This is a genomic window from Flavobacterium daejeonense DSM 17708 (assembly GCF_000425425.1).
GTDB lineage: Bacteria > Bacteroidota > Bacteroidia > Flavobacteriales > Flavobacteriaceae > Flavobacterium > Flavobacterium daejeonense.
Window position 1 is genome coordinate 1 of record NZ_AUDK01000020.1, and the last position, 57,019, is coordinate 57,019.

The 57,019-nt window shown below is 35.3% G+C and carries 67 protein-coding genes (1 of these 67 cut by a window edge); 13 read left to right on the plus strand and 54 right to left on the minus strand.

Annotation, left to right across the window (positions count from 1 at the left end; all coding sequences use genetic code 11):
* From H599_RS20605 to recR, 7 genes are all read right to left on the minus strand, one after another.
* Positions 1–142 (minus strand): GIY-YIG nuclease family protein (locus H599_RS20605; RefSeq protein ID WP_162174264.1); only part of this gene is annotated, 142 nt, incomplete at its 3' end.
* A 398-nt stretch (positions 143–540) separates the two neighbouring features.
* Entirely contained in the window at positions 541–1,932 is a 1,392-nt protein-coding gene (locus H599_RS0113470) for a UDP-glucose 6-dehydrogenase (RefSeq protein WP_026714614.1), read from the minus strand.
* 66 nt (positions 1,933–1,998) lie between these two features.
* Positions 1,999–2,301, minus strand: a complete 303-nt coding sequence (locus H599_RS19800) for a four helix bundle protein (RefSeq protein ID WP_245600524.1) — start codon at positions 2,299–2,301, stop codon at positions 1,999–2,001.
* A 147-nt stretch (positions 2,302–2,448) separates the two neighbouring features.
* Positions 2,449–3,432 (minus strand): SDR family oxidoreductase, encoded by a 984-nt coding sequence (locus H599_RS0113480; RefSeq protein ID WP_026714615.1) that lies wholly within the window; start codon positions 3,430–3,432, stop codon positions 2,449–2,451.
* A gap of 712 nt (positions 3,433–4,144) precedes the next feature.
* A complete protein-coding gene (locus tag H599_RS0113490) occupies positions 4,145–6,592 on the minus strand; it encodes a polysaccharide biosynthesis tyrosine autokinase (protein WP_026714617.1) in 2,448 nt (815 codons plus the stop codon).
* A gap of 16 nt (positions 6,593–6,608) precedes the next feature.
* Positions 6,609–7,397: a polysaccharide biosynthesis/export family protein gene (locus tag H599_RS0113495; RefSeq protein WP_026714618.1), complete on the minus strand. Its 789-nt coding sequence runs from the start codon at positions 7,395–7,397 to the stop codon at positions 6,609–6,611.
* Positions 7,398–7,462: 65 nt separating this feature from the next.
* On the minus strand, positions 7,463–8,083 hold the full coding sequence (gene recR, locus H599_RS0113500; protein WP_026714619.1) for a recombination mediator RecR: 621 nt from the start codon (positions 8,081–8,083) through the stop codon (positions 7,463–7,465).
* 131 nt (positions 8,084–8,214) lie between these two features.
* On the opposite strand from recR, the gene H599_RS0113505 reads away from it, so the two are divergent.
* Positions 8,215–9,735 (plus strand): sodium:solute symporter, encoded by a 1,521-nt coding sequence (locus H599_RS0113505; RefSeq protein ID WP_026714620.1) that lies wholly within the window; start codon positions 8,215–8,217, stop codon positions 9,733–9,735.
* Between the two features lie 15 nt (positions 9,736–9,750).
* Here H599_RS0113505 and H599_RS0113510 read toward each other — a convergent pair whose 3' ends face one another.
* The 37 genes from H599_RS0113510 to rpsL all read right to left on the minus strand — a co-directional run bounded on the left by H599_RS0113510 (position 9,751) and on the right by rpsL (position 32,623).
* The gene (locus H599_RS0113510) at positions 9,751–10,119 is read right to left on the minus strand and encodes a CoA-binding protein (protein ID WP_026714621.1); all 369 of its coding nucleotides are present in this window, start codon (positions 10,117–10,119) and stop codon (positions 9,751–9,753) included.
* Positions 10,120–10,148: 29 nt separating this feature from the next.
* Complete coding sequence (ctlX, locus tag H599_RS0113515) at positions 10,149–11,081, minus strand: citrulline utilization hydrolase CtlX (protein WP_026714622.1); 933 nt, start codon at positions 11,079–11,081, stop codon at positions 10,149–10,151.
* Positions 11,082–11,153: 72 nt separating this feature from the next.
* Complete coding sequence (locus H599_RS0113520) at positions 11,154–12,428, minus strand: citrate synthase (protein ID WP_026714623.1); 1,275 nt, start codon at positions 12,426–12,428, stop codon at positions 11,154–11,156.
* 155 nt (positions 12,429–12,583) lie between these two features.
* Complete coding sequence (gene eno / locus H599_RS0113525; protein WP_026714624.1) at positions 12,584–13,876, minus strand: phosphopyruvate hydratase; 1,293 nt, start codon at positions 13,874–13,876, stop codon at positions 12,584–12,586.
* 215 nt (positions 13,877–14,091) lie between these two features.
* Positions 14,092–15,192 carry a glutamine-hydrolyzing carbamoyl-phosphate synthase small subunit gene (gene carA / locus H599_RS0113530; protein WP_026714625.1) on the minus strand — a complete coding sequence of 367 codons (1,101 nt, stop codon included), beginning with the start codon at positions 15,190–15,192 and terminating at the stop codon, positions 14,092–14,094.
* A gap of 192 nt (positions 15,193–15,384) precedes the next feature.
* A complete protein-coding gene (gene rplQ, locus H599_RS0113535) occupies positions 15,385–15,879 on the minus strand; it encodes a 50S ribosomal protein L17 (RefSeq protein WP_026714626.1) in 495 nt (164 codons plus the stop codon).
* 62 nt (positions 15,880–15,941) lie between these two features.
* The gene (locus H599_RS0113540; protein WP_026714627.1) at positions 15,942–16,934 is read right to left on the minus strand and encodes a DNA-directed RNA polymerase subunit alpha; all 993 of its coding nucleotides are present in this window, start codon (positions 16,932–16,934) and stop codon (positions 15,942–15,944) included.
* Between the two features lie 21 nt (positions 16,935–16,955).
* Positions 16,956–17,561 (minus strand): 30S ribosomal protein S4, encoded by a 606-nt coding sequence (gene rpsD, locus H599_RS0113545; protein ID WP_026714628.1) that lies wholly within the window; start codon positions 17,559–17,561, stop codon positions 16,956–16,958.
* An 89-nt stretch (positions 17,562–17,650) separates the two neighbouring features.
* Complete coding sequence (rpsK, locus tag H599_RS0113550) at positions 17,651–18,034, minus strand: 30S ribosomal protein S11 (protein WP_026714629.1); 384 nt, start codon at positions 18,032–18,034, stop codon at positions 17,651–17,653.
* A gap of 8 nt (positions 18,035–18,042) precedes the next feature.
* Positions 18,043–18,417 carry a 30S ribosomal protein S13 gene (gene rpsM / locus H599_RS0113555; protein WP_026714630.1) on the minus strand — a complete coding sequence of 125 codons (375 nt, stop codon included), beginning with the start codon at positions 18,415–18,417 and terminating at the stop codon, positions 18,043–18,045.
* Between the two features lie 2 nt (positions 18,418–18,419).
* On the minus strand, positions 18,420–18,536 hold the full coding sequence (ykgO, locus tag H599_RS20610; protein WP_002987490.1) for a type B 50S ribosomal protein L36: 117 nt from the start codon (positions 18,534–18,536) through the stop codon (positions 18,420–18,422).
* 11 nt (positions 18,537–18,547) lie between these two features.
* Positions 18,548–18,763: a translation initiation factor IF-1 gene (gene infA / locus H599_RS0113560; RefSeq protein WP_026714631.1), complete on the minus strand. Its 216-nt coding sequence runs from the start codon at positions 18,761–18,763 to the stop codon at positions 18,548–18,550.
* A 4-nt stretch (positions 18,764–18,767) separates the two neighbouring features.
* Positions 18,768–20,114, minus strand: a complete 1,347-nt coding sequence (secY, locus tag H599_RS0113565) for a preprotein translocase subunit SecY (RefSeq protein WP_026714632.1) — start codon at positions 20,112–20,114, stop codon at positions 18,768–18,770.
* A gap of 13 nt (positions 20,115–20,127) precedes the next feature.
* Positions 20,128–20,580, minus strand: coding sequence for a 50S ribosomal protein L15 (rplO, locus tag H599_RS0113570; RefSeq protein ID WP_026714633.1), 453 nt, complete (start codon positions 20,578–20,580; stop codon positions 20,128–20,130).
* An 11-nt stretch (positions 20,581–20,591) separates the two neighbouring features.
* Positions 20,592–20,774: a 50S ribosomal protein L30 gene (rpmD, locus tag H599_RS0113575; protein ID WP_026707002.1), complete on the minus strand. Its 183-nt coding sequence runs from the start codon at positions 20,772–20,774 to the stop codon at positions 20,592–20,594.
* A gap of 12 nt (positions 20,775–20,786) precedes the next feature.
* Positions 20,787–21,311: a 30S ribosomal protein S5 gene (gene rpsE / locus H599_RS0113580; RefSeq protein WP_085949269.1), complete on the minus strand. Its 525-nt coding sequence runs from the start codon at positions 21,309–21,311 to the stop codon at positions 20,787–20,789.
* A gap of 3 nt (positions 21,312–21,314) precedes the next feature.
* The gene (gene rplR, locus H599_RS0113585; RefSeq protein ID WP_026714634.1) at positions 21,315–21,665 is read right to left on the minus strand and encodes a 50S ribosomal protein L18; all 351 of its coding nucleotides are present in this window, start codon (positions 21,663–21,665) and stop codon (positions 21,315–21,317) included.
* Positions 21,666–21,676: 11 nt separating this feature from the next.
* Positions 21,677–22,219 carry a 50S ribosomal protein L6 gene (gene rplF / locus H599_RS0113590; RefSeq protein WP_026714635.1) on the minus strand — a complete coding sequence of 181 codons (543 nt, stop codon included), beginning with the start codon at positions 22,217–22,219 and terminating at the stop codon, positions 21,677–21,679.
* 19 nt (positions 22,220–22,238) lie between these two features.
* Positions 22,239–22,637, minus strand: a complete 399-nt coding sequence (gene rpsH / locus H599_RS0113595; RefSeq protein WP_026714636.1) for a 30S ribosomal protein S8 — start codon at positions 22,635–22,637, stop codon at positions 22,239–22,241.
* 73 nt (positions 22,638–22,710) lie between these two features.
* Positions 22,711–22,980 carry a 30S ribosomal protein S14 gene (gene rpsN / locus H599_RS0113600; RefSeq protein ID WP_026714637.1) on the minus strand — a complete coding sequence of 90 codons (270 nt, stop codon included), beginning with the start codon at positions 22,978–22,980 and terminating at the stop codon, positions 22,711–22,713.
* Between the two features lie 3 nt (positions 22,981–22,983).
* Positions 22,984–23,535, minus strand: a complete 552-nt coding sequence (gene rplE / locus H599_RS0113605; protein WP_026714638.1) for a 50S ribosomal protein L5 — start codon at positions 23,533–23,535, stop codon at positions 22,984–22,986.
* A 2-nt stretch (positions 23,536–23,537) separates the two neighbouring features.
* Positions 23,538–23,852 carry a 50S ribosomal protein L24 gene (gene rplX, locus H599_RS0113610; RefSeq protein ID WP_026714639.1) on the minus strand — a complete coding sequence of 105 codons (315 nt, stop codon included), beginning with the start codon at positions 23,850–23,852 and terminating at the stop codon, positions 23,538–23,540.
* Positions 23,853–23,863: 11 nt separating this feature from the next.
* Positions 23,864–24,232, minus strand: coding sequence for a 50S ribosomal protein L14 (gene rplN / locus H599_RS0113615; protein ID WP_026714640.1), 369 nt, complete (start codon positions 24,230–24,232; stop codon positions 23,864–23,866).
* Positions 24,233–24,234: 2 nt separating this feature from the next.
* Complete coding sequence (gene rpsQ / locus H599_RS0113620) at positions 24,235–24,492, minus strand: 30S ribosomal protein S17 (RefSeq protein ID WP_026714641.1); 258 nt, start codon at positions 24,490–24,492, stop codon at positions 24,235–24,237.
* A 17-nt stretch (positions 24,493–24,509) separates the two neighbouring features.
* Positions 24,510–24,701 carry a 50S ribosomal protein L29 gene (rpmC, locus tag H599_RS0113625; protein WP_026714642.1) on the minus strand — a complete coding sequence of 64 codons (192 nt, stop codon included), beginning with the start codon at positions 24,699–24,701 and terminating at the stop codon, positions 24,510–24,512.
* A gap of 12 nt (positions 24,702–24,713) precedes the next feature.
* Positions 24,714–25,139 carry a 50S ribosomal protein L16 gene (gene rplP, locus H599_RS0113630; RefSeq protein WP_026714643.1) on the minus strand — a complete coding sequence of 142 codons (426 nt, stop codon included), beginning with the start codon at positions 25,137–25,139 and terminating at the stop codon, positions 24,714–24,716.
* Between the two features lie 18 nt (positions 25,140–25,157).
* On the minus strand, positions 25,158–25,907 hold the full coding sequence (gene rpsC / locus H599_RS0113635) for a 30S ribosomal protein S3 (RefSeq protein WP_026714644.1): 750 nt from the start codon (positions 25,905–25,907) through the stop codon (positions 25,158–25,160).
* 7 nt (positions 25,908–25,914) lie between these two features.
* The gene (gene rplV / locus H599_RS0113640) at positions 25,915–26,325 is read right to left on the minus strand and encodes a 50S ribosomal protein L22 (protein WP_026714645.1); all 411 of its coding nucleotides are present in this window, start codon (positions 26,323–26,325) and stop codon (positions 25,915–25,917) included.
* A gap of 8 nt (positions 26,326–26,333) precedes the next feature.
* A complete protein-coding gene (rpsS, locus tag H599_RS0113645) occupies positions 26,334–26,612 on the minus strand; it encodes a 30S ribosomal protein S19 (RefSeq protein ID WP_024981511.1) in 279 nt (92 codons plus the stop codon).
* Between the two features lie 7 nt (positions 26,613–26,619).
* On the minus strand, positions 26,620–27,444 hold the full coding sequence (gene rplB, locus H599_RS0113650) for a 50S ribosomal protein L2 (protein ID WP_026714646.1): 825 nt from the start codon (positions 27,442–27,444) through the stop codon (positions 26,620–26,622).
* Positions 27,445–27,464: 20 nt separating this feature from the next.
* Positions 27,465–27,755: a 50S ribosomal protein L23 gene (gene rplW / locus H599_RS0113655; RefSeq protein ID WP_026714647.1), complete on the minus strand. Its 291-nt coding sequence runs from the start codon at positions 27,753–27,755 to the stop codon at positions 27,465–27,467.
* A 6-nt stretch (positions 27,756–27,761) separates the two neighbouring features.
* The gene (gene rplD / locus H599_RS0113660) at positions 27,762–28,391 is read right to left on the minus strand and encodes a 50S ribosomal protein L4 (RefSeq protein WP_026714648.1); all 630 of its coding nucleotides are present in this window, start codon (positions 28,389–28,391) and stop codon (positions 27,762–27,764) included.
* Entirely contained in the window at positions 28,391–29,008 is a 618-nt protein-coding gene (rplC, locus tag H599_RS0113665) for a 50S ribosomal protein L3 (RefSeq protein ID WP_026714649.1), read from the minus strand. The genes rplD and rplC overlap by 1 nt, the downstream gene beginning before the upstream one ends.
* Positions 29,009–29,163: 155 nt before the next feature.
* Complete coding sequence (gene rpsJ / locus H599_RS0113670) at positions 29,164–29,469, minus strand: 30S ribosomal protein S10 (protein WP_007803605.1); 306 nt, start codon at positions 29,467–29,469, stop codon at positions 29,164–29,166.
* Positions 29,470–29,480: 11 nt separating this feature from the next.
* On the minus strand, positions 29,481–31,637 hold the full coding sequence (gene fusA, locus H599_RS0113675) for an elongation factor G (protein ID WP_026714650.1): 2,157 nt from the start codon (positions 31,635–31,637) through the stop codon (positions 29,481–29,483).
* A 10-nt stretch (positions 31,638–31,647) separates the two neighbouring features.
* Positions 31,648–32,124: a 30S ribosomal protein S7 gene (gene rpsG / locus H599_RS0113680; RefSeq protein WP_026714651.1), complete on the minus strand. Its 477-nt coding sequence runs from the start codon at positions 32,122–32,124 to the stop codon at positions 31,648–31,650.
* 115 nt (positions 32,125–32,239) lie between these two features.
* Complete coding sequence (rpsL, locus tag H599_RS0113685; protein ID WP_007136570.1) at positions 32,240–32,623, minus strand: 30S ribosomal protein S12; 384 nt, start codon at positions 32,621–32,623, stop codon at positions 32,240–32,242.
* 257 nt (positions 32,624–32,880) lie between these two features.
* On the opposite strand from rpsL, the gene H599_RS0113690 reads away from it, so the two are divergent.
* The 4 genes from H599_RS0113690 (at position 32,881) to rlmB (ending at position 39,448) form a co-directional block, all read left to right on the plus strand.
* Complete coding sequence (locus H599_RS0113690) at positions 32,881–36,033, plus strand: SusC/RagA family TonB-linked outer membrane protein (RefSeq protein ID WP_026714652.1); 3,153 nt, start codon at positions 32,881–32,883, stop codon at positions 36,031–36,033.
* Between the two features lie 4 nt (positions 36,034–36,037).
* Complete coding sequence (locus tag H599_RS0113695) at positions 36,038–37,750, plus strand: SusD/RagB family nutrient-binding outer membrane lipoprotein (protein WP_026714653.1); 1,713 nt, start codon at positions 36,038–36,040, stop codon at positions 37,748–37,750.
* Positions 37,751–37,761: 11 nt separating this feature from the next.
* Positions 37,762–38,649, plus strand: coding sequence for a hypothetical protein (locus H599_RS0113700; protein ID WP_026714654.1), 888 nt, complete (start codon positions 37,762–37,764; stop codon positions 38,647–38,649).
* A gap of 64 nt (positions 38,650–38,713) precedes the next feature.
* Positions 38,714–39,448, plus strand: a complete 735-nt coding sequence (rlmB, locus tag H599_RS0113705) for a 23S rRNA (guanosine(2251)-2'-O)-methyltransferase RlmB (protein WP_026714655.1) — start codon at positions 38,714–38,716, stop codon at positions 39,446–39,448.
* Positions 39,449–39,515: 67 nt separating this feature from the next.
* Here rlmB and H599_RS0113710 read toward each other — a convergent pair whose 3' ends face one another.
* A complete protein-coding gene (locus tag H599_RS0113710; protein WP_026714656.1) occupies positions 39,516–40,304 on the minus strand; it encodes a rhomboid family intramembrane serine protease in 789 nt (262 codons plus the stop codon).
* Positions 40,305–40,503: 199 nt separating this feature from the next.
* Here H599_RS0113710 and H599_RS0113715 point away from each other — a divergent pair, with 199 nt between their 5' ends.
* Positions 40,504–41,781: a replication-associated recombination protein A gene (locus H599_RS0113715; RefSeq protein WP_026714657.1), complete on the plus strand. Its 1,278-nt coding sequence runs from the start codon at positions 40,504–40,506 to the stop codon at positions 41,779–41,781.
* Between the two features lie 46 nt (positions 41,782–41,827).
* Here the strand turns inward: H599_RS0113715 and H599_RS0113720 are convergent, their stop codons facing one another.
* From H599_RS0113720 to H599_RS0113740, 5 genes are all read right to left on the minus strand, one after another.
* Positions 41,828–42,571 carry a hypothetical protein gene (locus H599_RS0113720; RefSeq protein ID WP_026714658.1) on the minus strand — a complete coding sequence of 248 codons (744 nt, stop codon included), beginning with the start codon at positions 42,569–42,571 and terminating at the stop codon, positions 41,828–41,830.
* 3 nt (positions 42,572–42,574) lie between these two features.
* Positions 42,575–43,264: a YjjG family noncanonical pyrimidine nucleotidase gene (locus H599_RS0113725; RefSeq protein ID WP_026714659.1), complete on the minus strand. Its 690-nt coding sequence runs from the start codon at positions 43,262–43,264 to the stop codon at positions 42,575–42,577.
* Positions 43,265–43,273: 9 nt separating this feature from the next.
* On the minus strand, positions 43,274–43,966 hold the full coding sequence (radC, locus tag H599_RS0113730; RefSeq protein WP_026714660.1) for a RadC family protein: 693 nt from the start codon (positions 43,964–43,966) through the stop codon (positions 43,274–43,276).
* A gap of 124 nt (positions 43,967–44,090) precedes the next feature.
* A complete protein-coding gene (locus tag H599_RS0113735) occupies positions 44,091–45,446 on the minus strand; it encodes a UDP-N-acetylmuramate--L-alanine ligase (protein ID WP_026714661.1) in 1,356 nt (451 codons plus the stop codon).
* A 24-nt stretch (positions 45,447–45,470) separates the two neighbouring features.
* Complete coding sequence (locus H599_RS0113740; protein WP_026714662.1) at positions 45,471–46,169, minus strand: tetratricopeptide repeat protein; 699 nt, start codon at positions 46,167–46,169, stop codon at positions 45,471–45,473.
* Between the two features lie 199 nt (positions 46,170–46,368).
* On the opposite strand from H599_RS0113740, the gene H599_RS0113745 reads away from it, so the two are divergent.
* Complete coding sequence (locus tag H599_RS0113745; protein WP_026714663.1) at positions 46,369–47,358, plus strand: glycosyltransferase family protein; 990 nt, start codon at positions 46,369–46,371, stop codon at positions 47,356–47,358.
* 57 nt (positions 47,359–47,415) lie between these two features.
* On the opposite strand, the gene obgE is transcribed toward H599_RS0113745, so the two are convergent.
* From obgE to hpt, 4 genes are all read right to left on the minus strand, one after another.
* A complete protein-coding gene (gene obgE, locus H599_RS0113750) occupies positions 47,416–48,417 on the minus strand; it encodes a GTPase ObgE (RefSeq protein WP_026714664.1) in 1,002 nt (333 codons plus the stop codon).
* Between the two features lie 65 nt (positions 48,418–48,482).
* Complete coding sequence (locus tag H599_RS0113755; RefSeq protein WP_081810571.1) at positions 48,483–49,757, minus strand: hemolysin family protein; 1,275 nt, start codon at positions 49,755–49,757, stop codon at positions 48,483–48,485.
* Between the two features lie 65 nt (positions 49,758–49,822).
* The gene (locus tag H599_RS21240; RefSeq protein WP_026714666.1) at positions 49,823–50,395 is read right to left on the minus strand and encodes an adenylate kinase; all 573 of its coding nucleotides are present in this window, start codon (positions 50,393–50,395) and stop codon (positions 49,823–49,825) included.
* Between the two features lie 90 nt (positions 50,396–50,485).
* Positions 50,486–51,016, minus strand: a complete 531-nt coding sequence (gene hpt, locus H599_RS21245) for a hypoxanthine phosphoribosyltransferase (RefSeq protein WP_026714667.1) — start codon at positions 51,014–51,016, stop codon at positions 50,486–50,488.
* A 178-nt stretch (positions 51,017–51,194) separates the two neighbouring features.
* Here hpt and H599_RS0113770 point away from each other — a divergent pair, with 178 nt between their 5' ends.
* The 6 genes from H599_RS0113770 to H599_RS0113795 all read left to right on the plus strand — a co-directional run.
* Positions 51,195–52,352 carry a 5-(carboxyamino)imidazole ribonucleotide synthase gene (locus H599_RS0113770; RefSeq protein ID WP_026714668.1) on the plus strand — a complete coding sequence of 386 codons (1,158 nt, stop codon included), beginning with the start codon at positions 51,195–51,197 and terminating at the stop codon, positions 52,350–52,352.
* Positions 52,353–52,420: 68 nt separating this feature from the next.
* Positions 52,421–53,716, plus strand: a complete 1,296-nt coding sequence (locus H599_RS0113775) for an ATP-binding protein (RefSeq protein WP_026714669.1) — start codon at positions 52,421–52,423, stop codon at positions 53,714–53,716.
* 3 nt (positions 53,717–53,719) lie between these two features.
* Positions 53,720–54,298 carry an HNH endonuclease domain-containing protein gene (locus H599_RS0113780; protein WP_026714670.1) on the plus strand — a complete coding sequence of 193 codons (579 nt, stop codon included), beginning with the start codon at positions 53,720–53,722 and terminating at the stop codon, positions 54,296–54,298.
* 10 nt (positions 54,299–54,308) lie between these two features.
* Positions 54,309–54,791, plus strand: a complete 483-nt coding sequence (gene purE, locus H599_RS0113785; protein WP_026714671.1) for a 5-(carboxyamino)imidazole ribonucleotide mutase — start codon at positions 54,309–54,311, stop codon at positions 54,789–54,791.
* A 114-nt stretch (positions 54,792–54,905) separates the two neighbouring features.
* Complete coding sequence (locus H599_RS0113790) at positions 54,906–56,933, plus strand: M3 family metallopeptidase (protein WP_026714672.1); 2,028 nt, start codon at positions 54,906–54,908, stop codon at positions 56,931–56,933.
* A gap of 33 nt (positions 56,934–56,966) precedes the next feature.
* A protein-coding gene (locus H599_RS0113795; protein WP_026714673.1) for a hypothetical protein crosses the window boundary here: on the plus strand, positions 56,967–57,019 show its 5' end (the start). 1,606 nt of this gene lie beyond the right edge of the window; only the first 53 of its 1,659 coding nucleotides appear in the window; it begins with the start codon at positions 56,967–56,969; the stop codon falls past the right edge of the window.

Consider the following 57,019-nt stretch of genomic DNA (forward strand, 5'->3'; position numbering starts at 1 on the left):
CTAAAGGCCTTCTTTTAAAGGTATAACATTCCGGATAAAATCCTGTATTATGCTTAAATATCCTATTCTCTAAATTAGTTGTTACTCCGGTATAATAAGTACCGTCTGAACACCTTAAAATATAAACATACGAAAGCTTCATATTATCTCCTTTAAAATTCTGTTCTTCCCGTCAGTTCGAGTGGATTTTCAGAAAATGTGAACAGCTTTTTCTGAAAATTTATATCGAGAACTATTCTGAAAACAAAGCTTCTCGATACGTTTTATTCCGTTTCACTACATAAAACACTCGAAGTGACGACACAAGAATTACACGAACACCCATACGTCAGTTCGGGTTGAGAAACAATTTGCAGCAGAAAATTGTTTCGAAGTATCGGGAACTATTCTGCAATAAAAACTTCTCGCTTATGCAAATTCTAATTTCAAAGAAAAAACGTCAAGCCAAAACACTCGAAGTGACGAAATAACACCATCAAATCTTAAACTGTACAAAAAGGGATTCGACAAACTGAGCCTTACAACTCACAACCAAAAACTCTAAGAACCAATCGCCTGATACACAAACCCTATTTTTTCTAAGCTTGTTTTATCTAAAATATTCCTTCCATCAAAAACGAAGGCCGGTTTTTGCATCGCCTCATATATTTTTTGCCAGTCGTAAGTCACAAATTCATCCCATTCGGTAAGCACCGCAACAGCATGTGCTCCTTCACAGGCCTGATACGGATTCCCGAAAGATTGTACCCGCTCCGCATTAACCGATGTCGCTCTTGTTTCCAAATAATCCAAATCGGCCAGCACTTTTTTATGAGATACCTTCGGATCATAAATCGCTAAAGTGGCATTCTCATTAATTAAATCATCCGCCACATAAATCGCTGCCGACTCCCGGGTATCATTAGTATCTTTTTTAAACGCCCAACCCAAAAAGGCTATTTTTTTATCGGAAACGGTATTGTAAAGCGTTTTCACGATATTCCCTGAAAAACGTCTCTTTTGATGGTCGTTCATAATAATCACCTGTTCCCAATAATCCGCTACTTCGTGTAAACCATAAGATTTAGCGATATAAACTAAATTCAAAATGTCTTTTTGGAAACAGGAACCTCCAAATCCCACCGAAGCTTTCAGGAATTTAGGACCAATTCGGCTGTCCATACCAATGGCTCTGGCCACCTCATTCACATCGGCACCCGTTTTTTCACAAAGCTCTGACATGGCGTTTATAGAAGAAATTCTTTGGGCTAAAAAAGCATTAGCGGTCAATTTTGACAATTCAGAAGACCAAACATTAGTCGTTAAAATTTTATTTTCCGGAACCCAATTGGCATACACTTCCACCAAAGCCTGAATGGCTTTTTGTCCTTCTTCAGTAGTATCCCCTCCAATTAAAATTCGATCCGGCTGTAACAAATCCTGAACGGCTGTGCCTTCAGCCAAAAACTCGGGATTCGAAAGAATTTGGAATTTCACTCCGTTTCCGGTATTATCCAAAATACTTTTTATCGCTTCTGCCGTACGTACCGGCAAAGTTGATTTCTCCACTACAATTTTATTGCTCTTGGAAACCCGTGCAATTTGTCGGGCACATAATTCAATATATTTTAAATCGGCCGCCATTCCTTTTCCTTTACCATAGGTTTTCGTTGGCGTATTCACCGAGATAAAAATCATATCCGCAGCGTCAATAGCTGCATCTACCTCAGTTGAAAAAAACAAATTGCGCCCTCTGGCTTCTTTCACAATTTCCGAAAGTCCCGGCTCATAAATCGGAATATTATTCACATCTTCATCATTCCAGGCTGCAATTCTTTCTGCATTCAAATCTACTACCGTAACCTGTATCTGTGGACATTTTTGTGCAATAATTGCCATGGTTGGACCTCCCACATAGCCCGCTCCAATGCAACAAATTTTTGTAACTTTCATTTATTTTGTTTTCTGTTATCAGTTATCGGTTGTCGGTTATCTACTAACTGACAACAGACAACATATTTATATTTTCCAATGTTCTTCTATGTACTTCAAAAAAGAAAAAATTTTCGCACCCAATAAATCATACTTTTCATAAAGTAATTTCATTTCTTCAGACAAATTTGGATACAAATTGATTATTTTTTCAATATGATTTAGTGTTTCCAGATTACTCGCATGTGAATAAACTAAAAACTTTATAAAATCATTTTTATACCTTCTACGCCCATATCCTTCTACTATATTTGTCACAACAGAATCGGAAGACCTTCTAATCTGACTTCCCAACTCATACAATTCATATTTTGGCAATTGCAGTGACAAAGTATGAGTTTTATAAAACAACTCCATTCCAAATGGTATAAATATCTAAATCTTTATAACTTTTCACCTGCTTCTAAGTTTAATAATAATATTGATTTTCAAACTGTAAACTCACAACTCACAACTGAGAACCGACAACTCGCAACTCTATCTCAAATTCTCCCAATACCAATCCACCGCTATCTTCAACCCTTCCTGCAAAGAGTATTTTGGATTATAGCCTAATAATTCTTTTGCTTTATCAATACTGGCTAAGGAATGCGGAATATCTCCGGCTCGATCAGGACCATGAATCACTTCCACAGCAGCAATTTTTGAATCATATTTACTTAAATATTCTTTTAAATAGCCCACCAAATCATTCAGCGTATTGCGATCGCCATAAGCCGTATTGTAAACCGTATTAACCGCTTTTTGATTATCCGTGGCTATCGCCAATTCGTTCATTTGAATCACATTATCGATATAGGTAAAATCACGGGAATGATTTCCGTCTCCGTTTATCGTGATCCTTTCATGTTGCATTAATTGCATGACAAATTTAGGAATTACCGCCGCATAAGCTCCTTTTGGATCCTGTTTTCTGCCAAAAACATTAAAATAACGTAAACCTATTGTTTCTATTCCGTAAGTTTTACTGAAAATCTCGGCATACAATTCGTTAACATATTTGGTAATCGCATAAGGAGACAAAGGTTTCCCAATAACCTCTTCCACTTTTGGCAAACCAACGGAATCCCCGTAAGTAGAAGAACTAGCAGCATACACAAAACGCTTCACTTTAGCTTCGGTAGCAGCCTGAAGCATATTCAAAAAGCCCGAAACATTGACCTCATTCGTCGTAACAGGATCTTTAATAGAGCGCGGCACCGAACCCAGAGCTGCCTGATGCAAGACATAATCAACGCCCTGAACTGCTTTTTGACAATCCTCCAAATTTCGAATATCTCCTTCGATCAAAGTAAAATCAGGATTATCTATAAAATTTTTCAAATTGTGACGATGTCCTGTCGCAAAATTATCCAGACAAATCACTTTGTTTCCTTTGTCTAAAAAATACTCACACAAATTAGAGCCAATAAAACCGGCTCCTCCTGTTATTAAAATAATATAATTGGTTATTTCTCTCATTATTTATTTAAAATACAACTAAACCCTTATTTAAAAGATTGTAAAACCATCTGTTCAAATCAAGAACCATCAGAACTACAAAAACTTATCCTTATGCAAAAGCCTTTTTAAATTCAACTCTTTCAAACCAAAAACACTCGAAGTGATGAAACAGACACAAAACTATAAACCGTCAGTTCGAGTTGAGAAACAATTTGCAACAGAAAATTGTTTCGAAGTATCGAGAACCGTTATGTGACAAAACCTTCTCGATACGTTTTATTCCGTTTCACTACATAAAACACTCGAAGTGACGCAGCAGACACCAAACCACTAACCGTCAGTTTGAGTAAATTTTTAGAAAATGCAAACAGCTTTTTCTGAAAATTGGTATCGAGAACTATTCTGGAAACAAACCTTCTCGATACGCTTCGCTACTCGAAGTGACGAAACAAAAATTACAAGAACACCCCATACGTCAGTTCGAGTAAATTTTCAAAAAATGCAAACAGCTTTTTCTGAAAATTGGTATCGAGAACTATTCTGGAAACAAAGCTTCTCGATACGCTTCGCTACTCGAAGTGACGACACAAGAATTACACGAATACCCATACGTCAGTTCGAGTAAACTTTCGGAAAATGCAAACAGCTTTTTCTAAATCCCGAAGTTTCGGGAGTATTGAGAACCATTCGTGCAACAAAAATTCCCTATACTATTGAGATTAATAAAAAACTATACTTTCCTAATCTTTCTCCATATTTTTTGAATAACCCCTTTTGGTTTTTCCTCTTCATGATAACCATTAGAATAATCTCCGTAACCGTAACCATAGCCGTAAGCCGAACCGTATTTGGCTTTGTTTTCAAAACCGTTCAGAATAATACTCACATTTTTCATTTCTCCGCGTTTTACCCTGTTATTCAATAACGGAATCATGCCTTTCTTAGTGATATTTTGTCTAACTATATACAACGTCACATCGGCATATTGTCCTAATTCCAAGGAATCAGAAACCAAACCAACCGGCGGCGTATCCAAAATAATATAATCGTATTCTTTTTTCAATTCGTTCATTAAATCCGCCATAACTTCACCAATAATTAACTCCGACGGATTTGGCGGTACAGGCCCTGAAAGAATCACATCCAGATAAGGAATCGGAGTAGAATTGGTAATTTCTTTTAGATTTTTTTGCTTTATCAAATAATTCACCACCCCAACATCATTGGACAAATTGAATTCTTCAGCTAATTTAGGTTTTCGCAAATCCAAACCGACAATCACGGTTTTCTTTTCGCTTAAAGCAAAAACAGTAGCTATATTTATCGAACAAAAGGTTTTCCCTTCCCCACTGATGGAAGAGGTAATCATCAGGGTTTTTCCGCCTTCAACATGTTGCTTTTTATACAAAAACTGTAAAGAAGAACGAATAGCCCGAAACGATTCAGACAAAGCCGATTTAGGTTTTTCAAAAACCGCCAATTCGCCTTTATCCTTATACACACCTACAACCCCAATCACAGGAATCTGCGTTTGCTTGCTCACATCTTCGGCATTCTGGATTGAATTATTGATAAAAAAGAGCATAAAAACAAACACCAAAGGAAGTGTAAGCCCCAGAAAAATAGCCAACACATAATTAACCGAAGTTTTAGGACCAATCAAACCACCGCCCACATCTTTAGCCGGATCAATAAAATGAATATCCGACAAATTAGCCGCTTTTACAATATCTGCTTCACTTCTTTTTTGCAAAAAAGTGCTGTAAATATTATCGCTTAAATCGTATTTTCGCTTAATTTTAATCAACTCCTGCTGGTCATCCGGCAAGCGTTTGATATTCCCCTCAGCCTGATGGATTTTGCTGTTTACCAAATTCAAATCAAACTGTAGCGCTGCTTTGGCAGTAATAATATTTTCCAGCAAAACACTTTTAACCGCCTCCATCTGGCTGTCAAATTCCCTGAAAATCTTATCACTCTTAACCGCATAAGCCATTTCTGAACGTTGGGTTGAAAGCGCAATGAGTTTAGAAATATTAGCCACAATATTCGGATCGTCAATTCCGGCCACAGATGGCGCCGGAAGTTTTGAATAATCGACACTATTTTTTAAATAAGCCTTAAGTGAATTGTAATAAGACAATTTTCTGGCAATAGCATCTTTTTCTACATCATACTGCAAAATTTTATCCGAAAATTTTGCACCGCCGTCTTCCAGATTGTAAACATCATTTGTCTTTTTAAATGATTTTAATTCATCTCCGGTCGTTTTCAATTGGGCTTCCATCGCGACCAAAGTGCTGTCAATAAAAGCAATCGTATTGGTAGCAAATTTATTCTTGTTATCCAATTGTCTTTTGATTAACATATTCACCGTCGCATTGAGATATTCCACCATTCGGGCTTTGTTGGTTCCCTGTAATCGTAAAGTAAGAATCGAAGCGCCTTTTTCATCCGGATTCACATCAATTCCGCGGTAACGTCCCACAACACCGTCAAAATTATTAAAGCGTACAAAATATTCTTTGCCCTTATAAAAACCAGGATTCTCTTTTATAAACAATCGCCAATGCAAAAAAGGTAAATTCACAGCTTCACCTACCTGATAAGTTTTTATAAAATCGCCACTTTCAACCGCTGTATTACCATAAGAATTATCTGCATAACGAACCAAAGAAGCCGAATTTCCCTGAAAAGGAATTTTAATTTGATATTTAGATTCACTTAAAAAAGTAATCCCAATCAGGTTTCCGGACAGCTGATCTTTGTTTTTATCAATTTCGACATAAAACGGAATGGCTCCGTAAGCATCGACCATATTGTATTTTTGCTGCTCCAGATAGTCAATGTAAAATTCTAATTTATCAACAACCAATTCGTTATGTGAACGGGATTGCAAAGTCGTAGAAATTGTCTGCATCTGGTCGGAAACACCTCCCCAGTTAAAAGTCAAACTGGTATTAGACGTAAACAACGGATTACTTTCTTCCTTAACCGAAATTAAAGTTTCCATTTGGTAAATTTTCTCTTTTCGAATATTTACCTGATACGCAATGATTAAAGCAATCATTAAACTCAGCAAAAACCATTTCCAATAGCTCAATATCTTTAGCAATAAGCCTTTGAAATCAAAACTAAGCTGGTTATCAAAAATGGAAAAGTCTTTTATATCTAACATTTTTTAGAAATGTATTTTATCTTTTTAACAATAACAAAACTGTTGTTCCTAAGGATATCAAAGTCAATATCGTACCCAAAGATTCGATTCCGGTTTTTCCGGTTCCCCATGTTTTTTGTCTGAGGGGTTTTACATAAATATAATCATTAGGCTGCAGGTAAAAATAAGGCGAATTCATCACGTTGCTATCCGTCAAATCGATATCATGTATTTCGCTTCCTGTTGGTGTTTTCCTAATGATACTCACCGCCTTTCGATTCCCCAAAAGTGTGATGTCTCCGGCATTAGCAACTGCTTCCAGAATATTTACATGTTCCTGAAAAAGGGTTTTGGTTCCTGTACTTCCTACTTCTCCATTAATTGTGTAACGAAAACCGGCCAGTTTTACGATGACAAAAATATTGGCTTCTTTTCTAAAATATTCCTCCAGCAATTGTTTCTCAATTCGCTGTCTCACTTCATCCAGCGTATAACCGATAACGTTTAATTCTCCCAAAACAGGCATCCGAATATTCCCGTGATCATCTACGGTAAAGCCGTTAAAATACAAAGCCGCTTCCGATTTTGCAGCATCTCCCTGATTAGTAGTACTGAAAATCTCCACCAATTTTGGGTCATTGGCTTTGATACTAATACTCAGCACATCATTAGTTTGCAAGCGATACGGTTTAGACACCACTTCCGAAATAGTTGTTTCAGCGGTAGTTTCATTTTTATTTTGCAAATAAACCAAGTCTCTTGTTGAAATACAGGAAGACAACAACAGACTCACACTTAGCCACAAACCCAATAGATATTTACCCATTTTATTCTTTTAGATAACAAATATAGCTTTTCGTTTACGATATTAAAAGACTTGTTGAACCCAAATTAATTATTTTTAATTGCCTTTTCAAAAGGCAAACGCTGTAAAATACTTCTTCCTAAAGTCACCTCGTCAGCATATTCCAGTTCGTCACCTACCGCAATTCCTCGGGCAATGGTAGAAATCACAATCCCTGAATCAGCAATTTGTTTATAAATATAAAAATTCGTGGTATCGCCTTCCATCGTCGAACTCAACGCAAAAATCACTTCGGTCAGCTTACCTGATTTGACTTTTTCTACCAAAGTTGCAATCTTAAGCTGACTGGGACCTACACCGTCAATCGGCGAAATTTTCCCACCCAAAACATGATAAACCCCTTTAAACTGCCCCGTATTTTCGATAGCCATTACGTCACGAATGTCCTCAACCACACAAACTATCTGATGGTTCCTATTAGTATTACTACAAATTTCACAAACAGCCGTATCCGAAATATTATGACAGCTTTCGCAAAATTTAATCTCCTCACGCATCGCTGTCAATGCCTGCGTTAAAAAACCGGTTTGCTCTTTTGGCTGTTTGAGCAAATGCAACACTAATCGCAAAGCGGTACGCTTGCCTATTCCGGGCAATTGCGAAATTTCATTAACTGCTTTTTCTAATAATTTTGAAGAAAATTCCATAGTTGCAAATGTAATGATTTGTAACTTGAAACAATGGATTATTCAAAAATCCGTCGCTTTTTTAAATCATAAAAGAAGCCGGTCGCTCCTTGGCTAAAAAATTGTATTTTAGTCAGAACAAATATAGCCCAATGACGCCTGCCAACATTCTTTTGCTCATTATTATTTACTTCGGAATATTGTTTACCATCGCCCATTTCAGCAGCAAAAACAATACAAATAATGATGCTTTTTTTAAAGCAAACAAAAATGCCAAATGGTATCTGGTTGCTTTTGGAATGATTGGCACCGCCTTATCCGGAGTCACTTTTATTTCCGTTCCGGGAGAAGTAGGTTCCCCCAACGGCGAACAGTTTAAATACTTTCAGTTTGTTTTGGGGAATGCCATCGGTTTTATTATCGTCGCCAAAGTACTTTTGCCTTTATATTACCGAATGAATCTTACTTCAATTTACGGATTCATCGAACATCGTTTAGGACCTTATTCCTATAAAACTGCGGCTTCTATTTTTCTGATTAGCCGAACCATTGGTTCCGCCTTCCGATTATATCTGGTCGTGATTGTGCTGCAACGCTTTGTGTTTGATTATTATCAAATCCCTTTTGCCGTTACCGTACTTATTGCATTAGCTTTAATTTTTACCTATACCTATCGGGGCGGCTTAAAAACCATTATCATTACCGATACTTTACAAACTTTTTTTTTGGTCAGCGCTGTTTTACTAACGATTTATTTCATTTGCCAAAAACTCAACCTGAGTATTTTTCAGGCTTTTAACGAAGTAAAAAACAGCAATTATTCTCAAATTTTCTTTCTGGATCACTTTGTTACTTCAAAATTTCATTTTGTCAAGCAAATATTGGGCGGCATTTTTGTAACAATCGCAATGGTGGGACTCGACCAGGATTTGATGCAAAAAAACCTGAGCTGTGTTAACATTCGCGAAGCACAAAAAAACATGTTTACTTTTACCGGAATCTTTGTCATTATCAACCTTTTTTTCTTGAGTGTTGGTGCGTTGCTCTATATTTTTGCTGTCAAAAACGGCATCGAAATCCCAAAAGATTTCATCACAGGAAAACCCAGAACCGATTTACTTTTTCCCGAAATCGCCTTTCACCATTTAGATTTAATTCCTTCCATTGTTTTCTTACTGGGACTCACCGCTGCCACTTTTGCCACAACCGATTCGGCTTTAACCGCCTTAACGACTTCTTTTTGCGTAGATTTCTTAGGCATGGACAAAACCGAAAAGGCAAACAAACCCAACATCATCCGAACCAGACACCGCATCCATCTTGGCTTTTCATCCCTGATGTTTCTCGTTATTATCATTTTTAATGCGATTAACGATAGCTCTGTAGTAGGAATGATTTTCAAAGTCGCTTCTTATACTTACGGACCACTTTTGGGATTATATGGTTTTGGACTTTTGTACAAATCAAAAACGGTAATAGACAAATACGTTCCGATAATTTGCTTTACCGCTCCAGCAATAACTTATTTCGTTAGTGAAAATTCGAAAAAGTTCTTATTCGGCTATACTTTTGACAACGAACTCATCCTTGTCAACGGACTAATCACATTGATCGGTTTATTATTAATTTCTAAAAAACAAAAAAGTCATTTTCTGAACAAAAATGACTTTTAATACTTTCTTTAAAAACTAATATTGATTAGTTGCCAATAAAACCAAGGTGCAGGCTTCTTCTACTTTAATTTGATGCGATTCCAAAAGTGGATAAAACTCCGGATTTTCGCTTCCCGGATTAAAAATAACACGCTTTGGCTTTACTTCTATAATATAATTATAATAATCACGTTGATTCCTCGGATTCAAATACATCGTAACGGTATCAATATCTTCTTCCAAAGGTTTTTTTTTATTTTGAATCTTAACGCCGGCTACATCTCCCTGATCTCTGCCAATAGCAATTACAGTATGTCCTTTTTCAACAAGCGAATGAATCGCCATATAAGAATACCTAAAAGAGTGGATTGAAGCACCTAATACTAAAGTTTTTTTATTTTCCATTGAATTTATTTTTATTCAATAAATGACATTTAAGCTCTGGGTAAAAAAATCTCCGCCAACATACAGCGGGCACTTCCGCCTCCACAGGCTTCAATTGTATCTAAATCTGAGCTCAATATTTCCCCATATTGCTCCAACTGCGTTATTTGTTTCACGGTTAATACTTTGCGGGCAGCTTCACTCATTACGGTATATTTTTTATCAGCACCTAAAAGCTGCAACATATTCCCGGCAAAATTATTCACCTGAGATTCGGTAATCAATACAATATCTTTGTTATCGGCTCTCAAACTATCCAAAACCATTTTGCGTTCTTTTTTATCGACAATCATATCCGCACAAATTACCGCAAAATCCTCTCCAATACTCATCATCACATTGGTATGATAAACCAGTTCCTTTTTGCCGTCAACCGTATGAAAAGCTTCAAAAACAACAGGCGCACAATCAAAATCTTCACAAAATTCGATAAACAATTCCTCATCAGCTCTTGGCGATAAAGCACAATACGCTTTCGAATTAGCCCTGTCTAAAACCAAACTACCGGTTCCTTCAAGAAACAAACCTTCTTCTTCAGCCGAGGAAAAATCGACTACATTTTCAATCACAAAACCTTTTTCCTCTAAAAAGTCTAAAACATCTTCTCTTCGTTCATTTCTGCGATTTTCAGCAAACATAGGATACAAAACCACATCCCCGTTTTCATGAAAAGAAATCCAATTGTTTGGAAAAATACTATCCGGCGTATCGGTTTCTAAAGTATCCTCAACCACAAAAACCTGCACTCCCACTGCACGAAGTTTGGCAACAAAACTATCAAATTCCTGCTGCGCTTTAGCATTTATCGCCGAAGGTAACATTCCCTTTAATTCTTTCTGAAAATGATTATTTTCCGTTGTTTGCTCATTCATTCGAAAAGCCACCGGACGCACCATTAAAACCGAATTACTTAATTGTTTCATATCATTGCTTTTTCCAAAGATAAAAAAAGCTCCACTTTTCAGTGAAGCTTCTTCGATTTATTATTTTTATTATTAAGGTCTTTTAAATTCTCTTAAAGGAGCACCTGTATAAACCTGTCTTGGTCTTCCGATAGGTTCTTTATTTTCACGCATCTCTTTCCATTGAGCAATCCATCCCGGTAATCTACCGATAGCAAACATTACAGTAAACATGTCTGTAGGAATACCTAAAGCTCTGTAAATAATTCCGGAATAGAAATCTACGTTTGGATATAAGTTTCTTGCCTTGAAATACTCGTCTTCTAAAGCTGCTGCTTCTAATTTTTTAGCAATGTCCAAAATCGGATCATCAACACCTAACGTTCCTAACACTTCATTAGCCGCTTTTTTGATAATTTTTGCACGAGGATCAAAGTTTTTGTAAACGCGGTGTCCGAACCCCATTAAACGGAACGGATCGTTTTTATCTTTTGCTTTCGCCAAATATTTATCTGTATCACCTCCGTTTTTGTGAATTTCTTCTAACATTTCTAATACAGCCTGATTCGCTCCACCATGTAAAGGTCCCCACAAAGCAGAAACTCCTGCAGAAATAGAAGCGAATAAACCGGCATGAGAAGAACCTACCATTCTTACTGTAGAAGTTGAACAGTTTTGTTCGTGATCAGCATGAAGAATAAATAATTTATCCAAAGCATCAATTACTGTTTGACTTACTTTATATGGCTCTGTTGGAATTTGGAACATTAATCTCATGAAGTTTTCCACATATCCTTTTGTATTATCATAATAATTTAAAGGATACCCCATGCTTTTTCTGTAAGTCCAGGTAGCGATTACCAAGAATTTCCCCATCGTTTTACAAACGGCCTGGTACAATTCTTTTTCATTCTCTACATTTACCGATTTAGGATTAAAAGCAGTTAAAGCACTTGTTAAAGCTGCCAAAACTCCCATTGGGTGAGCCGTTTTAGGGAATCCGTCGATAATTCCTTTCATCTCCTCATTTACTAAGCTATGCTTTCTGATATCTGTTTCAAATTGTTCTAACTGAGCAGCTGTAGGTAATTCACCAAAAATCAAAAGATAAGAAACTTCTAAAAAGTTAGCCTGGTCAGCTAAGTCTTCAATTGCGTAACCTCTGTAACGCAAAATTCCCTGTTCTCCATCTAAAAAAGTAATTCCACTAGTACAAGAACCTGAATTTTTAAATCCCGGATCAATTGTAATCGCTCCGGTTAAATCTCTTAATTTGTTAATGTTGATGGCTTCTTCGTTTTCACTTCCTTTAAAAATAGGAAACTCATACTTCTGGCCATCAATCTCTAATATAGCTGTTTTTGACATAATAATTTGAAATAAATCTTTACACTTAATAATTTACCAAATCTAAGGATAATAACGTGAATTAAAAAGAGAAAAAACTAGTGATATTGTTAAATTTGAAAAAAAAAGCCACTCATTTAAGATGAATGGCTTTTAAAAAACAGAAACTATATTTCTTATTTTATTTTAAATGCTTTTTTCCCTGGGAAATAAGCTGTATTTCCTAATTCTTCTTCAATTCTTAATAATTGATTGTATTTAGCCATACGATCAGAACGAGAAGCCGAACCGGTTTTAATTTGACCACAGTTTAAAGCTACTGCTAAATCAGCAATTGTGTTATCTTCAGTTTCTCCCGAACGGTGAGACATTACTGAAGTATATCCTGCATTTTTAGCCATGTTTACTGCTGCAATAGTTTCAGTTAAAGTACCAATTTGGTTTACTTTGATAAGGATTGAGTTTGCAATTCCTTTCTCGATTCCTGTTTCTAAACGAGTTACGTTAGTTACAAATAAATCGTCACCTACTAATTGAACTTTAGACCCAATTTTTTCAGTTAATAATTTCCAACCTTCCCAGTCATTCTCATCCATACCATCTTCGATAGAAATAATTGGATATTTAGAAACTAACTCAGCTAAATATTCCGCTTGCTCAGCAGAAGTTCTTACTTTTCCTGTTTCTCCTTCAAATTTAGAGTAATCGTATTTTCCATCGATATAAAACTCAGCAGAAGCACAGTCTAAAGCAATCATAATTTCGTCACCAAAAGAATAACCTGCTTTTTCAACTGCTAATTTAATTGTATCTAAAGCATCTTCCGTACCACCAGCTAAGTTAGGAGCAAAACCTCCTTCGTCACCTACAGCAGTAGAAAGACCTCTGTCATGTAATACTTTTTTAAGATTGTGGAAAATCTCAGTTCCCATTTGCATTGCATGTGTAAAAGAAGTTGCTTTTACAGGGAAAATCATGAATTCCTGGAATGCAATCGGAGCATCTGAGTGAGAACCTCCATTGATGATATTCATCATTGGCACAGGTAAAGTGTTAGCAGAAACACCACCTACATATCTATATAAAGGCATACCTAATTCATTAGCAGCAGCTTTAGCCACAGCTAAAGAAACTCCTAAAATCGCATTAGCTCCTAATTTAGATTTATTTGGCGTACCATCTAAATCAATCATCATTTGATCGATAAGATTTTGCTCAAATACAGAAGTACCTACAAGAGCTTCAGCAATAACAGTATTAACATTGTTCACGGCATTCAAAACTCCTTTTCCTAAATAAGCTTTCCCACCATCACGTAATTCTACAGCTTCGTGCTCTCCTGTTGAAGCACCAGACGGAACTGCTGCTCTTCCTAAAACACCGTTATCTGTAACTACATCTACCTCTACAGTAGGATTCCCTCTTGAATCAAGAATTTGTCTTGCGTGAATTTTGATAATAATACTCATATTACTTAGTTTTTAAATTTTCGACTACAAATATATTCCAAGTTTTTTAAACATTGTACTTATTTTTTCAATCTTATCAACGAAAACGTTATAAATTCATTTTTTAAACATAATTTAAAATAAAATTTACAAATTCAATAAACAACAAAAATCAAACACAAAAAAAACAGGCTAAACATTTCCTGTTTAGCCTGTTAAAAAAGTATTGTAAAATATTATTTTTTCAAATTTTCTATAAACTGATCAAATAAATAAGAAGAATCATGTGGACCAGGACTCGCTTCCGGATGGTACTGAACTGAGAAACAATTTTTATTTTTCATTCTCATTCCTGCTACCGTTCCGTCATTTAAATGAACATGGGTAATTTCCATTTCAGGATTTGCTTCCAACTCTTCTCTATTCACCGCAAAACCATGGTTTTGAGAAGTAATCTCCCCTTTTCCTGTAATTACATTTGAAACAGGATGGTTAATTCCTCGGTGACCGTTAAACATTTTGTAAGTTGAAATCCCGTTTGCTAAACCAATAACCTGATGGCCTAAACAAATTCCGAACAACGGTTTATCATTTGCCAAAATCTCTTTCGCAACATTAATAGCACTTTCTAAAGGCTCCGGATCACCAGGTCCGTTAGACAAGAAGAATCCATCTGGATTAAATGATGCTAAATCAGCATAAGACGAATCATATGGAAAAACTTTAATATAACAATCTCTCTTAGCCAGATTACGTAAAATATTCGTTTTAATTCCTAAATCAAGAGCTGAAACTTTATAAGTAGCATTTTCATCTCCATAGAAATAAGGTGCTTTAGTAGAAACTTTAGAAGCTAATTCCAAACCTTTCATATCCGGAACACTTGCTAAAGCTGCTTTTAACTCTTCAACCGGAGTTCCGTCTGTACAAATTACAGCATTCATCGCTCCGTTTTCTCTAATATAACTCACTAAAGCACGAGTATCAACATCGGAAATGCAAATTAAATTGTGTTTTGCAAAATAATCCTCCAAACTTCCTGAAGCTCCTTCACGAGAATAGTTAAAACTGAAATTTTTACAAACTAATCCGGCAATTTTAATTCCGTTTGACTCCACTTCCTCATCACTAACACCATAATTTCCAATATGGGTATTAGTTGCGACCATAATTTGTCCAAAATAAGATGGGTCAGTAAAAATTTCCTGATAACCGGTCATTCCAGTATTAAAACAAACTTCACCAAAAGTGGTTCCGCTAATTCCGATAGATTTTCCGTGGAATATAGTTCCATCGCTTAGTAATAAGATGGCGCTTTTTCTTGTTGTGTATTTCATCTGTTGTTAAATATGGTGCAAATTTAATTCATTAAAGCAGTGTAAGCAACAATTTTAAAAATTATTTTAACAGCTAATTAAACTTCAAACCAGCTCTTACATCTGCCTGATTTATGTAACAAAAAATCAAAAAAAAAGGATAAACTAAAAAAACAGTTTATCCTTGATTTTATTGAATGATTATCTTCATAATTATTCAGCAGCTTCAGCAGTTGTATCAGTTTCAGCAGCCGGAGCTTCAGGAGCAGCAGCTTCTTCCGCTTTTTTAGCTTTACCACCACGACGGCTTTTTGCTTTTTTAACTTCTTTTTTACCACCGTTGTAAATTTCGTTAAAATCTACTAATTCGATCATTGCCATATCAGCATTATCTCCTAAACGATTTCCAACTTTGATGATACGAGTATATCCTCCCGGACGGTCACCAACTTTAGCAGCTACGTCTCTGAATAAATCAGTAACAGCATATTTGCTACGTAAGTTAGCAAAAACAATACGACGGTTGTGAGTCGTATCATTTTTAGATTTTGTTATAAGCGGCTCAACAAATTGTTTAAGTGCTTTTGCTTTAGCAACAGTAGTGTTAATACGTTTGTGCTCGATAAGAGAACAAGCCATATTAGCCAACATAGATTTTCTATGTGCAGTCTGTCTGCTTAAGTGATTGATTTTTTTTCCGTGTCTCATGACGTGTTTTTTTTATCTTCATCTTGCTCAATCCGCTTTGGAGAGCAAATTATGAAGCAGTTTTATTCTTTATCTAATTTGTATTTCGTTAAATCCATTCCGAAAGTCAAATTCTTCACAGCAACAAGCTCATCAAGTTCTGTTAAAGATTTTTTACCGAAGTTACGGAACTTCATTAAGTCATTTTTATTGAACGATACTAAATCACCAAGTGTATCAACTTCAGCCGCTTTCAAACAATTTAAGGCTCTCACAGATAAATCCATATCAACAAGCTTAGTCTTAAGCAATTGTCTCATGTGTAATGATTCTTCATCATAGGATTCTGTTTGTGCAATTTCATCAGCTTCAAGTGTAATTCTTTCGTCAGAGAACAACATGAAATGGTGAATAAGAACTTTAGCAGCTTCAGTAAGGGCATCTTTTGGATTAATAGAACCATCAGTTTTAATTTCGAAAACTAATTTTTCATAATCTGTTTTTTGCTCCACACGGAAGTTTTCAATAGCATATTTTACATTTTTTACCGGAGTAAAAATAGAATCTGTAAAAATGGTTCCAATTGCAGCATTTTGTTTTTTGTTCTCCTCAGCAGGAACATATCCTCTACCTTTTTCGATTGTTAAATCAAGGTTTAATTTGATTCTTGAATCTACGTTACAGATAACCAATTCTGGATTTAAAACCTGGAAACCAGAAATAAATTTCTGAAAATCACCAGCTGTTAATTGATCTTTACCAGTTACTGAAATAGAAACTGATTCATTATCAATATCTTCAATTTGACGTTTGAAACGTACTTGTTTTAAATTAAGGATAATTTCGGTAACATCCTCGACAACTCCTGAAATAGTAGAAAACTCATGATCTACACCTTCTATGCGAACAGATGTAATTGCATAACCTTCCAATGCTGAAAGCAAAACTCTTCTAAGTGCATTACCAACAGTCAATCCATAACCAGGTTCTAAAGGTCTAAATTCGAATTTACCTTCAAAATCGGTTGAATCGATCATGATAACTTTATCGGGCTTTTGAAAATTAAATATTGCCATAAATTTCGACTAAGTCAATTATTATTTGTTGTACAACTCTACGATTAATTGTTCTTTAATGTTTTCTGGAATTTGGATTCTAGCAGGTACAGCTACGAAAGTACCTTCTTTAGTATCATTGTTCCAAGTAATCCATTCATAAACTTGACTTGAATTAGATAAAGAACGTTCGATTGCTTCTAAAGATTTAGATTTTTCACGAACAGCAACTTTATCACCAGGCTTAAGGTGGTAAGAAGGAATATTTACAACTTCTCCGTTTACAGTAATGTGTCTGTGAGAAACTAATTGTCTAGCACCTCTTCTAGATGGAGCAATGCCCATTCTAAAAACAACATTATCTAATCTTGCTTCACATAATTGTAATAAAACCTCACCAGTAACTCCTTTAGTAGCTGATGCTTTTTTAAATAAACCTCTGAATTGTTTTTCTAAAATTCCGTAAGAATATTTAGCTTTTTGCTTTTCCATTAATTGGATAGCGTATTCAGATTTTTTACCTCTTTTTTTAGCCATCCCATGTTGACCAGGAGGGTAATTTCTTTTTTCGAAAGCTCTATCGTCTCCGAAAATTGCTTCGCCAAATTTACGAGCAATTCTAGTTTTAGGACCAGTATATCTTGCCATTTCTAATGAATTAATTAAGGTAGAGATTATGAATTCAGGTCTTATCCTTCGATAATCGTATTTCTACCTAGTTATACTTAAATTTAATATTAAACTCTACGTCTCTTTGGAGGACGACATCCGTTGTGAGGCATTGGAGTAACGTCGATAATTTCAGTTACTTCGATTCCACCGTTATGAATAGAACGGATAGCAGACTCACGTCCGTTTCCTGGTCCTTTTACATAAACCTTAACTTTTTTCAATCCAGCCTCAAGAGCTACTTTACTACAATCTTCTGCGGCCATTTGAGCTGCATATGGAGTGTTCTTTTTAGAACCTCTAAAACCCATTTTACCAGCTGAAGACCAAGAAATAACTTCACCTTTTTTGTTAGTCAAAGAAATGATGATGTTATTGAAGGTAGCAGAAATATGAGCTTCTCCCGTTGATTCAACGATAACTTTACGTTTTTTTGTAGTTGCTTTAGCCATATTACTTATTATTTAGTTGCTTTTTTCTTGTTAGCAACAGTTTTTCTTTTACCTTTTCTAGTTCTAGAGTTGTTTTTAGTTCTTTGCCCTCTTAAAGGAAGACCAGATCTGTGACGGATTCCTCTGTAACAACCGATATCCATTAAACGTTTGATGTTTAAAGAAATCTCTGAACGCAATTCTCCTTCAATTTTGAAAGCTCCAACTGCCTCACGGATTGCTCCAATCTCGTCATCATTCCAATCTTGAACTTTTTTATCTTGGCTTACTTGAGCTTTTTCTAAAATCTCAATAGCTCTACTTTTTCCTAATCCGAAGATGTAGGTAAGTGCAATAACACCTCTCTTGTTTTTTGGGATATCTACCCCTGCTATTCTTGCCATAATTATCCTTGTCTTTGTTTAAATCTAGGATTCTTTTTGTTTATTACGTATAATCTTCCTTTTCTACGTACGATAATGCACTCGGCACTTCTCTTTTTTACTGATGCTCTTACTTTCATTGTGAATATCTTTAATATCTATAAGTAATTCTTGCTTTTGACAAATCGTAAGGACTCATTTCCAATTTCACTTTATCACCAGGTAATAATTTGATATAATGCATACGCATCTTTCCTGAAATATGAGCAATTACAACATGTCCATTCTCTAATTCTACACGGAACATCGCATTTGATAATGCTTCAATGATTGATCCGTCTTGTTCTATTGCTGATTGTTTTGCCATAAAATTAAGCTACTGCTTTTCTATTTTTTCCGCTTTTCATTAAACCATCATAATGTTTATTCAACAAGTATGAGTTGATTTGTTGAATTGTGTCAATTGCAACACCTACCATAATAATTAACGAGGTACCTCCAAAAAACATTGCCCAAGATTGTTGAACATCCATAAGACTTACAACTATGGCTGGGAACACAGCTATTAGAGCAAGAAATAAAGAACCTGGAAAAGTTATCAAAGACATCACTTTGTCAAGAAAATCAGAAGTTTCAGCACCTGGTCTTACTCCTGGAATAAAACCGCCGCTTCTCTTAAGATCATCTGACATTTTATTAGTAGGAACTGTAATCGCAGTATAAAAGTATGTAAACACAATGATTAAAAGTGCAAATACAAAATTATACCAGAAACCAAACATATTACTAAAAGCACCTACAATAGATTGTGAAGTATCAGATTTTGACAATCCTGCTAAAGCAGCAGGTATAAACATAATTGCTTGCGCAAAGATGATAGGCATAACCCCTGAAGCATTAAGTTTCAAAGGAATCCATTGTCTGTTTCCACCTAACATATCTTGTTCAAAATCTCCAGAAGCAGTACGACGGGCATACTGAACTGGAATTTTGCGAATAGCCATAGTTAACAATACACAAGCAATGATAACTAAAAGCCAAATAATAATTTCAACTACTAACAACATTGGTCCTCCGTTATTGTTAGTAACTCTGGTTGTAAATTCTTGAATAAAAGCCTGAGGAAATCTGGCAAGAATACCCACCATAATTAAAAGTGAAATACCATTTCCGATTCCTTTGTCAGTTATCTTTTCTCCCAACCACATGGCAAAAATAGTACCTGTAACTAAGATAATTACTGAAGAAAATAAGAATTCAAAAGAATTAAAACCTAATAAAAATGCACTACTTGGCAGCGTTCTGTAGAGATTATAAATATACGTAGGTCCTTGAACTAAAGTAATAACGATAGTTAACCAACGTGTAATTTGATTAATCTTTTTTCTACCACTTTCTCCATCACTTTGTAATTTTTGCAAATAAGGAATAGCAATTCCCATAAGCTGTACAACGATAGATGCAGAAATATAAGGCATAATTCCTAAAGCAAAAACTGACGCTTTAGAGAAAGCTCCTCCAGTAAACATATCTAAAATAGAACCAATACCTTTTTCAGTTTGGCCTGCTAAACTGTTTAATTGTGTAGCGTCAATTCCCGGAAGAGTAACGTGAGCTCCAAAACGATATACTAAAAGTAGCCCTAAAGTAATAAGGATTCTATTTTTTAGTTCCTCGATTTTCCAAACATTACTTAATGATTCAAAAAATTTCTTCATACTAATTGAAAAATTATAGTGTTACAGCTTCTCCACCAGCAGCCTCAATAGCAGCTTTTGCAGTAGCAGTAAATTTGTGAGCAGATACTTTTAATTTAGCTTTCAATTCTCCTCTTCCTAAAATCTTTACAATCTCATTTTTAGTAGCCAAACGGTTTTCAACATAAACTGCCATATCAACAGTATCGGTAACGATTCCGTTATCTACTAATAATTGCAGCGTATCAAGATTTACACCTTCGTATTCTTTACGATTGATGTTTTTAAAACCAAACTTAGGAACACGTCTTTGAAGTGGCATTTGACCTCCTTCAAAACCAATTTTTTTAGAATATCCAGAACGTGATTTAGCTCCTTTGTGTCCACGTGCAGCGGTACCACCTTTTCCAGAACCTTCTCCTCTACCTACTCTTTTATTTTGATTGTGTGTTGACCCTTCAGCTGGTTGTAAGTTACTTAAATTCATAACAGTATTTGTTATTTAGCTTCTTCAACAGAAACTAAGTGTTTAACTTTGTTTATCATCCCAAGGATTGCAGGGTTTGAGTCATGTTCTACAACCTGACCCATTTTACGTAGACCTAAAGCCTCTAATCCTCTTTTTTGATCAAGTGGACAGTTGATTTTACTTCTAACTTGTTTTACTAATAATTTAGCCATAATTTCCTTGAATTAACCTTTAAAAACTTTCTCTAAAGAAACACCTCTTTGTTTTGCAACTGTGTGCGCACTTCTCATTTGTAATAAAGCATCAAAAGTTGCTTTTACTACATTATGAGGATTTGATGATCCCTGAGATTTAGACAATACATCGTGAATACCTACTGACTCAAGAACTGAACGAACAGCTCCACCAGCAATAACTCCTGTACCGTGAGATGCAGGAATTAAGAATACACGTGCACCACCAAATTTACCTTTTTGTTCGTGAGGAACCGATTGACCATTCAAAGGAATTCTAACTAAGTTTTTCTTAGCATCTTCTACCGCTTTAGCGATTGCTTCAGAAACGTCTTTAGATTTTCCTAATCCGTGTCCAACAACTCCGTTTTCATCACCTACAACTACAATAGCAGAAAAACCAAAAGCTCTACCTCCTTTTGTAACTTTAGTAACACGATTAACACTTACCAGACGATCTTTTAATTCAAGACCACTTGGTTTTACTAATTCTACATTTTTGTATTTAGACATAATATATTAGAATTTAAGTCCAGCGGCTCTTGCGCCATCTGCTAATGATTTTATACGACCGTGGTATAAGTATCCTCCTCTATCGAATTTTACTGTTTCTACCCCAGCTTTTAACGCTTTCTCTGCAACAAGTTTTCCAACTGCAGCTGCAACTTCAACGTTTGTACCTTTACCTATTTCTTTTTCTCTTGAAGAGGCAGATAATAAAGTAACTCCGTTTACATCATCAATAATTTGAGCATAAATTTCTTTGTTACTTCTAAATACAGATAATCTTGGAGCAGTAGCAGTACCGCTAACTGTTTTTCTGATTCTGTATTTGATTCGCTGTCTTCTTTCCGATTTTGTTAATGACATAATCTTATTTTTTAAGCTGATTTACCTGCTTTTCTTCTTAATACTTCACCTACAAATTTAACACCTTTTCCTTTGTATGGTTCTGGTCTACGGAAACCTCTGATTTTCGCAGCAACAGCTCCTAAAAGTTGTTTGTCATAAGATGTTAATTTTACAATTGGGTTCTTACCTTTTTCAGATATAGTTTCTACAGTTACTTCCGGAGCAACTTCTAAAACAATATTGTGAGAAAATCCAAGAGCTAAATCTAATTTTTGTCCTTGGTTAGAAGCTCTGTAACCTACCCCTACCAATTCTAAAGATTTAGTGAATCCATCAGTTACACCAACAATCATATTATTGATTAAAGATCTGTACAAACCGTGTTTTGCTCTTTGATCTTTATGATCAGATGATCTTTCTACTAAAACCTGATCACCTTCAACTTTTACAGTTACATCCGAAAACTCCTGTGTTAGTTGACCATTTTTTCCTTTTACTGTAATAATACCGTCTTTAACTTCTACAGTTACTCCGGCAGGGATTACAATTGGACTTTTTCCTATTCTTGACATCTTAATAAGTCTTTTTAAATTAGTATACGTAGCAAATTACTTCACCACCTACATTTAATTGCTTAGCTTTCTTTCCAGTCATCAAACCTTTTGATGTAGAAACAATAGCAATACCTAATCCGTTAAGGATTCTAGGAATGTTTGCAGAACTTGAATATTTACGCAAACCTGGCTTACTAATTCTTTGGATATCTTTAATAACTGGCTCTTTGGTATCTTTATCGTACTTCAAAGCAATTTTGATAGAACCCTGAACAGTGTTCTCTTCAAATTTGTAACTTAAGATATAACCTTGATCAAATAAAATCTTAGTTATCTCTTTTTTTAGATTAGATGCCGGAATTTCAACAACTTTGTGGTTTGCAGCCACAGCGTTTCTAACTCGCGTTAAATAATCTGCAATAGGATCTGTATTCATATTTATTAATTTGCGGTTATGGTTTTCTCCAAGTCTCTCTCATCGAACCTTTAACCAATTAAAATTCAACTTGTTACCAGCTTGCTTTTTTAACTCCTGGTATCAATCCATTATTAGCCATTTCACGGAAAGTTACACGTGAAATACCGAATTGACGCATGTACCCTCTTGGTCTTCCTGTCAATTTACAACGATTGTGTAAACGAACTGGTGAAGCATTTTTTGGTAATTTCTGCAAACCTACGAAATCGCCAGCTTCTATCAAAGCTTTTCTTTTCTCAGCATACTTTTCTACCGTTTTTTGTCTCTTAACCTCGCGGGCTTTCATTGATTCTTTAGCCATGTCTTAATTCTTTTTAAAAGGTAAACCTAATTCAGCCAATAATGACTTTGCTTCTTTGTCTGTTTGAGCAGTAGTAACAAAAGTGATATCCATTCCTGAAATCTTGTTCACTTTGTCAATATCAATTTCCGGGAAAATGATTTGCTCTAAAACTCCAAGATTGTAGTTTCCTCTTCCATCAAAACCAGTAGCTTTGATACCGTTAAAATCTCTTACACGTGGTAAAGCTGAAGTAATCAATCTGTCTAAGAACTCATACATTCTTTCTCCACGCAAAGTAACTTTTGCTCCAATAGGCATTCCTTTTCTCAATTTGAAAGAAGCAACGTCTTTCTTAGAGATTGTAGAAACTGCTTTTTGTCCAGTGATCTTAGTTAATTCATCAACTGCATAGTCGATTAATTTTTTGTCAGATACAGCTGCACCAACTCCACGGCTCAAAACGATTTTTTCCAATTTAGGAACTTGCATTACGTTTTTATAACCGAATTCTTCTGTAAGAGCAGAGATTACTCTGTTCTTATATTCCTCTTTTAATCTAGGTATATACGCCATTACTATAGTACTTGATTAGATTTTTTTGAAAATCTTACTTTCTTATCTCCTTCAACTCTTACACCTACTCTTGTTGTTTCCTTAGTTTTAGGATCAATTAAAGAGATGTTAGAAATTTGGATAGGAGCTTCTTTCTTAACGATTCCTCCTTGAGGATTTTTTGCACTTGGTTTCGTGTGTTTAGAAACCAAGTTTACACCTTCTACAATCGCTTTGTTATTCTCACGGTTAACACTTAGAACTTTACCTTCAGCACCTTTATGGTCTCCAGCAATTACTCTTACGATGTCACCTGATTTTATTTTTAGCTTTATCATCTTATAACGAATTAAAGCACTTCTGGTGCTAATGATACAATTTTCATGAATTGTTTTTCACGAAGTTCTCTTGCTACCGGACCAAAAACACGAGTTCCTCTCATTTCTCCTGCTGCATTTAATAAAACACAAGCATTGTCATCGAAACGGATGTAAGAACCATCAGCTCTTCTCACTTCTTTTTTGGTACGTACAACAACTGCAGTTGAAACAGCTCCTTTTTTCACGTTTCCGTTTGGAGTTGAATCTTTAATAGATACTACAATCTTATCACCAACAGAGGCATATCTTCTTTTAGTACCTCCTAAAACACGGATAGTTAAAACTTCTTTAGCTCCAGTGTTATCTGCTACTTTTAGTCTTGATTCTTGTTGTACCATAATTATTTAGCTCTTTCTAGGATTTCAACTAATCTCCAACATTTTGATTTACTTAAAGGACGCGTTTCGCTAATTCTTACAGTATCTCCAATGTTACAGTCGTTTGTTTCGTCATGTGCAACAAATTTCTTTGTTTTCAATACGAATTTTCCGTATAATGGGTGTTTCACTCTCGTTACTTGAGAAACAACAATAGATTTATCCATTTTGTTTGAAGTAACAACCCCAATTCTTTCTTTTCTTAAATTTCTTTTTTCCATCTTTCGCAGATTACAAATTATTGCAACTCTCTTTTAGTAAGCTCTGTAGCTAATCTAGCAATCGATCTTCTCAATACTCTAATTTGTAATGGATTCTCAATTGGAGATATAGCATGAGCTAATTTTAGGTTAGCATAAGCTTTCTTAGCCTGGCTAAGATTCTCTTGCAACTGTGCTGCAGAAAGACCTTTTATTTCTGATTGTTTCATAATAATATAAAATTATGCTTCGAAATCTCTAGCAACAACGAATTTAGTTTTAACTGGTAGTTTTTGAGCTGCAAGACGTAACGCCTCTTTTGCTACTGATAATGGAACTCCACCAACTTCAAACATAATTCTTCCAGGTTTAACAACAGCAGCCCAGTATTCAACGGCTCCTTTTCCTTTACCCATACGTACCTCTAGAGGTTTCTTTGTGATTGGTTTATCTGGAAATATTTTAATCCATAATTGTCCCTCTCTCTTCATGTAACGAGTAGCTGCGATACGAGCCGCCTCGATTTGACGTGAAGTAAGAAACGCACCATCTTCGTGAACAGATTTAATACCAAACATTCCGTTTGAAAGTTCATGCCCTCTTTGAGCATTCCCTTTCATTCTACCTTTTTGTACCTTACGGTATTTTGTTCTTTTAGGCTGTAACATTTTTCTTTAATTTAAAAATTACTTTCTTTTACGAGCGTCTGATTTACCACCTTTTGAAAAGTTTGATTTTCCACGAGGAGCATCACCACCTTTACCACCAGATTGTTTTTTATCCATTCCAGCCAGAGGAGATAATTCTCTCTTTCCGTAAACCTCACCTTTCATGATCCACACCTTGATACCCATTCTACCATAAGTAGTATGTGCTTCAGCAAGCGCATAATCAATATCAGCTCTGAAAGTTGACAAAGGAATTCTTCCCTCTTTGAAACCTTCAGAACGTGCCATCTCAGCACCATTCAAACGACCAGAAATCAAAACTTTGATACCTTCAGCGTTCATACGCATAGAAGCAGCAATAGCCATTTTGATTGCACGTCTGTAAGAAATACGGCTTTCGATTTGACGAGCGATGCTTGTTGCAACTAAATAAGCATCTAACTCAGGTCTTTTAATTTCAAAGATGTTGATTTGAACTTCTTTATCAGTAATTTTCTTAAGCTCCTCTTTCAACTTGTCTACCTCTTGACCTCCTTTACCAATGATGATACCTGGACGAGCCGTAGTGATAGTAACGGTTACAAGTTTTAAAGTTCTCTCGATAATTACTTTAGATACACTAGCTTTTGATAAACGAGCATGAACATACTTTCTGATTTTGTGATCTTCGGCTAATTTATCACCGTAATCATTTCCACCATACCAGTTTGAGTCCCATCCTCTGATGATACCAAGTCTATTTCCAATTGGATTTGTCTTTTGTCCCATCTTGTTATTAATTTGCTTGTGTGTTATTAATAGCTCCTAACACGATTGTTACGTGATTAGAACGTTTTCTGATTCTGTGTGCACGACCTTGTGGAGCCGGACGAAGTCTTTTCAACATCATTCCACCATCTACTCTGATCTCTTTAACAAATAATCCAGCTTCTTCTAAACTAGCTTCACTATTTTTTTGCTCCCAGTTGTTGATTGCAGACAATAATAGTTTTTCTAATTTTCTTGACGCTTCTTTAGAGCTGAATTTCAAAATGTTAAGTGCTTTTTCTACCTTCTGACCTCTTACCAAGTCCGCTACTAAGCGCATTTTTCTAGGTGAAGTAGGGCAGTTATTCAATTTTGCGAAAGCAATAGACTTATTAGCCTCTTTTCTCGCATCTGCTGTTTCTCTTTTACGAACTCCCATTGCTTCTTTTATTTTTTACCTTTATTTTTTGCTCCAGCATGACCTCTAAAAGATCTAGTTGGTGAAAATTCTCCTAATTTATGTCCTACCATGTTTTCAGTTACGTAAACAGGTACAAATTGACGACCGTTATGAACTGCGATAGTTTGTCCAACAAAGTCAGGAGTAATCATAGAAGCTCTAGACCAAGTCTTTACTACTCCTTTATTTCCACCTGCGATGTTTTCTTCAACTTTCTTCTCTAATTTATAATGAACGAAAGGTCCTTTTTTTAATGAACGTGCCATATCTTAATTATTTCTTTCTACGTTCTACGATATACTTATTACTCGGATTTTTCGGAGAACGAGTTCTATAACCTTTAGCTGGTACTCCATTTCTTGAACGTGGATGTCCTCCAGAAGAACGACCTTCACCACCTCCCATTGGGTGATCAACAGGGTTCATCGCTACCGGTCTTGTTCTTGGTCTTCTACCTAACCATCTTGTTCTACCCGCTTTACCAGATACTACTAATTGATGATCAGAGTTAGATACTGCTCCAATTGTAGCTGAACAAGTCAACAAGATTAATCTTGTTTCTCCAGAAGGCATTTTAATTGTAGCATATTTTCCGTCTCTTGCCATTAATTGAGCAAATGTACCAGCTGAACGAGCAATAACAGCTCCCTGACCTGGACGTAACTCAATACAAGAGATTACAGTTCCTAAAGGAATTCTGCTCAACGGTAAAGTGTTACCAATTTCTGGTTGAGCTTCAGCACCAGAAACTAATTTCTGACCTACTTTCAATCCATTTTGAGCAATTACATATGTTTTCTCTCCATCAGCATAAGCTAATAAAGCAATAAAAGCAGTTCTGTTTGGATCGTACTCGATTGATTTCACTGTAGCTGGAATTCCATCTTTAGTTCTTTTGAAATCAATAATACGATATCTCTGCTTGTGACCACCACCCGTGTAACGCATGGTCATCTTTCCTTGACTATTTCTACCTCCAGAGTTTTTTATCGGCGCTATCAAAGAGCGTTCCGGCTTATCAGTTGTAATGGCGTCATAACCATTCACAACTCTAAATCGCTGACCTGCGGTAATAGGTTTTAATTTTCTTACTGACATTTTTATATCTTATTAATATCTTAGATATTGTTGTAAAAATCAATTGTTTCTCCTTCTTGTACTTGAACAATTGCTTTTTTATAAGCATTTGTCTTTCCACTGATTAAACCACTTTTAGTGTATTTTGTAGTTCTATCCGGTCTTACATTAATTGTGTTAACACTCACAACGTTTACTCCGTAAGCAGCCTCAACAGCTTTCTTAATTTCAACTTTGTTAGCTTTTTTGTCAACTACAAATCCAAAACGGTTTAAAACTTCACTTTCTTTGGTTATTTTTTCCGTTACTATAGGTTTAATTATGATACTCATATCCTATTATTTACTTAAATTTTCTTCAATTACTTCCAAAGAACTCTCTAAAAGCACTAAATTATTTGCATTCAAAATAGCATAAGTGCTTAATTCTGAGTTATTTACAACATTAGAAGCTTTTAAATTGCGTGACGACAAATATACATTTTTATTGGTATCACCCAACACAAATAATGATTTTTTATTTTCTAACTCTAAAGCCTTCAAAACGTTAATGAAATTTTTAGTGCTTGGAGTTTCAAAATTAAAGTCTTCAAGAACAATAATGTTCGATTCTTTTGCCTTGATAGAAAACGCAGACTTTCTAGCCAAACGCTTCAAGCTCTTATTCAATTTAAACGAATAACTTCTTGGTCTAGGCCCAAAAATAGTACCTCCACCTTTAAAAACAGGTGATTTAGCAGATCCCGCACGAGCAGTACCAGTACCTTTTTGTTTTTTAATCTTACGTGTACTTCCGGCAACTTCAGCTCTTTCTTTAGCTTTATGAGTTCCTTGTCTTTGATTAGCAAGATATTGCTTTACATCAAGATACACCGCGTGATTGTTAGGCTCAATTGCGAATACTGAATCAGAAAGTTGTACTTTTCTTCCAGTATCTTTTCCGTTGATATCTAATACTTTTACTTCCATTACTTCTGAATGATTACATAAGAGTCTTTATGTCCAGGAACACATCCTTTAACAACAAGTAGGTTTTTATCAGCCACTACTTTTAAAACTCTAAGGTTTTGAACTTTTACATTTTCTCCTCCTGTTCTTCCAGCCATACGCATTCCTTTGAACACTCTAGATGGATAAGAAGAAGCTCCTACAGAACCTGGCGCTCTCAAACGGTTATGTTGACCATGTGTAGCTTGTCCAACACCACCAAAACCGTGACGTTTAACAACACCTTGAAAACCTTTACCTTTAGACACACCTTGTACATCCACAAACTCTCCTTCTTCAAAAATAGAAACATCGATAAGATCTCCTAATTTTTGTTCAGTTGCAAATTCTTTGAATTCAACGACTTTTTTCTTAGCAACAGTTCCAGCTTTTTTAAAGTGACCTAAAGCCGCTTTTGTGGAATGTTTCTCGTTTTTGTCATCGAAACCAAGTTGCAACGCTTCATACCCGTCAACCTCGTTGGTTCTGACTTGGGTAACAACACATGGACCTGCCTCAATAACAGTACAAGGAATATTCTTCCCATTCTCATCAAAAAGACTAGTCATGCCGATTTTTCTACCAATTAACCCAGACATAAATATTAATTATTAATTATTAAATATAAAAACAGAACACATTCGTTTAAGTGAGCTGTTTTTAAAAGTGGTGCAAAAGTATAACTTATTTACACACAATCCAAAAAAACTTTTCACTTAAACAAAGTGCTCTAATTTACTCTTGAAAAAAAACCTTAAACTTTGATTTCTACTTCAACTCCACTAGGCAATTCTAATTTCATTAAAGCGTCGATAGTTTTAGATGAAGATGAATAAATATCAATTAATCTCTTATATGACATTACTTCAAATTGCTCTCTGGCTTTTTTATTTACGTGCGGAGAACGCAATACTGTAAATAATTTTTTGTGAGTTGGCAAAGGAATTGGCCCTGTTACCACTGCTCCGGTAGTCTTAACCGTTTTTACAATCTTTTCAGCAGACTTATCTACCAACATATGATCGTAAGATTTTAATTTTATTCTGATTTTTTGACTCATTTTCTTAAAGATTAAGCGTTTCCTTTTGCTTTTTTGATTACTTCTTCTGAAATATTAGAAGGTGTTTCTGCATAGTGAGAGAACTCCATAGTTGAAGTCGCTCTACCCGAAGATAATGTTCTTAATGTAGTTACATAACCAAACATTTCCGATAAAGGCACATCAGCTTTGATAGTTTTAGCACCATTTCTATCACCCATGTCATTAACCTGACCTCTACGACGGTTGATATCACCTACGATATCACCCATGTTTTCTTCAGGAGTAATAACTTCCATTTTCATGATTGGCTCAAGAATGATAGCACCAGCAGCTTTAGCAACTTCTTTATAACCCATTCTAGCAGCTAATTCGAAAGAAAGAGCATCAGAATCCACCGGGTGATAAGAACCATCCAATAAAGTTACTTTCAAACTATCTACTTGGTAACCAGCTAACGGACCAGTTTTCATAGCCTCTCTAAATCCTTTCTCAACAGCAGGGATGTATTCTTTAGGAACGTTACCACCTTTTACTTCGTTAACAAATTGTAATCCAACAAATGGTTTACCATCAACTTCATCAGCAGGTTCCACTCTAAATACGATATCACCGAATTTACCACGACCTCCAGATTGTTTCTTATAAACCTCCCTATGTTGAGCAGTTTTTGTAAACGCTTCTTTGTATTCTACCTGAGGCTCACCTTGATTTACCTCAACTTTAAATTCACGTTTCATACGATCCACCAAAATATCCAAGTGCAACTCTCCCATTCCTGAGATAATTGTTTGACCTGAAGCTTCATCAGTTCTTACTGTAAACGTTGGATCCTCCTCAGCTAATTTAGCCAAAGCCATACCCATTTTATCCACATCCGCTTTCGTTTTTGGTTCAATAGCGATACCAATTACCGGCGCAGGGAATTTCATAGACTCAAGAATAATTGGGTGTTTTTCATCACACAATGTATCTCCAGTTTTAATATCCTTAAATCCTACAGCTGCTCCAATATCCCCAGCCTCAATATATTCGATTGGATTTTGTTTATTAGCATGCATTTGGTAGATACGAGAAATACGCTCTTTATTACCTGAACGAGTGTTCAAAACATAAGAACCAGCCTCTAATCTTCCTGAATAAGCACGGAAGAAAGCCAAACGACCTACGAATGGATCAGTAGCAATCTTAAACGCTAAAGCAGCGAAGGGCTCTTTTACATCAGGACGACGTAAAATTTGCGTTTGATCTTCCTCTAATAAATCAGCATCATCAGGATGAATTCCACTAATACCTTCTTTATCCATTGGAGACGGCAAATATTTACAAACTGCATCTAACATAAATTGAACTCCTTTATTTTTAAAAGAAGAACCAGCAAGCATTGGAATGATCGCCATATCAATTGTAGCAGCCCTTAAAGCATTATTAATTTCCTCCTCCGTAATAGAGTTCTCATCTTCCATGTACTTATCTAAAAGATTTTCATCATAAGTAGCAATTTCTTCGATAAGAATAGAACGATAATGCTTCACATCATCCACCATATCAGCAGGAATATCAACAATATCAAAAGTAGCTCCCTGAGTTTCATCATGCCATACAATAGCCTGATTTTTAACTAAGTCAACAATACCTTTAAAATCAGCTTCATCACCAATAGGCAAAGTAATAGCAACCGCATTCGATTTCAACATATCTTTCACCTGTTGACAAACGCCTAAGAAGTTAGATCCCTGACGGTCCATTTTATTTACGAATCCCATACGAGGAACTCTGTACTGATCAGCAAGTCTCCAGTTAGTTTCTGATTGAGGCTCAACACCATCAACAGCAGAAAACAAGAAAACTAATCCATCCAATACACGTAAAGAACGGTTTACCTCAACAGTAAAATCAACGTGCCCAGGAGTATCAATAATATTAAAGTGGTATGGTTTTGAATCTGGCAACAATCTACCTTGCTCAGTTGGGAAATTCCACTCACAAGTTGTAGCAGCAGAAGTAATTGTAATACCTCTCTCTTGCTCTTGTGCCATCCAGTCCATTGTTGCAGCACCATCGTGCACCTCACCAATTTTATGTGATTTACCTGTATAAAAAAGAATACGCTCCGTTGTTGTTGTTTTACCAGCATCAATGTGAGCCGCAATTCCTATATTTCTTGTATATTTTAAGTCTCTAGCCATTTCCTATGAATTAAAATCTAAAGTGAGAGAAAGCTTTATTAGCTTCTGCCATTTTGTGAGTATCCATTCTTTTCTTAACAGCCGCTCCTTCTTCTTTAGCCGCAGCTAAACATTCTGAAGCCAATCTTTGAGCCATAGACTTTTCATTTCTTCTTCTGGCATAAAGGATTAACCATTTCATTGCCATAGAAATTTTTCTGTCCGGGCGAATTTGCATCGGAATTTGAAATGTAGCTCCACCTACTCTACGGCTACGCACTTCTACGTGAGGCATAACGTTAGTTAAAGCATCTTTCCAAATTTCTAACGAAGTTTTCTCGTCATTTTGCTTTTTAGTTTCAATGATATCAATAGCATCATAAAAAACTTTAAAAGCTGTAGATTTCTTACCATCCCACATTAAGTTATTCACAAAACGTGTTACCAGCTGGTCATTAAACCTTGGATCTGGTAAAAGAGGTCTTTTTTTAGCCTGTCTTTTTCTCATGTCTTTTTTTTAATAAAAAGTTACGGGTTATCTGTTAAATGCCAGTGTTACAGATTTCGACATTCATCTTCATCTCAACACCTAACTCCTAACCTCAAACTCTTAACGTTTTAAATTACTTTTTTGCTTCTTTTGGGCGTTTAGCACCATACTTAGATCTTCTTTGCGTTCTTCCGGCAACACCTGATGTATCAAGCGCACCACGAACGATGTGGTATCTAACTCCTGGTAAATCTTTCACCCTTCCACCCCTAACTAATACTATCGAGTGCTCTTGTAGATTGTGACCTTCTCCAGGAATGTAAGCATTCACCTCATTACCATTAGTCAAACGCACACGAGCAACTTTACGCATCGCTGAGTTTGGTTTTTTTGGTGTAGTAGTGTAAACACGCGTACAAACTCCTCTTCGTTGAGGGCAAGAATCTAAAGCAACCGATTTACTCTTCTTAGTTATCTGAGTTCTTCCTGTTCTTACTAATTGTTGAATTGTTGGCATAATTAATACTAAAAATTATTATGTAAATTATAAATCCCGCTTTTTACGGGGTTGCAAATGTATGAATTATTTTTTACCCTACAAATGTTAATTCATTAATTTTCAATTTAATATTTTCCACAATTTAAGCACACAAAAAACCAAAATAACCGATAATAACATTTTTTAATGTTTTTGTGAAAAAAACACGTTTTAAGATTAGGTTATTTAACAAGAATTTAAGATTTTTGCTATAAAGAACCCAAACCCTACAATCAATGAAACCAAAACTCAATGCATTTCTATCATTGCTACTCGCTTTGATATTCCAACTTTCTTACTCACAGGAAAGAAACGTAAGCGGAACTGTATTAGACAAGACAGGCTTTCCCTTACCTGGTGTCAGTGTTTTAGTAAAAGGCACTCAACTAGGCACCCAAACCGATTTAGACGGAAAATTCAATATCAAAGCTTCCGCATCCCAAACACTCGTCTTTAGCTATATTGGAATGAAGACTCAGGAAAAACAAGCCTCCTCTACGACAATTTCAATAACTCTTTTAGAAGATGCAGTAGAACTGGAAGGAGTAGTTGTTACCGCTTTCGGAATTAAGAGAAATCCTAAAAAACTGGGATACTCAACAAGTTCAGTGAAATCTGAAAATGTTACAGAAACATCAGAACCTGATTTAACCAGAGCACTTTCCGGAAAAGTTGCAGGTGTGAATGTTAACTTCTCAACAGGTGTTGCAGGAGCCGCTAATCAAATCACCATCAGAGGAACAAACTCTTTAACAGGCAACACCAATCCACTTATAATTGTTGACGGAATCGCTTACAGTAACAACCAGGTTACAAGTTCAAGTCAAGTTACAGGCGGTGGAGGTTACGAAAGCGCTCTTTCAACATTAGACCCAAACGACATTGCAGAAATAAATGTACTTAAGAGTACTGCTGCTGCTGCATTATACGGCTCCAGAGCAATGAATGGAGTAATTGTTATCACTACCAAATCTGGATCATCTAAATTCAAAAAAGCTGAAAAATTAAATGTTAATGTTGGTATTAGCTCCTACTTTGAAACAATAGCAAATTTACCTGAATACCAAAACACTTATGGAGCTGGAACCTTATTTGATTATGGTAACGTAAACGGTTCATGGGGAGCGCGTTTTGATTCCAGAGAAACAATCCCTACATGGCCCTCTTTACTGGAAGCATTTCCAGATAAATTCGGCCCTACTACACCTTATGTAGCCAAACCTAATAATGTAAAAGACTTATTCAGAACAGGACTTGTATTAGACAAAACAATAGGCTTCAATTACTCTGGCGAAGACGGAAACTTTAACGCCACTTTATCCAATATGGCTCAAGATGGTTACATACCTTATAATTCATATGATAGAACATCTATGTCTGCGGGAGGTAATTTCAAATTAACCGAAAAATTAACCATTGGATCTAACTTTAGCTATTCAAAAACCAAACAAATAGGCGGATTCTTCGGCGAAAATCAATATGATGGCGCCGCTTCATCATTTGCCAGAACTCTATTTTTAGCTCGAAACTGGGATTTTAATCTCCCATATGAAAACCCAACAACAGGCGGATCTGTTATTCCAAATGGAACAGGATATGACCACCCAATGTGGTCTTGGAAACACGACCAAATTATCACGCATACTGATAGAATTGTTGCAGGATTAAATTTAAACTACACGTTTAATAAAAATATTTCTGCATCTTACAGAGTTGGAATAAACAATTACAAACTTAATCGTGATGAAATACGTGACATTGCCTCAAGAGCAGACAATGGTTTAGGATCACTCAAAAAAGACTACTATATGAACCAAGATATAGAGTCAACTTTAATGATTAATTTCAATTATGATTTAACTGATAAAATTAACTTTTCAGCTATTTTAGGTAACAATTTGCTACAAAATGAATTCCAAAGAGAAACAAATGTTGGTAACGAATTTATATTACCAAATATTTTTAACTTCAGAAATGTTAAAACCATAAAAAACCTTACCGATGAATCTGCTCAAAAAAGAAATGCAGGTATTTTTGCAGATTTAACTTTATCGTATAATGATTATCTCTTCCTTAATACTACTGCAAGGAATGACTGGAGTTCTTCACTTCCAAAAAACAACAATTCCTACTTCTATCCTTCAGTAAGCGTCTCGGCAATACTTACCGAAGCTTTTGACATCAAAAGTGATGTATTAACTTTTGCCAAAATAAGAGGTAGTTTTGCAAGAGTAGGTCGAGATGTTGACGCAGAATTCTTAAGAATTTCATTCGAACAAGGCGATGCTTTTAACGGGCTTCCAACAATTGGAAACAGTACAACTTTAGGTGACCAAAACATTACCCCTGAATTTTCAAATGAATTTGAAATTGGTACCGATCTTGAATTTTTCAACAGAAGAATATTATTCGATTTAAGTTTATACCACAAAAAAACTACAGATTTATTAACTCCAGTAACCGTAGCTACATCTTCCGGTTATGAGGAAATAAACACCAATGCCGGAGATATTCTTAACAAAGGTATCGAGGTAGGTTTAACACTTATTCCAATTAAAACAGAAGATTTCAAATGGACATTTGGAACTTTATTTACAAAAAACAAAAACGAGGTAACCAAACTACGTGAGGGACTAGACCGAATTCAACTGGATCCAAACGAAGTTGCTTATGCTATCCCAGGACAACCCTTTGGAGTATTTTACGGAACTAAATTTGCTCGTGATGAACAGGGCAACTTCTTAATTAATGAAAGCGGAGGAGCAATTTGGGAGGACTCAAAATTAGGTATTATTGGCGATCCAAATGCTGATTTTAAAGTTACATTCAACAACTCCTTTTCTTACAAAGGATTCACATTAGCTTCTCAATTTGACTGGAAACAAGGAGGGGACATCAGTTCCATAACTATTCAAAGTTTACTTGGAAGAGGAGTAACAAAAGATACCGAAAACAGAGAAAGAACTTTTATCATCCCAGGTTATTATGCTGACAGCGACCTTAATCCAATATTAGACGATCAAGGCAATAAAATGCCAAACACCATACAATTAAGTATGAACGAACTATATTTCTCTCCTGCCGGAGGAAATACATTTGCAATCAACAGTGTGGATGAAGCATCAATCTACGATGGAACCGTATTTAGATTAAGAGAATTAAGTTTAACATACGATATTCCAAGCAACATCTTAAAGAAAACAGCATTTGGAAAAATGAGTTTTAGCGTCATTGGAAACAACTTATGGTATTTCGCTCCAAACGTTCCTAAATACACCAATTTTGACCCTGAAGCAACAAGTTATGGTTCAAGTAAATTACAAGGAATAGAAACTTCCGCTGCCCCAACAGCTAAAAGACTAGGATTTAAAATAAACTTAACATTTTAATCAGATGAAACTCATAAACAAAATAAAATCAAGTAAAACGATAGTAGTTTTATTAATAGTTTCTACCATTTTTACTGGTTGCGAAAACTATTTAGATGTTGACACCGACAAAGATTACCCAAAAGTAGCTCCTTTAAACTTTTTATTAACTAGTACCCAGGTTAGTATTTCTTCAATTGGTGCTTATGATAATAATATGGGAAGAATTTTATCGACATATACTCATCAATTTTCTTCAAGAGAAGATGAAGATCAATATGGTGTTAAAGTAGATGATATTCAATTACAAAATGACTGGGATGCAAGTTATTTAGCATTGACAGATATCGAAACAATGATATCTCAAGGCACAGATTCCGAAGACTTAATCTATGTAGGGATTGCCCAATTAGAGAAAGCTTATGTAATGGCAAATGCAGTTGATTTATGGGGAGATGTCCCATATTCTGAGGCTACTAAATTAACCACCGGAATCATTTCGGCTAAATTTGATGATCAAAAAGAAATCTACGCCGCAATATTTGAGCTTATTGAAACCGCTAAAACCAATATTAAAACAGGCAAAGGAATGAAACCCGCAACTGACGATTTAATTTATGGAGGTGATACAGAAAAATGGATTCGTTTTGCCAATACTTTCAAATTGAAACTATATAATCAAACACGTTTAACATCAGATTTCGATACTGCTGGCTTCAATGCTTTAATTGCGGAAAACAATTTCTTTGAATCAATTGACGATGATTTCCAATACAATCATTTCAACGCTATTTCCCCTTCATACGAAAGAAACACTTTATTCAAAGAATCTTATGAAAGTACTCAATTTGGCACCTATCAAAGTCCATGGTTTTATGAAATCCTAAAAGGGGTAAATCCTAGTATTCACACTGGAAACCCTGACCCTAGAATGAATTACTATTTTTACAATCAATTAAAACCAGGAGACTTCCCTCCTGACCAGGGTGACACAGAAACTGGAGATCCAAATGCTGATTATTGGGATGCTTCGACAGGATTTTTCAGTATTCGATTTGGAAGTACAGGTCCTGACAGAGACAAAAGTGCGGAGAACTCATACACCTATCCTGGAATTTTTCCTGCCGGTGGAAGATACAATGATGGACAAGGTGGATCTGTAGCCACTTTTAAAGAATCATTCTCTGGAAAAGGAATTGCTCCACACAGAATTCTAACATATGATGAATATCTGTACATTAAAGCTGAATTAATTCAAACGGGAAAACTAACAACAGGAAATGCAGCAAATATATTAAAAGATGCTATTATGGCCAGTTTTGCTAAAGTTGACCAAGTTGTAAAAAATAGTGGCACTACTCAAACTATACCTGTATTAACTGGTTCAACAGAAGTATCCGCTTTTATTGACAACATAATCTCCGAATTCAATGCAGCAAATACCGATAAAAAACTTGAAATTATCATGACACAAAAATGGGTTGGAACATTTGGAGATCCTGCAGATCAATATACCGATTACAGAAGAACTGGATACCCTGTTTTAGCTAATCCAAAGAGTACAAGTCCAGAATATCAACTTAATAACAATGACGGTTTTTCTCTGGATGATTCGCAAACTGTTTTGAATAATAATTTCCAACTATCTTTTTACTGGCCTCAAAATGAATTAAGCAACAACGCTAAAGCGCCAGCGCAGAAAAACCCTACTACCTACAAAATCTTTTGGGCAAACTAAATAAAAATATTATGAAAAAAATAAAATCACTTATTATACCTCTATTATTGATTACTTCAATAATAGTTTCATGTGAAGATGATGGCGGGAAATCTAAAATTGACTTCACTACCGGTGCCACTCCAAATGTCACAAAGATTTCCACCTCAGACCAGTCAATTAACCTTGTTGCTCTAAAAAACGGGGAGAATATTGATTTAGGTTTTACTGTTGAAATTTCTAATGGTGATGTTATATCGGCAGATGTCGTAGGTTTCTATTTCACTAGTGAAGGAGTTGAAAAAACCGTATTTCAGTCAAATGTTTCAGATTTTCCTTATACTATGCATTTAGATCAAAATAACTTGTATGATGCTTTCTCTATTGACAATGGAGACGATGTACAAATTACCGATAAATTAATAATTACTACCGATCTTACATTAAAAGACGGCAGAATTATTAAATTGTATTCTGACACAGGTGTTAAAAATTATGGTGCAGATATATCAAACCAGTCTCATTATGCTGCCGCTCAAACCTATATCATTTCCTGTCCTTTAGAAGATGCCTCATTATTTAACGGTAACTTTGAAGTAGTTGTAGATGATTGGGCAGATTATGGAGCAGGTGAAATTATTCCTGTCGTTTATGACAGTAATTTCGGAACCTTAAAATTTAAAATTTTAAACACAAACAACCCATATATATCTAATACTGATTCATACTTTATAGTTACTGTTGATCCAACAGACAGCTCTGTAAGTGTAGTTTCAAATGAAGCATTAGACTACACTGGATTCGATATAATAGATGTTACAGGTACAGGAGCAGTTGGATCATGTACTGGAGACATAGTGATAACATTAACTTTTGGACCTTATGGCTCTTATAATTTAGAATTAAAAAAAGTTAATTAATATTAACAAATAATCCTAAAATCCATCCTACAAAACAGGATGGTTTTTTTTATATATTTGCGCCATGGAAAAAGAACAGCAAATATTCGGGATTAGAGCCATCATTGAAGCAATTCAATCTGGAGCAAGTATTGACAAAGTGTACATTCAAAAAGAAGCCACTGGCGAATTGATGAAAGATTTGATGAAAGCAATGAAAAGAGCTAATGTCAATTTTTCTTACGTGCCTGTTGAAAAACTAAACAAACTTACTCCAAACAACCATCAGGGGGCTGTGGCGACCATCTCTCCTATTTCGTTTTTCGATTTAGAAACTTTGATAGAAACTATCCTTGAAAACGGCAAAAAACCGTTGTTTTTAATTTTAGATCAAATTTCAGATGCACGAAATTTTGGTGCTATTATCCGTACTGCTGAATGCACGGGAGTTAACGGAATTATCATCCAAAAATCAGGTGCGGCACCTGTAAATGGAGATACCGTTAAAACATCAGCCGGGGCTGTTTTCAACATTCCAATTTGCAAAGTAGAACATATCAAAGACGCGATCTTTCTTTTACAAGCGCACGGAATTAAAACCGTTGCAGCCACCGAAAAGACTGAAGACACACTTTACAATATCGATTTCAAAGAAGCTGTTGCCATCATTATGGGATCAGAGGACAAAGGAGTTAATCCATCAGTATTAAAGATTGTTGACGAAAAAGCCAAGCTTCCAATGTTTGGTTCTATTGGTTCGCTGAATGTATCTGTAGCTTGCGGTGCTTTTTTATATGAAGCAGTAAGACAAAGAAGCTAAGCCATTTTAGATTGCAGTCCCAAGCTATCGGGATAGACTTTTGATTTAAGAATAAACAAAAAACGAATTAAGGCTCCGGTTTTGATTCGTTTTTTTCATTTGCAACAACCTCATAATTCACCTCCTGGCTTGAAATGTAGTAGTTCGAAAAACCATTAAATTCATCTTCTTCTTCAATTTTAGGAGGATTTACAAAATTTCCTTTCTCATCAAAACGCTGCATAAATTTATCATTCACCGGATTATAATCAGGCATTTCCCAATCGTATTTAGGTACTTTTTTAAATTCCGGAGTTTGATAATAGAGCGCCAAAAACAACCCGGTAATTAATCCGGCTAAATGCCCTTCCCAGGAAATTTTATCATCTCCCGAAGTCTCGGGATTGGGAAAAACATACCAAATCATTCCTCCGTACATCATAATTACCGTAAGTGACAACGCTACTAAACGATAATATTTGGTAAAAATCCCTTTGAAAAAAATGAAAGAAAACAACACATAAATCAATCCGCTGGCACCTATATGATAACTATCTCTCCCAATTATCCACGTAATTGTTCCCGAAAACAAAACGCCATAAACAATTACTTTTAATGATAATTTAGAATAAAAAAACTGTAAGGCAGCCAATAAAACCAAAAGCGGAATGGAATTATTATACAAATGATTCAAATCGGAATGAACAAACGGACTAAAAATAACTCCTTGTAAACCCGATAGCGTACGCGGAAGGATACCGTTTTCAATAAAATCAAAATCGAATCGAATTTGAATCCAATACACAAACCACAGGAACAACACAAAAAAAAGTGGAAGTCCTATAACCGCATTCGTAAATTTGAAATTTTTATCCATGTTTATCTTTTTAAGAAAACCAAAGCAATTATAAAACCAATTACAATATAATGCTATTTTGTCATAAAGTTAAATTGCTAATTCGAATATTAGTTGATTTGGTAGCTATAATATCCTAAATTTGAATATTCAAATCTGATTTCAGATTAAAGAATAAAATCCCGACAACCTTAGGGATTGATTTCAGAATTATACGAAAATGGAAGCACCTTTAGCAGAACGCATACGCCCGAAAAAATTAGATGAATATATCAGTCAGTTGCATTTGGTTGGCCCCAATGGCTCATTGACGCAACAAATTGCCAAAGGAATTATTCCTTCTTTAATTTTTTGGGGACCTCCCGGAACCGGAAAAACCACTTTAGCACAGATTATTGCGCAGGAATCACAACGTCCTTTTTTTGTTTTAAGCGCTATCAATTCGGGAGTTAAAGACATTCGGGAAGTTATTGATAAAGCCAAGCAAAGCGGCGGACTTTTTACTGCTAAAAATCCGATTTTATTTATTGATGAGATTCATCGCTTTAGCAAATCGCAACAGGATTCGCTATTAGCTGCCGTTGAAAAAGGTTGGATAACATTGGTAGGTGCTACAACCGAAAATCCAAGTTTCGAAGTGATTCCCGCTTTATTATCGCGTTGTCAGGTTTACATTCTTAATGCATTTACCAAAACAGATTTAATTGCACTTTTGGAACGTGCCATGAAAACTGATGTTTACCTAAAAGACAAAAACATTCAACTCAAAGAAACCGAAGCCTTACTGCGACTTTCAGGCGGCGACGGACGCAAACTGTTGAATATTTTCGAATTAGTTATCAATGCATCTGCTGCCGAAGAAATTATCATTACCAATAATCGCGTTTTAGAATTAGTACAGCAAAACACCGTGTTGTATGACAAAACAGGCGAACAACATTATGACATTATTTCGGCTTTTATCAAATCCATCCGTGGAAGCGATCCAAATGGAGCTGTATATTGGCTGGCCCGAATGATTGAAGGCGGCGAAGATGTAAAATTTATCGCCCGAAGATTGCTTATTTCGGCCAGTGAAGACATTGGAAATGCCAATCCAACAGCTTTAATTATGGCCAATAATACCTTTCAGGCAGTAACTACCATTGGGTATCCAGAAAGCCGAATTCTTCTCAGTCAATGCGCCATTTATCTCGCAACTTCTCCAAAAAGTAATGCTTCTTATATGGCTATCAATACGGCGCAACAAATTGTAAAACAAACTGGCGATTTGTCGGTTCCAATTCATTTGCGGAACGCACCAACCAAATTAATGAAAGAATTAGGCTATGGCGAAGAGTACAAATATTCACATGATTATGCCAATAATTTTGCTGAACAGGAATATTTACCTGATGAAATAAAAAATACGCCGATCTATGTTCCCGGAAATAATTCCAGAGAAAATTCTACACGGGAATTCCTTAAAAACAGATGGAAAGATAAATATGGATATTAAAAAAAAAAAAAACAGCTTTCAATTTTATTTTGAAAGCCGCTTTCTATTAAAACTTAACGTTTATTTTTTCAGAAACTAATTGGTCATTTTGATAAAATTCAAAAAACCACTGATTGTCTTTTTTCACTAAAACCCCTTCTTGGCTGCCTTTTTGAGCCAAAAAAGAATTTGCATCCGAAGTTTTAAAAATTTTCATAATCACACTTGGTTTGCTATCAATTAACTGATAATTTCCACCTGCCAATGGTTGTGCAAAGAGCATTTCGTTTGGATCGATTACCGGATTAACAACTGTTTGAGGAGTCACTACCACTGCCGGAACAACTTCTTTTACTTTTTCAACTTTTTGTTCTACGGCTGCATTTTGACCTCCATTATATAGATATTCCAATTCATAAACAGAAGTAAAAGCTTTATTCAGGGCATCATTGTAAGCTACCTGAAAATCCTTCTCACGACTCATTCCAATTTCAGACTGATACACAATTTTGCCATAACAATCTTTAAAAGTCACATACAATTTAGTTGCTAAAAAAGCACCTTCTTTTACAATATCATAATTCAAAACCGCACAACGATTAATCCCATCCGGAACAACCTGATTAGAATAATACACATCAAAACCTACTTTATTCAAATTATATTTAGACAAAGTAGACATTCTATATTGATTTTCTGATTTTAAGAAATCAAATTTTAAAGGAACAATTACCGTTTTGTAATCATTTAAAGATTGGGCAAAGCTAAAGCCGGAAACCAGCAATAACAGTAACAAAAATTGTTTTTTCATAATTTATAAATAATTTTTAAGTTCTAACAAATGGTTGATTTGTTTAATATTGCTGTCCACAGCTTGATGATTTTCATTAAAATAAATCGCATCGATTCCAAATTCCAAAGCGCCTAAAACATCGGCTTCTATAGAATCGCCTATCATGATGCTGTTTTCTTTTTTGGCCGCAGCCAAATCTAAAGCATATTCAAAAATAATCGGATTTGGTTTTTTAACCCCGGCCATTTCCGAATTGGTTATCGTAGAAAAATAAGCATTCAAATTAGCATTTTTCAATTTCTTATCCTGAACCTGAGCAAATCCGTTGGTAATTAAATGCAATTTATATTTTCCTCTCAAATAATCTAAAATTTCCAATGTTCCGTCAAAAAGATGGTTATGTTCCGTCAGCAAATCGATATATTCCTGCGAAATAAAATCAATTTCCAAATCGGAAATCATGTAACCCAAAGCATCAAAAGACAATTTCAATCGATCGTATCGCAGCTGTTGATGGGTGATTTTATCATACTGATACAATTTCCAACAGGACTGATTTATTGGAATGTAATGCTTAATAAAATCATCAATGCCAACTTCGGGATGATTTTGAGCAAAAATTTTCTCAAAAGTAATCTTTGAATTTTTATCAAAATCCCAAAGTGTATGATCTAAATCAAAAAAAACATTTTTTATATTCTCAATTTTCATTGCTCTTCTTTAAAAAATCCCTTCATCGGCAAAACTAAAATAGTTCCTTTCGGTCACAATCAAATGATCCAAAACTTTTATATCCAAACTATCTCCGGCAATTTTTAGTTTCTTTGTAAGTTGCTTGTCGGCATCGCTGGGAATCAAAGTTCCCGAAGGATGATTGTGACACAAAATCAAAGCTGTTGCACCTTTTTCAAACGCCATTTTAAAAACCAACCGAACATCAACCAAGGTTCCGGTTATTCCTCCCACGCTCATTTGCGCTTTCGAAATGACTTTATTGGAATTATTCAAATATAAAATCCAAAACTCTTCGTGTGGCAATTCGCCAATAATAGGCTGCATGATTTCAAAAACCGACTTACTCGATGTAATTTTATCCAACTCCTGGGCTTCCTCTGCCCTTCTTCTTCTTCCCAACTCCATCGAAGCCATTATCGAAATAGCTTTAGCTTCTCCAATTCCTTTAAATTGCATCAGTTGTGCCATCGACAATTTGCCTAAAGCATTCAAATTATTCTGAACACTTCCTAAAATTCTTTTACTTAAATCGACCGCCGATTCATTCCGACTTCCGGAACCAATCAAAATAGCAATTAATTCGGCATCGCTTAACGCAGCCTTGCCTTTAAGCATTAATTTTTCTCTGGGCTTGTCGTCTTCTGACCAATTTCGAATGGGGAAATGATTGTTTTCCATAACAAAAGATTTAGTTTACAGCAAATTACTTTACGAATATAAGACTAAATCCTTTAATTAAAATTAGTTTTCTTACACCAAAAATAAACGAATGAGATTTATTTATACCTAAAAAAATCTTAATTTACTGCACTAATTCCTTTACTTCATCAAAATTCAATCCACCATAATTTCCGGAACTCATCAACAATAAAGCCGAATTATCTAAATTTCTGCTGAACAAATAATCCTTAAATTCCTTTGGATTGGTATAAATAATCAAATCTTCACGATTGAAAGCCTTCGCAATTTGCTGATAAGTTACCTCTTCAAGTTGCTTAATTTTAACCGCATCCGGTGAATAAAATACAACTGCCACATCGGCATGATCCAAAGCCCCTTCGTATTCTTTTAAAAATTCGGCATTTAAACTACTGTAAGTATGCAATTCTAAACAGGCAATCAAAGTATGATCAGGATATTGTTCTTTTACCGCCTTAGTTGTAGCAGCCACTTTACTTGGTGAATGTGCAAAATCTTTATAAGCAACTTTCCCTTTTCCTTCGGCAATTTTTTCCAAACGTTTAGAAGCACCTTTAAAACTGGCAATTGCTTCATAAAAATCAGCTTCATCAACTCCCATATTTTGACAAATCCATTTGGCTCCGGCCAAATTATTCAGATTGTGCGCTCCGAAAACTTCTATTGGCATATCGCCTTCGGGAGTTTCCAGCAAGGTTATACCGTTTTCAACTTTATAATTTGGCGTATGATAGGCTATTTTTCGAATTGGATTAGTCGCCGCTTCAGCTACGCGTTTTACTTCCGAATCATTTTCGTTATACACTAAAATTCCTCCGTTGGTAATTTTGCCAATAAAAATTTCAAATTGCTCTACATAATTTTCATAAGTTGGAAACACATTAATATGATCCCAGGCGATACCGGAAATCAATGCAATATTAGGTTGGTACAAATGAAATTTTGGTCTTCTGTCAATTGGCGAAGACAAATATTCATCCCCTTCCAAAACCATAAAATCATTTTCTTCGGTAAGATGCACCATCGTATCAAATCCTTCTAACTGCGCACCCACCATATAATCCACTTCAATGCCGTGATAATGCATCACGTGCAAAACCATCGAAGTAATGGTAGTTTTCCCGTGCGAACCACCAATAACTACTCGGGTTTTGTTCTTAGACTGTTCGTATAAAAACTCCGGATAAGAATAAATTTTCAATCTCAATTCCTGTGCTTTCAATAATTCCGGATTATCTGCTTTGGCATGCATTCCTAAAATTACCGCATCAATATCGGTTGTAATTTTCTCCGGAAACCAACCCAATTCAGCCGGTAAAATTCCTTTTTTTTCTAAACGTGATTTGGATGGTTCAAAAATCGCATCGTCACTACCCGTTACCTGATATCCTTTATTATGCAAGGCTAAGGCCAAATTGTGCATGGCACTTCCGCCAATAGCTATAAAATGTGTTTTCATATTAGTTATCGCTTATGCGTAAATTTAATTGTCATTTTTCTTTTTATATTCTTCTAAAACCGCTTGTGCTTTATCGGGTGATTTCATTTTATTGGCATACAAATTGGCCAATTTTTGATAGGTTTTCTTCGAATTTCCCACGACAATTGCTTTTTTATAATGCTGTTCTGCCTTTGCATATCTTTTAAAATATTCTTCAATATGACCTCGGGATAAATAACCGTCAACGGCTGAAATTTTAGACAACTCATTCGAATATTGAATTGCTTTTTTTTCACTTCCGCCTAAAATTCCCGGTAACTGAAGATAGAGTTCTATCAAAGCCCATCTGGCTTCAATGTGTTTAGGATTTAATTCTATCGCTTTTTCAAAATTAGATTGTACTTCATCAATCATTCCTAAAGCCTTGAATTTACTCACTTCTAGAGCTTTCATTCCCAAAACTCCACCGTATTTAAAATAAAAATTAGCTTCTGAAGGTCTGGCTTTTTTTAATTTCCCATAATACCACAGCGCTTCATCCCAGTCTTTACTGTGTCCTGCAATATCTCCTAAATATTCGATTATTTTTATATTGGATGGATTTTTCTTCAGAAGCACTTCAAACATAGGCTTAGCTTGTTCTAATTTTCCTTCTTCAAATAATTGCTGGGCTTTCTCCAAATTTACCTGAGAAAAAACCAACATTGGGAATAAAAAAAATACCAGCAAAATATGTTTCATTTTCCAAAAATAAGCAAATTTAAAAGCATTCTACAAAATTTTATCTCTTATAAAAAACTTAAAAAAATAACGAATTAGCAATCTTAAATCAACTTTACCATAACACCGGCTTTTTAGTTTTGTATCATAAAAATGGGAAGCTGAATTTTAGCTTTCGCAAAAGTACAAAATGTTAATTCTTGCATTTTAAGCTACATCTATGAAAATATTCTATGCCATTCAGGCAACAGGAAACGGTCACATTAGCAGAGCCACCCAATTGTATCCTTATCTTCAAAAATTTGGCGAAGTCGATTTTTTCTTAAGTGGCAGCAACGCCAGTTTAGACCTCAAATTACCTATTCAATACAAAAGCAAAGGTTGCAGCCTGCATTACAGCAAATGTGGCGGATTGAATTATTGGGAAATAGCCAAAAACATTCGACCACGCCAAATTTACAAAGATGCCGACGCACTTCCGTTAAAAAAATATGATGTTATTATCAATGATTTTGATTCCATTACGTCGCTGGCCTGTAAAATACAAAAGGTTCATTCGGTGCAACTGGGACATCAGGCGAGTTTTATTTCCCCGGAAACTCCCAGACCGGAAAAAAAGAGCATTATGGGCGAAATGATTTTAAAACATTACGCTTCGGCTCCCAAAAACATTGGTTTGCATTTTGAAAAATACGACTCTTTCATTCTGCCTCCGATTATCAAAGACGAAATAGTTCAGGCAACACCATCGAATTTAAAGCACATTACGGTTTATTTACCCTCTTTTGACAAAGATTGTCTGGAAAAAGCCTTTAACAAAGTTTCAGATGTTCATTTTCACTGGTTTTTACAGGGAATTGAATTCAAACACACCATAGGCAACATCACCTATTTCCCAGTAAATCAGAAAAAATTTAATGAAAGTCTCATTTCCTGTGAAGGCATTATCACCGGCGGCGGATTTGAAACTCCGGCAGAAGCTTTGTATTTGGGAAAAAAAATACTTTCGATTCCCATCAAAGATCACTACGAACAGGAATGTAATGCGGCAGCCTTGAAAAAAATGGGCGTTCCTGTAATTTATAATGTCGGCAAAAATTTCAATGAAATCATCGAAAACTGGCTCAGTCAAACTATTATTTACCCAAAAATACAAGCCAACAATATTCCGGAAACTTTAGAATATTTGTTTGATACTTACAGAGATTAAAAAAACCACTAAAGAATCTAATTCCTTAGTGGTTTTTTTTATGGTGAAAAATACCATCTACTCGTTCAGCATTTTCCAAAGTTTATCTTTTAGTTCCGTCAATCCTTGTTGGGCTACAGATGAAATAAACATATATGGTATATCTTTAAAAGCTTCGTCTAATTCTACTTTCAATTCGGCTTTCAATTCGTCATCGAGCATATCACATTTGGTAATAATCAAAAGACGTTCTTTGTCGAGCATTTCCGGATTATACTTGGTCAATTCGTTAACCAAAATATCATATTCAGCCCTGATATCCGGCGTATCTACCGGAACCATAAACAACAAAGTCGAATTACGCTCAATATGACGCAGGAAATAATGTCCTAAACCTTTACCTTCGGCTGCACCCTCTATAATTCCGGGAATATCGGCAATTACAAAAGACTGAAAATCGCGGTAAGAAACAATTCCTAAGTTTGGTTTTAAGGTTGTAAACGGATAATCGGCAATTTTAGGTTTGGCAGAAGTCAAAACGGAAAGCAACGTCGATTTTCCTGCATTCGGAAAGCCTACTAAACCTACATCAGCCAAAACTTTCAACTCTAAAATTACGTCCATTTCCATTCCCGGCAATCCCGGTTGCGCATAACGTGGCGTTTGATTCGTAGAACTTCTGAAATGCCAGTTTCCTAATCCACCTTTTCCACCTTTGGCTAAAATTTTACGCTCGCCGTCTTCAGTGATTTCAAATAATACTTCTCCGGAATCTTTATCCCGCACCACAGTTCCCAGCGGCACTTCAATATATTTATCCTCTCCGTCTGCTCCGGTACTACGGTCGCTTCCGCCATCACCACCATGTCCGGCTTTGATGTGGCGGGCAAATTTTAAATGAAACAAAGTCCAAAGTCCTTTATTTCCCACTAAAACCACGTGTCCTCCGCGTCCTCCGTCTCCTCCGTCAGGACCTCCTTTTTCAATAAATTTCTCTCTATGTAAATGCGTAGACCCCTTTCCTCCTTTTCCGGACGAAACATATATTTTTACGTAATCTACAAAATTTCCCTCTGTCATTTCTTTTAGTATTCAGTTTACAGTGGCCAGTAGTCAGCTTGTTTACTGAACATGACCATTGATCACTATTTTTTTATTGCTTTTACCAGCACTTTATCAATCTTCACACCATCCATATCGATAACTTCCAACTCAAATTTGTGCCAAACTAACTTTTCTCCCTGTTTTGGAATATGCGACAACTCGGTCATGATTAAACCACTAACAGTAGTCACCTCATAATCACTTAACAATTCGTCTAATTCAAAATAAGTTAAAAAGTCATGTAAGGAATAATGTCCGTCAATCAGCCAACTTCCATCTTCTCTTTCAATCAACTGAAAATCTTCTTTATAAAAATCAGATGCATTTCCAACCAAAGCTTCTAAAATATCATTCAAAGTAATCATTCCCTGAAAAATACCATATTCATCCGCCACAATAGCATAATGAACTCCTGTTTTTTTAAAATTTCCCAAGGCATTGTAAGCCGTGGTATGTTCCATCAGATAAGGAGCTTCGGTCATAATTTCCTGCAAATTAAAATTTTCCTGATCAATTTTTGCAAAAATATTTTTCAGGCTAACCACTCCTACAATTTCATCCAAATCATCCTTGTAAACCGGATAAACCGAATGCAATTCGCGAATCATAGATTCTTTAACCTGATTTTTATCGGCTTCCAAAGGCAACATCACCACTGATTTTCGGTGTGTCATCAACGAATTTACTTTGCGGTCCCCAATATGAAAAACACGCTCCACAATATCCTGTTCTATTTCCTGAACTTCACCTACTTCAGTTCCTTCTTTGATTATGGCCTTAATTTCTTCTTCGGTTACTTTACCGTCTGCCGTTGGTTTTATCTGAAGAATATCCAGTAAAAACTCTGTAGAATGTGTTAATAACCAAATAAACGGAGCTGTAACAATCGACACCATTTTCATAGGCATCGCCACAGCTTTCGCAATCGCTTCGGGATAATTCAACCCAATTCTTTTAGGTAATAATTCGCCTAATACTAAAGAGAAAAATGTCAAAATCACCACCACAATACCCACGGCTACTGAATGCGCATAGGGTTTTAAAAATTCGAAACTTAAAATATAAGTTTCTACATCGGCAGTAATTTTATCCCCACTAAAAATACCGGTCAGAATACCTATTAATGTAATTCCTATCTGAACAGTTGACAGGAATTTATTTGGCGAATTGGCCAAATCCAATGCTATTTGCGCACTGCTGTTTCCTTTTTTAGCCGAACTTTCTAATCGGGATTTCCTTGCCGAAATCAACGCGATTTCTGACATCGAAAAAAGTCCGTTGAGTAAGATTAAAAAAAGAATAATAATTAGCTCCATGCTTATTTTGTTTGTTGTTTATGGTTTGTGGTCTGTAAAAACTACAAACCATAAACTATAAACTTTTACAAATTATCAATTACACTGCTTAAACGCTCCGTGATTTCGGCAATAGAACCAATTCCGTTTACAGCATAAAATTTATTTTGTCCTTTGTAAAAATCAATTAAAGGAGCTGTTTTTTCGTTGTATTCCTGATAACGGTTACGAATTTTCTCTTCGTCCTGATCATCAGCTCTTCCTGAAGTTTTTCCTCTTTCTAACAAACGGGCTACTAAAATTTCATCATCTGCTTCTAAGGCTACGGTTGCAGTAATCACTTCGCTTTTAGTTGCTAAAAAAGCATCCAAAGCCTGAGCCTGAGCAATTGTTCTTGGAAAACCATCAAATAAAAAACCAGCCGAATCCGGATTAGCTTCCACTTCACTTTGCAACATTTTAATGGTTACTTCATCAGGAACTAACTCTCCGTTGTTGATATACGTTTGAGCCAGTTTTCCTAATTCCGTTTCATTTTTGATATTAAATCTAAAAATATCACCTGTAGAAAGATGTGTCAAGTTGTATTTTTCTTTTAAAAACTCAGCCTGAGTTCCTTTTCCAGCTCCTGGTTTCCCAAATAAAACAATGTTAGTCATAAAATTTAATTTAAAAATTTAAAAATTCAAAGATTTCTCCTTAAACTTTCATATGTATTACTTTTTTTAATCTTTTAATTTTTGAATCTTTCAATCCTTTAATTGATATACTTCCGATAAATTGCGACCTAAACCATCATAGTCTAAACCAAAACCTACTATAAATTTATTCGGAATCTGAATCCCGATATAGTCAATTTTCACATCCTTTTTATAAGCATCAGGCTTGAAAAAAAGAGTCGCTATTTTAAAATGTTTTGGATTTTGCTTCTTAATCAAGGCTTTCAGTTCCACAATGGTATGTCCCGTATCGATAATATCTTCAATAACCACTACCGAGCGTCCTGTTAAATCCTGATTCAGCCCTATCAATTCTTTAACTTCATTGGTCGAAGTCAGTCCGTTATAAGAAGTCATTTTCAGGAAACTCACCTCACATGATTTTGAATATTTTTTTACAAAATCAGAAACCACCATGAAAGAACCATTCAAAACTCCAATAAAAACCGGAATTTCATCGGCAAAATCATCTTCAATTTGGGCAACCATTTTTTGGATGGCAAAGTCAATTTCTTCGGCAGAAATAAACGGAACAAATTGTTTATCGTGAAGTTGAACCATTATTTTTTATTTTAAAATAATGCGCAAAGATAGGGATTTCGGATTTGACATTTTACAATTGCCTCTATTTTGTTTTCATGCCTCAAATTCTTTAAAATTTCTCAAAAAAAGAATCTAAAATAGCATTTTTCAAATCCATCATTAAAAAGTATCTTTGCGCCAATAAACTTTCGAGACAATGAATTATTTTTCTTCTGATTTTAAATTAGGAATTCTGGGAGGCGGACAACTGGGAAAAATGCTCCTATTCGACACTAGAAAATTTGATATACAAACATACGTTCTTGACCCAAGCGATGAAGCTCCCTGCCGCATTGCCTGTAACCATTTCTTTCAAGGTGATTTAATGGATTTTGACACGGTTTACAACTTTGGGAAAAAAGTCGATGTACTGACTTTCGAAATCGAATTGGTAAATCTGGAAGCATTGGAAAAATTAGAAAGCGAAGGTTTAAAAGTATATCCTTCTCCTAAAACACTGAGAAAGATTCAAAATAAAGGAACGCAAAAAGATTTTTACACAGAGCATTCCATCCCAACAGCTGCTTACAAACGTTTTAATGATTTAAAAAGTTTGGTTGTTGCCTTTTTAGATTCTAAGTTAAAATTGCCATTTGTATGGAAATGCACTGAATTTGGTTACGATGGAAATGGCGTAAAAATCATTCGTCAGGCTTCCGATTTAGAAAGTCTGCCAAATGTAGAATGTATCGCAGAAGAAATGGTTCCTTTCAAAAACGAATTGGCAGTGATTGTGTGTCAAAATCCTTCAGGAGAAATTAAAACCTATCCGGTAGTCGAAATGGAATTTCATCCCGAAGCCAATCAGGTAGAATACGTAATTTGTCCTGCCCGAATAGACGAAAAAGTCGCCGAAAAAGCAAGAGCTATAGCCCTAAATGTTTCTCGAAACTTCAACCACGTTGGTCTTTTAGCTGTGGAAATGTTCCAAACTCAAGATGATGAAGTGATTGTAAACGAAGTAGCTCCGCGCCCGCACAACTCCGGACATTATTCGATTGAAGCCAGTTATACTTCACAATTTGAAAACCACTTACGCGCTATTCTGGATTTACCTTTAGGAGATACCGACAGTAAAGTGGCCGGAATTATGGTGAATTTAGTTGGCGCAGAAGGTTACTCCGGAAATGTGGTTTATCAAAATATCGAAAAAATATTAGGTTGGAACGGAGTTACGCCACACATTTATGGTAAAAAACAAACACGCCCGTTTAGAAAAATGGGACATGTAACGATTGCCAACGAAAATATGGCCGAGGCACGAAAAATTGCTGAGGATGTAAAGAATACTATTAGAGTGATTAGTGGGCAGTAATTATTGGTCAGTCACAGTTTGCAACATAAAATAATTGTTTTTTAATTAGCTTTGTAAAAAACCAATAAATGAAAATTTCAAAATTACATATCAATCAATTTAGACATCTAGAAAATCTGGATTTTGATTTTACTTATCAAAGTGGTGAGCGTAAAGGTCAACCCTTAGACAAAATATGTTTTATTGGACAAAGTGCTACGGGGAAAACTGGCTTATTAGATTTTATTCATAGCTGTAATTTGAATGCTTTAAATGCTTTACTAATTGGAGGAAAGTTATTTAGTAGACTTCAAAATTTCATGTTAAACATGAATGGAGAGGTCGAATTTATTGTGAATAACGAAACGTTTACACAAAAAAACGATTCAATTTTTTACAAAGGAAAAGAATACAAACATGATGCAAAAATCAGTGGTCTTACAACTGAATTAATCACTAGTATTGACAAGAATGACGTTTTATATTTTAAAGCCAATTTAATATCAGATAAAAACGTAGATATTTTTACTAAAAACCCAATAGATTTAATAGAAAAACATAATTCACAACTTTCTGAAATTGAAATAGATTTTAGAAATAAGGAAAAATATGGAATATTATTTGATGACAACGCCGATATTAATATTTGGTTATTTTTACTGATCGAAATCTTAAATTACAGAAAGAATTTCACTCAAAAAATATCTGAATTAATTCATATTAAAAATGGCTCAGTTAATTTATCTAAATTAGGTTCTGAAATCCAAAAATGGCAAAAAAACAACCCTAATGTTCTTGAAAAATTTGCCAAAAAATTCAATCCTATTTTAGAAAAATTAAATTTAGAAGTTGATTTAGTCAATACAGAATATTCTATTCCGATAAAAAACAAAAAGACAAACGAAATTATCCCTATCCAAAACACAAGTACTGGGACAAAAGGATTATTATTGTCGTTTTTACCCTTATTCAAATTAGACACCAAAGATTCAATCATCTTAATTGATGAACCGGAACGTTCTTTATATCCGGATATGCAAATGGATTTAATGGAATACTATCAAAATCTGGCTCCGGAAGCTCAATTTATAGTTGCTACACACTCACCATTTATAGCTGCTTCTTTCGAACCTGATGAAAGATTCATTTTGTATTTTGACAAAGAAGGTAAAGTAGCTGTTAAAAGAGGAAGTTCTCCAATAGGTGATGATCCAAATGATATGCTTGAAAATGATTTCGGCATTAACTATATCAATAAATACGGACAAGAGAAATACAATGAATACATCGAATTAAAACAACAAATTTATTTCGAAAAAGATGAAAATAAAAAGAAATTAATTTCAGAAAAATTAGAAAAATTAGGAGAAGAATATAATTTCTAAATTATGAAAAGAATTATTAAACATCCTGATTCTGAAATCATCAAACAGAAAATTATATATAAAAAATCTGGGAATTCAGGCTTAAGTACTATTTTACTGAAAGAGCAAAAAAGTTTTTGTGCTTATACCGAGGAACACATTGGATATAATGACGCCGTTGACATTGAACATTTTAATCCTAATTTAAAATATACTGATAAAGATTCTTATCAAAATTGGTTTATGGTCAAACATAAACCGAACAATTTAAAAAGAACCAATTGGATTGAACCTATTTTACATCCAACAGCAGAAGATTTTGAAACTCGATTAATCTATTTTGACGGTTACTTTATACATCAACCAGAAGATATTGAAACTAAAAACCTAATCGATTTATTAAATCTTAACGATGAAATTTTTGTAAAAAACAGAAAAAAGTTTATCGAAAGAAGAAAAGACCGAATCAACGAATTAAATATTTCTGCTAATGATTATTTTCAAGAAAAAATAAACTCTGAAGTAGATTCAATTAAATATTTAAGAGCCATTCAAGAAGAATTTAATATAAACATTTGGGACATGCTCCCAGTACCACAATAAATAAAAACAAATGAGCAAAGTAGCCGTAATTATGGGAAGCATCTCTGACATGCCAGTGATGCAGGATGCCATCAACATATTAAAAGAATTTGGAATCGAAACTGAAGTAGATATCGTTTCGGCTCACAGAACACCTGAAAAATTATTTGATTTTAGCAATAACGCACACAATCGCGGAATTTCGGTAATTATTGCCGGAGCTGGTGGTGCAGCTCATTTACCTGGAATGGTTGCTTCGATGTCGCCACTTCCAGTAATTGGAGTTCCTGTAAAATCAAGCAATTCTATTGATGGTTGGGATTCAGTTTTATCTATTTTACAAATGCCGGGCGGAGTTCCTGTGGCAACCGTTGCCTTAAACGGAGCTAAAAATGCCGGAATCCTAGCAGCTCAAATCATCGGAAGTGCTGATACCAGTGTTTTAAACAAAATCGTAGCCTACAAAGAAAGCCTGAAAGAAGCCGTGATTAAAGCTTCGGAAAGTTTGAAATAATTATTTCTAATTCCTGCAAGGTTTTCAAAACCTTGTAGGAATGATTAAAATCAAAACAAAACATTTCAAAACACCTACAAGGTTTTGAAAACCTTGCAGGATTAAAACTGCATTATGAGCATTTTAACCCAACATTTCGATACCAAACACAATACCGCACCTTTTTCGCAAATAAAAATTGAAGATTATTTTCCTGCTTTTCAGGAAGGAATTGCTTTGGCAAAAGCCGAAATTGATGCCATAGTAAACAATCCGGAAGCTCCTTCGTTTGAAAACACCATCGAAGCGATGGATTATTCGGGAGCTATTTTGGACAGAATTTCGAGTATTTTTTTCAATTTGAATTCAGCCGAAACTAATGATGAAATGCAAAAAATTGCTCAGGAAGTTTCGCCTTTATTATCTGAATTCGGGAACGACATTACGCTAAACGCTGATTTATTTGCACGTGTAAAAGCAGTTTACGAACAAAAAGGCAGCTTAAATTTAAACACTGAACAAGCCACACTTTTAGACAAAAAATACAAAAGTTTTTCAAGAAACGGAGCTAATTTAGCCGAAGATAAAAAATCAGAATTACGCGAAATTGATAAAGAATTATCGAAATTAAGTTTGCAATTTGGCGAAAATGTTTTGGCAGAAACCAATGCTTTTCAATTGCATATTACAGACGAAAAAGACTTAGCCGGTTTACCCGAAGGCACTATTGAAGCAGCTCGTTCTTTGGCGAAGGCTCAGGAAAAAGAAGGCTGGATTTTCACCTTAGATCACCCAAGTTATCTTCCGTTTATGACTTATGCTGATAATCGCGAATTGCGTAAAAAAATGGCAATTGCTTTTGGCTCGAAAGGTTTTCAAAACAATGAATACAACAACGAAGAAATTGTTCTTAAAATTGTTAAACTACGTCAGCAAAGAGCCAATTTATTAGGTTATAAAACCCATGCGCATTTTGTTTTAGAAGAACGCATGGCAGAAAGCCCCGAAAAAGTAATGGCTTTTGAAAATGATTTATTAGCGAAAGCCAAGCCTGCTGCCGAAAAAGAATTTGCCCAATTAACCGCTTTCGCAAAAGAATTAGACAGCATTGACCAACTGGAAAAATGGGATGGTGCTTATTATTCAGAAAAATTAAAACAGCAATTATTCAATCTGGATGATGAAAAATTAAAACCTTATTTCCAATTGGAAAAAGTGTTGAATGGAGCTTTTGACATTGCCGGAAAATTATACGGGCTGACTTTTACCGAAGTATTTGACATCGACAAATACCACGACGAAGTAATGACTTATGAAGTTACGGACGAAAACAACAATCTGGTTTCTATTTTCTACGCCGACTTTTTCCCAAGAAAAGGAAAACGCAACGGTGCCTGGATGACTTCATTCAAATCACAATATGTAAAAGATGGTGTAAACGAAAGACCTCATATTTCTAACGTTTGTAACTTTACAAAACCAACAGAAACCAAACCATCATTATTAACTTTTAACGAAGTAACAACTTTATTCCATGAATTTGGTCACGGATTACACGGAATGTTGGCGAACACGACCTACCCAAGTTTATCCGGAACTTCTGTTTATTGGGATTTTGTAGAATTGCCTTCTCAGGTGATGGAAAACTGGTGTTACGAGCCAGAAGCCTTAGCTTTATTTGCTACTCATTATCAAACCGGAGAAGTAATTCCGCAGGAATATGTGGAAAAAATTAAAGAAAGTGCGAGTTTTCAGGAAGGAATGGCAACTTTACGCCAGTTGAGTTTTGGATTATTAGATATGGCTTGGCATGGACAGGATCCAACTAATATTACCAACTTAAAAGCTTTCGAAACGGAACAGTTTAAAAGTACACAATTATATCCGGATGTAGCCGAAAATGCTATGAGTACGGCTTTTTCACATATCTTTCAAGGTGGTTATTCATCAGGATATTACAGCTACAAATGGGCGGAAGTTTTGGATGCCGATGCTTTTGAATATTTTAAAGAAAACGGCATTTTCAACAAAGAAATCGCTCATAAATTCAAAGACAACATTCTTTCAAAAGGAGGCACCGAAAATCCAATGACGCTATACAAACGTTTCAGAGGTCAGGAACCAAAACCGGAAGCTTTATTAAGAAGAGCAGGATTGATATAAAGATTTTAGAATGTAGATAAAACCAAGGTTGTGATGAATATTACTGATTTCTTAAAAAAAACAAAGCCTGCTCAATTAAAAGAAGC

Excerpts from the sequence above, each read along its gene's own strand:
- H599_RS0113710 (WP_026714656.1), bottom strand. The coding sequence starts at position 40,304 with ATGGATAAAAATTTCAAATTTACGAATGCGGTTATAGGACTTCCACTT.
- rpmD (WP_026707002.1), bottom strand. The coding sequence starts at position 20,774 with ATGGCTAAATTATTAGTAAAACAAGTTAGAAGTAAAATCAACTGTCCA.
- H599_RS0113740 (WP_026714662.1), bottom strand. The coding sequence starts at position 46,169 with ATGAAACATATTTTGCTGGTATTTTTTTTATTCCCAATGTTGGTTTTT.
- rplC (WP_026714649.1), bottom strand. The coding sequence starts at position 29,008 with ATGTCTGGGTTAATTGGTAGAAAAATCGGCATGACTAGTCTTTTTGAT.
- H599_RS0113715 (WP_026714657.1), top strand. The coding sequence starts at position 40,504 with ATGGAAGCACCTTTAGCAGAACGCATACGCCCGAAAAAATTAGATGAA.
- rpsS (WP_024981511.1), bottom strand. The coding sequence starts at position 26,612 with ATGGCACGTTCATTAAAAAAAGGACCTTTCGTTCATTATAAATTAGAG.
- H599_RS0113790 (WP_026714672.1), top strand. The coding sequence starts at position 54,906 with ATGAGCATTTTAACCCAACATTTCGATACCAAACACAATACCGCACCT.
- rplP (WP_026714643.1), bottom strand. The coding sequence starts at position 25,139 with ATGTTACAGCCTAAAAGAACAAAATACCGTAAGGTACAAAAAGGTAGA.
- rpsD (WP_026714628.1), bottom strand. The coding sequence starts at position 17,561 with ATGGCAAGATATACTGGTCCTAAAACTAGAATTGCTCGTAAATTTGGC.
- H599_RS0113470 (WP_026714614.1), bottom strand. The coding sequence starts at position 1,932 with ATGAAAGTTACAAAAATTTGTTGCATTGGAGCGGGCTATGTGGGAGGT.
- rpsQ (WP_026714641.1), bottom strand. The coding sequence starts at position 24,492 with ATGGAAAAAAGAAATTTAAGAAAAGAAAGAATTGGGGTTGTTACTTCA.
- H599_RS0113775 (WP_026714669.1), top strand. The coding sequence starts at position 52,421 with ATGAAAATTTCAAAATTACATATCAATCAATTTAGACATCTAGAAAAT.
- hpt (WP_026714667.1), bottom strand. The coding sequence starts at position 51,016 with ATGGTTCAACTTCACGATAAACAATTTGTTCCGTTTATTTCTGCCGAA.
- ctlX (WP_026714622.1), bottom strand. The coding sequence starts at position 11,081 with ATGAAACAATTAAGTAATTCGGTTTTAATGGTGCGTCCGGTGGCTTTT.
- H599_RS0113490 (WP_026714617.1), bottom strand. The coding sequence starts at position 6,592 with ATGTTAGATATAAAAGACTTTTCCATTTTTGATAACCAGCTTAGTTTT.
- rpsH (WP_026714636.1), bottom strand. The coding sequence starts at position 22,637 with ATGAATACAGATCCTATTGCAGATTATTTAACGCGAGTTAGAAACGCT.
- rplF (WP_026714635.1), bottom strand. The coding sequence starts at position 22,219 with ATGTCAAGAATAGGAAAAAGTCCAATTGTAATCCCTGCCGGAGTAACT.
- rpsJ (WP_007803605.1), bottom strand. The coding sequence starts at position 29,469 with ATGAGTCAAAAAATCAGAATAAAATTAAAATCTTACGATCATATGTTG.
- rplQ (WP_026714626.1), bottom strand. The coding sequence starts at position 15,879 with ATGAGACACGGAAAAAAAATCAATCACTTAAGCAGACAGACTGCACAT.
- rplB (WP_026714646.1), bottom strand. The coding sequence starts at position 27,444 with ATGTCAGTAAGAAAATTAAAACCTATTACCGCAGGTCAGCGATTTAGA.
- eno (WP_026714624.1), bottom strand. The coding sequence starts at position 13,876 with ATGAGTATTATTATCAAAATTCACGCAAGACAAATTCTTGATTCAAGA.
- H599_RS0113700 (WP_026714654.1), top strand. The coding sequence starts at position 37,762 with ATGAAAAAAATAAAATCACTTATTATACCTCTATTATTGATTACTTCA.
- rpsG (WP_026714651.1), bottom strand. The coding sequence starts at position 32,124 with ATGAGAAAAAGACAGGCTAAAAAAAGACCTCTTTTACCAGATCCAAGG.
- H599_RS0113495 (WP_026714618.1), bottom strand. The coding sequence starts at position 7,397 with ATGGGTAAATATCTATTGGGTTTGTGGCTAAGTGTGAGTCTGTTGTTG.
- infA (WP_026714631.1), bottom strand. The coding sequence starts at position 18,763 with ATGGCAAAACAATCAGCAATAGAACAAGACGGATCAATCATTGAAGCA.
- H599_RS0113735 (WP_026714661.1), bottom strand. The coding sequence starts at position 45,446 with ATGAAAACACATTTTATAGCTATTGGCGGAAGTGCCATGCACAATTTG.
- rplN (WP_026714640.1), bottom strand. The coding sequence starts at position 24,232 with ATGGTACAACAAGAATCAAGACTAAAAGTAGCAGATAACACTGGAGCT.
- H599_RS0113770 (WP_026714668.1), top strand. The coding sequence starts at position 51,195 with ATGAATTATTTTTCTTCTGATTTTAAATTAGGAATTCTGGGAGGCGGA.
- rplE (WP_026714638.1), bottom strand. The coding sequence starts at position 23,535 with ATGGCGTATATACCTAGATTAAAAGAGGAATATAAGAACAGAGTAATC.
- rplX (WP_026714639.1), bottom strand. The coding sequence starts at position 23,852 with ATGATAAAGCTAAAAATAAAATCAGGTGACATCGTAAGAGTAATTGCT.
- rlmB (WP_026714655.1), top strand. The coding sequence starts at position 38,714 with ATGGAAAAAGAACAGCAAATATTCGGGATTAGAGCCATCATTGAAGCA.
- H599_RS0113510 (WP_026714621.1), bottom strand. The coding sequence starts at position 10,119 with ATGGAAAATAAAAAAACTTTAGTATTAGGTGCTTCAATCCACTCTTTT.
- H599_RS0113695 (WP_026714653.1), top strand. The coding sequence starts at position 36,038 with ATGAAACTCATAAACAAAATAAAATCAAGTAAAACGATAGTAGTTTTA.
- H599_RS0113520 (WP_026714623.1), bottom strand. The coding sequence starts at position 12,428 with ATGTCAAAAACAGCTATATTAGAGATTGATGGCCAGAAGTATGAGTTT.
- fusA (WP_026714650.1), bottom strand. The coding sequence starts at position 31,637 with ATGGCTAGAGACTTAAAATATACAAGAAATATAGGAATTGCGGCTCAC.
- H599_RS0113690 (WP_026714652.1), top strand. The coding sequence starts at position 32,881 with ATGAAACCAAAACTCAATGCATTTCTATCATTGCTACTCGCTTTGATA.
- radC (WP_026714660.1), bottom strand. The coding sequence starts at position 43,966 with ATGGAAAACAATCATTTCCCCATTCGAAATTGGTCAGAAGACGACAAG.
- H599_RS0113480 (WP_026714615.1), bottom strand. The coding sequence starts at position 3,432 with ATGAGAGAAATAACCAATTATATTATTTTAATAACAGGAGGAGCCGGT.
- rpsK (WP_026714629.1), bottom strand. The coding sequence starts at position 18,034 with ATGGCTAAAGCAACTACAAAAAAACGTAAAGTTATCGTTGAATCAACG.
- carA (WP_026714625.1), bottom strand. The coding sequence starts at position 15,192 with ATGAAATACACAACAAGAAAAAGCGCCATCTTATTACTAAGCGATGGA.
- rplV (WP_026714645.1), bottom strand. The coding sequence starts at position 26,325 with ATGGGAGTTCGTAAAAGAGAAACAGCAGATGCGAGAAAAGAGGCTAAT.
- obgE (WP_026714664.1), bottom strand. The coding sequence starts at position 48,417 with ATGACAGAGGGAAATTTTGTAGATTACGTAAAAATATATGTTTCGTCC.
- H599_RS21240 (WP_026714666.1), bottom strand. The coding sequence starts at position 50,395 with ATGACTAACATTGTTTTATTTGGGAAACCAGGAGCTGGAAAAGGAACT.
- H599_RS0113720 (WP_026714658.1), bottom strand. The coding sequence starts at position 42,571 with ATGAAAAAACAATTTTTGTTACTGTTATTGCTGGTTTCCGGCTTTAGC.
- rpsN (WP_026714637.1), bottom strand. The coding sequence starts at position 22,980 with ATGGCTAAAGAATCAATGAAAGCCCGCGAGGTTAAGAGACAAAAAACG.
- rpmC (WP_026714642.1), bottom strand. The coding sequence starts at position 24,701 with ATGAAACAATCAGAAATAAAAGGTCTTTCTGCAGCACAGTTGCAAGAG.
- H599_RS0113755 (WP_081810571.1), bottom strand. The coding sequence starts at position 49,757 with ATGGAGCTAATTATTATTCTTTTTTTAATCTTACTCAACGGACTTTTT.
- H599_RS0113725 (WP_026714659.1), bottom strand. The coding sequence starts at position 43,264 with ATGAAAATTGAGAATATAAAAAATGTTTTTTTTGATTTAGATCATACA.
- rplO (WP_026714633.1), bottom strand. The coding sequence starts at position 20,580 with ATGAATTTAAGTAACTTACAACCAGCTGAAGGGTCAACACACAATCAA.
- H599_RS0113745 (WP_026714663.1), top strand. The coding sequence starts at position 46,369 with ATGAAAATATTCTATGCCATTCAGGCAACAGGAAACGGTCACATTAGC.
- rpsM (WP_026714630.1), bottom strand. The coding sequence starts at position 18,417 with ATGGCAAGAATAGCAGGGGTAGATATCCCAAAAAACAAGAGAGGTGTT.
- recR (WP_026714619.1), bottom strand. The coding sequence starts at position 8,083 with ATGGAATTTTCTTCAAAATTATTAGAAAAAGCAGTTAATGAAATTTCG.
- H599_RS0113540 (WP_026714627.1), bottom strand. The coding sequence starts at position 16,934 with ATGGCAATATTTAATTTTCAAAAGCCCGATAAAGTTATCATGATCGAT.
- H599_RS0113780 (WP_026714670.1), top strand. The coding sequence starts at position 53,720 with ATGAAAAGAATTATTAAACATCCTGATTCTGAAATCATCAAACAGAAA.
- rplW (WP_026714647.1), bottom strand. The coding sequence starts at position 27,755 with ATGAGTATCATAATTAAACCTATAGTAACGGAAAAAATAACCAAAGAA.
- H599_RS0113505 (WP_026714620.1), top strand. The coding sequence starts at position 8,215 with ATGACGCCTGCCAACATTCTTTTGCTCATTATTATTTACTTCGGAATA.
- rpsL (WP_007136570.1), bottom strand. The coding sequence starts at position 32,623 with ATGCCAACAATTCAACAATTAGTAAGAACAGGAAGAACTCAGATAACT.
- secY (WP_026714632.1), bottom strand. The coding sequence starts at position 20,114 with ATGAAGAAATTTTTTGAATCATTAAGTAATGTTTGGAAAATCGAGGAA.
- rplD (WP_026714648.1), bottom strand. The coding sequence starts at position 28,391 with ATGGAAGTAAAAGTATTAGATATCAACGGAAAAGATACTGGAAGAAAA.
- rpsC (WP_026714644.1), bottom strand. The coding sequence starts at position 25,907 with ATGGGACAAAAGACAAATCCAATTGGAAATAGACTTGGTATCATCAGA.
- purE (WP_026714671.1), top strand. The coding sequence starts at position 54,309 with ATGAGCAAAGTAGCCGTAATTATGGGAAGCATCTCTGACATGCCAGTG.
- rplR (WP_026714634.1), bottom strand. The coding sequence starts at position 21,665 with ATGTCATTAACAAAATCGGAAAGAAGACAGCGAATCAAATACAGAATC.
- ykgO (WP_002987490.1), bottom strand. The coding sequence starts at position 18,536 with ATGAAAGTAAGAGCATCAGTAAAAAAGAGAAGTGCCGAGTGCATTATC.